60 protein-coding genes, 1 pseudogene and 1 riboswitch (1 of these 62 running past the window's edge) are annotated in these 57671 nt (G+C 31.7%); of the genes and pseudogenes, 21 read left to right on the top strand and 40 right to left on the bottom strand.

Annotation, left to right across the window (positions count from 1 at the left end; all coding sequences use genetic code 11):
- A protein-coding gene (locus LQ608_RS02540) for a hypothetical protein (RefSeq protein WP_078356811.1) crosses the window boundary here: on the top strand, positions 1 to 46 show its 3' end. The gene continues 437 nt to the left of window position 1, outside the view; the window shows 46 of its 483 coding nt (coding positions 438–483); its start codon lies off the left edge, out of view; the stop codon is at positions 44 to 46.
- 5 nt (positions 47 to 51) lie between these two features.
- Positions 52 to 195, top strand: coding sequence for a DUF2197 domain-containing protein (locus tag LQ608_RS02535; RefSeq protein ID WP_078356889.1), 144 nt, complete (start codon positions 52 to 54; stop codon positions 193 to 195).
- Positions 196 to 233: 38 nt separating this feature from the next.
- On the opposite strand, the gene LQ608_RS02530 is transcribed toward LQ608_RS02535, so the two are convergent.
- Together LQ608_RS02530 and typA are read right to left on the bottom strand one after the other, a co-directional pair.
- Positions 234 to 572, bottom strand: a complete 339-nt coding sequence (locus LQ608_RS02530) for a YlaH-like family protein (protein ID WP_078356810.1) — start codon at positions 570 to 572, stop codon at positions 234 to 236.
- 5 nt (positions 573 to 577) lie between these two features.
- Entirely contained in the window at positions 578 to 2425 is a 1848-nt protein-coding gene (gene typA, locus LQ608_RS02525) for a translational GTPase TypA (RefSeq protein ID WP_078356809.1), read from the bottom strand.
- A gap of 221 nt (positions 2426 to 2646) precedes the next feature.
- Between typA and LQ608_RS02520 the strand changes: the two genes are divergently transcribed.
- Positions 2647 to 2832, top strand: coding sequence for a DUF5325 family protein (locus LQ608_RS02520; protein ID WP_016911319.1), 186 nt, complete (start codon positions 2647 to 2649; stop codon positions 2830 to 2832).
- 660 nt (positions 2833 to 3492) lie between these two features.
- Here the strand turns inward: LQ608_RS02520 and LQ608_RS02515 are convergent.
- Entirely contained in the window at positions 3493 to 4317 is an 825-nt protein-coding gene (locus tag LQ608_RS02515) for an inositol monophosphatase family protein (protein ID WP_239749413.1), read from the bottom strand.
- 104 nt (positions 4318 to 4421) lie between these two features.
- Between LQ608_RS02515 and LQ608_RS02510 the strand changes: the two genes are divergently transcribed.
- A complete protein-coding gene (locus LQ608_RS02510; protein ID WP_115337599.1) occupies positions 4422 to 5033 on the top strand; it encodes a YktB family protein in 612 nt (203 codons plus the stop codon).
- Between the two features lie 151 nt (positions 5034 to 5184).
- On the opposite strand, the gene LQ608_RS02505 is transcribed toward LQ608_RS02510, so the two are convergent.
- The 13 genes from LQ608_RS02505 to LQ608_RS02445 all read right to left on the bottom strand — a co-directional run bounded on the left by LQ608_RS02505 (position 5185) and on the right by LQ608_RS02445 (position 17353).
- Positions 5185 to 5790, bottom strand: a complete 606-nt coding sequence (locus LQ608_RS02505; RefSeq protein WP_239749411.1) for a DUF4064 domain-containing protein — start codon at positions 5788 to 5790, stop codon at positions 5185 to 5187.
- Positions 5791 to 5850: 60 nt separating this feature from the next.
- Entirely contained in the window at positions 5851 to 6864 is a 1014-nt protein-coding gene (locus tag LQ608_RS02500; RefSeq protein ID WP_239749410.1) for a DUF4064 domain-containing protein, read from the bottom strand.
- A gap of 77 nt (positions 6865 to 6941) precedes the next feature.
- On the bottom strand, positions 6942 to 8015 hold the full coding sequence (locus LQ608_RS02495; RefSeq protein WP_239749408.1) for an ABC transporter substrate-binding protein: 1074 nt from the start codon (positions 8013 to 8015) through the stop codon (positions 6942 to 6944).
- Positions 8012 to 8824 (bottom strand): ABC transporter permease, encoded by an 813-nt coding sequence (locus LQ608_RS02490; RefSeq protein WP_078356802.1) that lies wholly within the window; start codon positions 8822 to 8824, stop codon positions 8012 to 8014. Before LQ608_RS02490 ends, LQ608_RS02495 begins: the two co-directional genes overlap by 4 nt.
- A 1-nt stretch (position 8825) precedes the next feature.
- The gene (locus LQ608_RS02485) at positions 8826 to 9629 is read right to left on the bottom strand and encodes an ABC transporter permease (RefSeq protein WP_239749407.1); all 804 of its coding nucleotides are present in this window, start codon (positions 9627 to 9629) and stop codon (positions 8826 to 8828) included.
- Entirely contained in the window at positions 9622 to 10719 is a 1098-nt protein-coding gene (locus LQ608_RS02480; protein ID WP_239749406.1) for an ABC transporter ATP-binding protein, read from the bottom strand. The genes LQ608_RS02485 and LQ608_RS02480 overlap by 8 nt, the downstream gene beginning before the upstream one ends.
- A gap of 10 nt (positions 10720 to 10729) precedes the next feature.
- Positions 10730 to 11272 (bottom strand): helix-turn-helix domain-containing protein, encoded by a 543-nt coding sequence (locus LQ608_RS02475; protein ID WP_239749405.1) that lies wholly within the window; start codon positions 11270 to 11272, stop codon positions 10730 to 10732.
- Positions 11273 to 11387: 115 nt separating this feature from the next.
- Positions 11388 to 11660 carry a UPF0223 family protein gene (locus tag LQ608_RS02470; RefSeq protein ID WP_239749404.1) on the bottom strand — a complete coding sequence of 91 codons (273 nt, stop codon included), beginning with the start codon at positions 11658 to 11660 and terminating at the stop codon, positions 11388 to 11390.
- A gap of 65 nt (positions 11661 to 11725) precedes the next feature.
- A complete protein-coding gene (gene lpdA, locus LQ608_RS02465; protein WP_239749403.1) occupies positions 11726 to 13132 on the bottom strand; it encodes a dihydrolipoyl dehydrogenase in 1407 nt (468 codons plus the stop codon).
- Positions 13133 to 13134: 2 nt separating this feature from the next.
- Positions 13135 to 14421, bottom strand: coding sequence for a dihydrolipoamide acetyltransferase family protein (locus tag LQ608_RS02460; RefSeq protein ID WP_239749402.1), 1287 nt, complete (start codon positions 14419 to 14421; stop codon positions 13135 to 13137).
- A 42-nt stretch (positions 14422 to 14463) separates the two neighbouring features.
- The gene (locus LQ608_RS02455; RefSeq protein ID WP_078356795.1) at positions 14464 to 15441 is read right to left on the bottom strand and encodes an alpha-ketoacid dehydrogenase subunit beta; all 978 of its coding nucleotides are present in this window, start codon (positions 15439 to 15441) and stop codon (positions 14464 to 14466) included.
- Between the two features lie 3 nt (positions 15442 to 15444).
- Positions 15445 to 16557, bottom strand: coding sequence for a pyruvate dehydrogenase (acetyl-transferring) E1 component subunit alpha (gene pdhA / locus LQ608_RS02450; protein WP_239749401.1), 1113 nt, complete (start codon positions 16555 to 16557; stop codon positions 15445 to 15447).
- A 163-nt stretch (positions 16558 to 16720) separates the two neighbouring features.
- Positions 16721 to 17353 (bottom strand): YkyA family protein, encoded by a 633-nt coding sequence (locus LQ608_RS02445; protein ID WP_239749400.1) that lies wholly within the window; start codon positions 17351 to 17353, stop codon positions 16721 to 16723.
- Positions 17354 to 17472: 119 nt separating this feature from the next.
- On the opposite strand from LQ608_RS02445, the gene def reads away from it, so the two are divergent.
- Entirely contained in the window at positions 17473 to 18027 is a 555-nt protein-coding gene (def, locus tag LQ608_RS02440) for a peptide deformylase (protein ID WP_078356792.1), read from the top strand.
- Between the two features lie 150 nt (positions 18028 to 18177).
- Here the strand turns inward: def and LQ608_RS02435 are convergent, their stop codons facing one another.
- Together LQ608_RS02435 and LQ608_RS02430 are read right to left on the bottom strand one after the other, a co-directional pair.
- Positions 18178 to 18450: a hypothetical protein gene (locus LQ608_RS02435; protein ID WP_078356791.1), complete on the bottom strand. Its 273-nt coding sequence runs from the start codon at positions 18448 to 18450 to the stop codon at positions 18178 to 18180.
- A gap of 12 nt (positions 18451 to 18462) precedes the next feature.
- On the bottom strand, positions 18463 to 19242 hold the full coding sequence (locus LQ608_RS02430; RefSeq protein WP_239749399.1) for a Cof-type HAD-IIB family hydrolase: 780 nt from the start codon (positions 19240 to 19242) through the stop codon (positions 18463 to 18465).
- Positions 19243 to 19475: 233 nt separating this feature from the next.
- On the opposite strand from LQ608_RS02430, the gene LQ608_RS02425 reads away from it, so the two are divergent.
- Positions 19476 to 19688 (top strand): DNA-dependent RNA polymerase subunit epsilon, encoded by a 213-nt coding sequence (locus LQ608_RS02425; protein WP_078356789.1) that lies wholly within the window; start codon positions 19476 to 19478, stop codon positions 19686 to 19688.
- A complete protein-coding gene (gene rnjA, locus LQ608_RS02420) occupies positions 19689 to 21362 on the top strand; it encodes a ribonuclease J1 (protein WP_078356788.1) in 1674 nt (557 codons plus the stop codon).
- 58 nt (positions 21363 to 21420) lie between these two features.
- On the opposite strand, the gene LQ608_RS02415 is transcribed toward rnjA, so the two are convergent.
- Genes LQ608_RS02415 through LQ608_RS02405 form a run of 3 tightly spaced genes read right to left on the bottom strand, consistent with a single transcriptional unit; the run spans position 21421 to position 24473 of the window.
- Positions 21421 to 22083, bottom strand: coding sequence for a potassium channel family protein (locus LQ608_RS02415; protein WP_078356787.1), 663 nt, complete (start codon positions 22081 to 22083; stop codon positions 21421 to 21423).
- Between the two features lie 27 nt (positions 22084 to 22110).
- The gene (locus tag LQ608_RS02410; RefSeq protein WP_239749398.1) at positions 22111 to 23127 is read right to left on the bottom strand and encodes a cytochrome d ubiquinol oxidase subunit II; all 1017 of its coding nucleotides are present in this window, start codon (positions 23125 to 23127) and stop codon (positions 22111 to 22113) included.
- Positions 23127 to 24473 carry a cytochrome ubiquinol oxidase subunit I gene (locus LQ608_RS02405; RefSeq protein ID WP_078356785.1) on the bottom strand — a complete coding sequence of 449 codons (1347 nt, stop codon included), beginning with the start codon at positions 24471 to 24473 and terminating at the stop codon, positions 23127 to 23129. Before LQ608_RS02405 ends, LQ608_RS02410 begins: the two co-directional genes overlap by 1 nt.
- A gap of 184 nt (positions 24474 to 24657) precedes the next feature.
- On the opposite strand from LQ608_RS02405, the gene LQ608_RS02400 reads away from it, so the two are divergent.
- Both LQ608_RS02400 and LQ608_RS02395 read left to right on the top strand, forming a co-directional pair.
- Positions 24658 to 24888 (top strand): glutaredoxin family protein, encoded by a 231-nt coding sequence (locus LQ608_RS02400; protein WP_239749396.1) that lies wholly within the window; start codon positions 24658 to 24660, stop codon positions 24886 to 24888.
- Positions 24888 to 25661 (top strand): metallophosphoesterase, encoded by a 774-nt coding sequence (locus LQ608_RS02395; RefSeq protein ID WP_239749395.1) that lies wholly within the window; start codon positions 24888 to 24890, stop codon positions 25659 to 25661. The genes LQ608_RS02400 and LQ608_RS02395 overlap by 1 nt, the downstream gene beginning before the upstream one ends.
- 30 nt (positions 25662 to 25691) lie before the next feature.
- Here LQ608_RS02395 and ptsP read toward each other — a convergent pair whose 3' ends face one another.
- The 7 genes from ptsP to auxA form a co-directional block, all read right to left on the bottom strand.
- Entirely contained in the window at positions 25692 to 27404 is a 1713-nt protein-coding gene (ptsP, locus tag LQ608_RS02390) for a phosphoenolpyruvate--protein phosphotransferase (RefSeq protein WP_078356782.1), read from the bottom strand.
- A complete protein-coding gene (locus LQ608_RS02385; protein ID WP_016912884.1) occupies positions 27404 to 27670 on the bottom strand; it encodes a phosphocarrier protein HPr in 267 nt (88 codons plus the stop codon). Before LQ608_RS02385 ends, ptsP begins: the two co-directional genes overlap by 1 nt.
- A 135-nt stretch (positions 27671 to 27805) precedes the next feature.
- Positions 27806 to 28723, bottom strand: a complete 918-nt coding sequence (locus LQ608_RS02380; protein ID WP_078356781.1) for a pseudouridine-5'-phosphate glycosidase — start codon at positions 28721 to 28723, stop codon at positions 27806 to 27808.
- On the bottom strand, positions 28720 to 29814 hold the full coding sequence (locus LQ608_RS02375) for a carbohydrate kinase (protein WP_107509338.1): 1095 nt from the start codon (positions 29812 to 29814) through the stop codon (positions 28720 to 28722). Before LQ608_RS02375 ends, LQ608_RS02380 begins: the two co-directional genes overlap by 4 nt.
- Positions 29815 to 30020: 206 nt before the next feature.
- Entirely contained in the window at positions 30021 to 30557 is a 537-nt protein-coding gene (locus LQ608_RS02370; RefSeq protein ID WP_078356779.1) for a DUF697 domain-containing protein, read from the bottom strand.
- 72 nt (positions 30558 to 30629) lie between these two features.
- Positions 30630 to 31802 carry a class I SAM-dependent rRNA methyltransferase gene (locus LQ608_RS02365; RefSeq protein WP_239749394.1) on the bottom strand — a complete coding sequence of 391 codons (1173 nt, stop codon included), beginning with the start codon at positions 31800 to 31802 and terminating at the stop codon, positions 30630 to 30632.
- Positions 31803 to 32294: 492 nt separating this feature from the next.
- A complete protein-coding gene (auxA, locus tag LQ608_RS02360; protein ID WP_239749393.1) occupies positions 32295 to 33593 on the bottom strand; it encodes a lipoteichoic acid stability factor AuxA in 1299 nt (432 codons plus the stop codon).
- Between the two features lie 147 nt (positions 33594 to 33740).
- Between auxA and LQ608_RS12465 the strand changes: the two genes are divergently transcribed.
- From LQ608_RS12465 to LQ608_RS02345, 4 genes are all read left to right on the top strand, one after another.
- Positions 33741 to 33866, top strand: coding sequence for a hypothetical protein (locus LQ608_RS12465; protein WP_275583004.1), 126 nt, complete (start codon positions 33741 to 33743; stop codon positions 33864 to 33866).
- A 126-nt stretch (positions 33867 to 33992) separates the two neighbouring features.
- Positions 33993 to 34096: riboswitch (TPP riboswitch) on the top strand.
- A gap of 95 nt (positions 34097 to 34191) precedes the next feature.
- Entirely contained in the window at positions 34192 to 34767 is a 576-nt protein-coding gene (locus LQ608_RS02355; protein WP_239749392.1) for an ECF transporter S component, read from the top strand.
- An 11-nt stretch (positions 34768 to 34778) separates the two neighbouring features.
- Complete coding sequence (locus tag LQ608_RS02350; protein ID WP_239749391.1) at positions 34779 to 36182, top strand: ABC transporter ATP-binding protein; 1404 nt, start codon at positions 34779 to 34781, stop codon at positions 36180 to 36182.
- A complete protein-coding gene (locus tag LQ608_RS02345) occupies positions 36172 to 36963 on the top strand; it encodes an energy-coupling factor transporter transmembrane component T family protein (RefSeq protein WP_239749390.1) in 792 nt (263 codons plus the stop codon). Before LQ608_RS02350 ends, LQ608_RS02345 begins: the two co-directional genes overlap by 11 nt.
- Before the next feature lie 925 nt (positions 36964 to 37888).
- Here the strand turns inward: LQ608_RS02345 and purD are convergent.
- Genes purD through purE form a run of 11 tightly spaced genes read right to left on the bottom strand, consistent with a single transcriptional unit; the run spans position 37889 to position 49112 of the window.
- Positions 37889 to 39139 (bottom strand): phosphoribosylamine--glycine ligase, encoded by a 1251-nt coding sequence (purD, locus tag LQ608_RS02340; RefSeq protein WP_239749389.1) that lies wholly within the window; start codon positions 39137 to 39139, stop codon positions 37889 to 37891.
- Between the two features lie 9 nt (positions 39140 to 39148).
- The gene (gene purH, locus LQ608_RS02335; protein ID WP_239749388.1) at positions 39149 to 40627 is read right to left on the bottom strand and encodes a bifunctional phosphoribosylaminoimidazolecarboxamide formyltransferase/IMP cyclohydrolase; all 1479 of its coding nucleotides are present in this window, start codon (positions 40625 to 40627) and stop codon (positions 39149 to 39151) included.
- Between the two features lie 15 nt (positions 40628 to 40642).
- The gene (gene purN / locus LQ608_RS02330) at positions 40643 to 41209 is read right to left on the bottom strand and encodes a phosphoribosylglycinamide formyltransferase (protein ID WP_078356771.1); all 567 of its coding nucleotides are present in this window, start codon (positions 41207 to 41209) and stop codon (positions 40643 to 40645) included.
- Entirely contained in the window at positions 41206 to 42240 is a 1035-nt protein-coding gene (gene purM, locus LQ608_RS02325; protein WP_239749387.1) for a phosphoribosylformylglycinamidine cyclo-ligase, read from the bottom strand. The genes purN and purM overlap by 4 nt, the downstream gene beginning before the upstream one ends.
- Complete coding sequence (gene purF / locus LQ608_RS02320) at positions 42224 to 43720, bottom strand: amidophosphoribosyltransferase (protein WP_239700535.1); 1497 nt, start codon at positions 43718 to 43720, stop codon at positions 42224 to 42226. The genes purM and purF overlap by 17 nt, the downstream gene beginning before the upstream one ends.
- Complete coding sequence (purL, locus tag LQ608_RS02315; protein ID WP_239749386.1) at positions 43699 to 45888, bottom strand: phosphoribosylformylglycinamidine synthase subunit PurL; 2190 nt, start codon at positions 45886 to 45888, stop codon at positions 43699 to 43701. The genes purF and purL overlap by 22 nt, the downstream gene beginning before the upstream one ends.
- On the bottom strand, positions 45881 to 46552 hold the full coding sequence (purQ, locus tag LQ608_RS02310; protein ID WP_239749385.1) for a phosphoribosylformylglycinamidine synthase subunit PurQ: 672 nt from the start codon (positions 46550 to 46552) through the stop codon (positions 45881 to 45883). Before purQ ends, purL begins: the two co-directional genes overlap by 8 nt.
- Positions 46552 to 46812 carry a phosphoribosylformylglycinamidine synthase subunit PurS gene (gene purS / locus LQ608_RS02305; RefSeq protein ID WP_239749384.1) on the bottom strand — a complete coding sequence of 87 codons (261 nt, stop codon included), beginning with the start codon at positions 46810 to 46812 and terminating at the stop codon, positions 46552 to 46554. The genes purQ and purS overlap by 1 nt, the downstream gene beginning before the upstream one ends.
- Complete coding sequence (purC, locus tag LQ608_RS02300; RefSeq protein ID WP_239749383.1) at positions 46813 to 47514, bottom strand: phosphoribosylaminoimidazolesuccinocarboxamide synthase; 702 nt, start codon at positions 47512 to 47514, stop codon at positions 46813 to 46815.
- Between the two features lies 1 nt (position 47515).
- Positions 47516 to 48643: a 5-(carboxyamino)imidazole ribonucleotide synthase gene (purK, locus tag LQ608_RS02295; RefSeq protein ID WP_239749382.1), complete on the bottom strand. Its 1128-nt coding sequence runs from the start codon at positions 48641 to 48643 to the stop codon at positions 47516 to 47518.
- Positions 48630 to 49112 carry a 5-(carboxyamino)imidazole ribonucleotide mutase gene (purE, locus tag LQ608_RS02290; protein WP_078356763.1) on the bottom strand — a complete coding sequence of 161 codons (483 nt, stop codon included), beginning with the start codon at positions 49110 to 49112 and terminating at the stop codon, positions 48630 to 48632. The genes purK and purE overlap by 14 nt, the downstream gene beginning before the upstream one ends.
- Before the next feature lie 208 nt (positions 49113 to 49320).
- On the opposite strand from purE, the gene folD reads away from it, so the two are divergent.
- Entirely contained in the window at positions 49321 to 50178 is an 858-nt protein-coding gene (gene folD / locus LQ608_RS02285) for a bifunctional methylenetetrahydrofolate dehydrogenase/methenyltetrahydrofolate cyclohydrolase FolD (protein ID WP_239749381.1), read from the top strand.
- A gap of 129 nt (positions 50179 to 50307) precedes the next feature.
- On the opposite strand, the gene LQ608_RS02280 is transcribed toward folD, so the two are convergent.
- A complete protein-coding gene (locus tag LQ608_RS02280) occupies positions 50308 to 51465 on the bottom strand; it encodes a globin domain-containing protein (RefSeq protein ID WP_239749380.1) in 1158 nt (385 codons plus the stop codon).
- Between the two features lie 184 nt (positions 51466 to 51649).
- Here LQ608_RS02280 and LQ608_RS02275 point away from each other — a divergent pair, with 184 nt between their 5' ends.
- From LQ608_RS02275 to qoxD, 7 genes and pseudogenes are all read left to right on the top strand, one after another.
- The gene (locus LQ608_RS02275) at positions 51650 to 52078 is read left to right on the top strand and encodes an RrF2 family transcriptional regulator (protein WP_239749379.1); all 429 of its coding nucleotides are present in this window, start codon (positions 51650 to 51652) and stop codon (positions 52076 to 52078) included.
- A gap of 130 nt (positions 52079 to 52208) precedes the next feature.
- Positions 52209 to 52499 (top strand): annotated as a pseudogene (locus tag LQ608_RS02270) (immunoglobulin-like domain-containing protein); the annotation flags it as partial.
- 135 nt (positions 52500 to 52634) lie between these two features.
- Positions 52635 to 53105 carry an immunoglobulin-like domain-containing protein gene (locus LQ608_RS02265; protein ID WP_275583017.1) on the top strand — a complete coding sequence of 157 codons (471 nt, stop codon included), beginning with the start codon at positions 52635 to 52637 and terminating at the stop codon, positions 53103 to 53105.
- A 344-nt stretch (positions 53106 to 53449) separates the two neighbouring features.
- The gene (gene qoxA / locus LQ608_RS02260; RefSeq protein ID WP_078356758.1) at positions 53450 to 54565 is read left to right on the top strand and encodes a cytochrome aa3 quinol oxidase subunit II; all 1116 of its coding nucleotides are present in this window, start codon (positions 53450 to 53452) and stop codon (positions 54563 to 54565) included.
- Positions 54565 to 56559, top strand: a complete 1995-nt coding sequence (qoxB, locus tag LQ608_RS02255) for a cytochrome aa3 quinol oxidase subunit I (RefSeq protein ID WP_239749378.1) — start codon at positions 54565 to 54567, stop codon at positions 56557 to 56559. Before qoxA ends, qoxB begins: the two co-directional genes overlap by 1 nt.
- Positions 56552 to 57160, top strand: coding sequence for a cytochrome aa3 quinol oxidase subunit III (qoxC, locus tag LQ608_RS02250; protein ID WP_078356756.1), 609 nt, complete (start codon positions 56552 to 56554; stop codon positions 57158 to 57160). Before qoxB ends, qoxC begins: the two co-directional genes overlap by 8 nt.
- Positions 57157 to 57450: a cytochrome aa3 quinol oxidase subunit IV gene (qoxD, locus tag LQ608_RS02245; RefSeq protein WP_239749377.1), complete on the top strand. Its 294-nt coding sequence runs from the start codon at positions 57157 to 57159 to the stop codon at positions 57448 to 57450. Before qoxC ends, qoxD begins: the two co-directional genes overlap by 4 nt.
- Positions 57451 to 57671: the final 221 nt, after the last annotated feature.

Raw genomic sequence — 57671 nt, 5'->3', positions numbered from 1 at the left:
ATATCAAAATAAATTCAGCTATGTAGCTGAAATTGAGGTTGTTTAACCATGATTATGAAAGCTAAATGTATAATCTGTGATTCTATCGTTAATTTAGATTCTAAATCTAAAGAAGCAAAACGACTAAGAAATCACCCAATTCGTACATTTATGTGTGATGACTGTAAAAGTAAATTAGATAAACCAAAATCTTAGAAATAAAAAAAGGCAGCTCACAATGAGCTACCTTTTTTTTATTGTTGTTTTTGGCTACGTCTTTCTTTATGAAGTCTGTAGCGATAAAGACCTAAAACAATTGCTGCTATTATTAAACTTTCTCCCACAGGTAAAAATACTGCAAGAAATGTTAATAATAAACAACCTAAAAATAGTAATATATAGATAATAATGTTTTGCCAAAACTTAAGTTTTCTTGCAAACCCTAAATTATAAACTATCGCACTTAATACGAATATTGTTAATAATAAAAGCCACATACCAAGCTCTGGGTTCTCATCTACTCTAAATAACTTACCAAAAAATGAAAGCCTGTCTGTTGGATTAACACTTACATTTTTAGCAACTAAGAGCATCTATATCACTCCTCTTCTTGTTCAGCCATTTTTTGTCTCTTCTGAGCTCTTTCTCTTTCTGATTTATCTAAGATTTTTTTTCTTAAACGAATAGATTCTGGTGTTACTTCTACTAATTCATCATCATTCAAGTATTCTAATGCTTCTTCAAGTGTTAAAATTCTTGGTTTTTTCATAGTAGTTGTTTGTTCTTTTGTAGCTGAACGAATATTGTTAGCTGCTTTAACTTTTGTAATGTTTACAGTTAGGTCATTTTCACGAGTGTTTTCCCCAACGATCATTCCTTCATATACTTCTGTTCCAGGTTCCATGAAGTTTACGCCTCTATCTTCTAAGTTCATGATAGCATAAGTACTTGCTACACCTTTATCGATAGAAACAAGAACACCATTTCTTCTTCCGCCAATACGTCCTTTAATTCTTGGACGATATGAATCGAATGTATGGTTAATAATTCCATAACCACGAGTCATTGACATGAATTCAGTTGAGTAACCAATTAATCCACGAGCTGGTACCATAAAGATTAATTTAGTTTGACCATTTTCGTTAGATTGCATATCTAACATTTCACCTTTACGAGAACCTAATGATTCAATAATAGCACCAGTGTATTCATCTGGTACGTCAATTTGAACACGTTCGTATGGCTCTGATTTAACACCATCAACGTCTTTTACAATAACTTGAGGTTTAGAAACTTGTAATTCAAAACCTTCACGTCTCATATTTTCAATTAAAATAGATAAATGTAATTCCCCACGTCCAGCAACTACCCATGAATCAGGTGATTCAGTTGGTGTTACACGTAAAGATACGTCTGTTTCTAATTGAGTTTCTAATCTTTCTTCGATTTTACGAGCAGTAACAAAAGTACCCTCTTTACCAGCAAATGGTGAATTATTTACTGAGAAAGTCATTTCTAATGTTGGTTCATCAATACGTAGAACAGGTAATGCTTCAACATTATCATGAGGTGTAACTGTTTCACCAACGTTGATATCTTCCATACCACTTACTGCGATTAAGTCGCCAGCGTACGCTTCATCAATTTCAACACGGTTTAAACCAAAGAAACCAAATATTTTAGATACTCTGAAGTTTTTAACAGTACCATCAATTTTAACTAGTGAAACTTGTTGTCCAACTTTTATTGTACCTCTAAATACACGTCCAACTCCGATACGTCCAACATAGTCATTATAATCTAATAATGCAACTTGGAATTGTAACGGCTCATCTCTATTATCAATAGGTGCAGGAACGTAATCTAAAATTGTTTCATATAGACATTGCATGTTTTCATCTTGTTTGTCAGCATCTAAACTTGCTGTACCACTTAATGCAGAAGCATATACAACTGGGAATTCAAGTTGTTCGTCATTAGCATCTAATTCGATAAATAAATCTAATACTTCATCTACAACTTGTTCTGCTCTAGCAGAAGGTTTGTCTATTTTGTTCACTACTACTACTGGTTTTAAATTTTGTTCTAGTGCTTTTTTAAGTACAAAACGTGTTTGTGGCATTGTTCCTTCGTATGCATCTACAACTAAAACGACACCATCAACCATTTTCATAATACGCTCAACTTCTCCTCCGAAGTCAGCATGTCCAGGTGTATCTAATATGTTAATACGGTGTTCTTTATAATCTATCGCCGTATTCTTTGCTAAAATTGTAATTCCTCGTTCTTTTTCTATATCATTTGAATCCATCGCACGTTCTGCTATATGTTCATTTTCACGAAAAATACCTGATTGTTTTAATAATTCATCAACTAGTGTTGTTTTTCCGTGGTCAACGTGGGCAATAATTGCAATGTTACGTACATTCTCTCTTAAATTAGTCATGCAAAAAATTTTCCTCTCCGATTTAAAATTAATCGACTTTTTATTCGACTTATATTTATAACTTGATAATTATAACATAAAACGCTAGAAAAATAACTATTATTGAACATATTTACTCAAATTTCCATTTTTTTAATTAAGTAGTTTGATAACAACCGGTTGATTTTTATAAACATGTGACGCATAATAAAGTAATGAAAACGGTTAAAGGATGGATATAAATGAAAAAATCTAAAGCAATCTTTGTACTACTTGCTTTAATTGTAACATTTTTCCTTTTAGTGTTTAGCTTTGCATTAGCTGAAGGTTCTATTTTGTTTATGCTATTAGCAGTTTTGCTAATCGTCGCAACAATGGGATTTGGTTTTACACTTAAAAAGAAATACCGTGAAAACGGCTGGCTATAATCATAAACGACATAATATGTGCTTGGGACATAAATCCTAACTCAAAATAAATAAGCATATCACTTAACTGAATTTTTAAAGTTTATAGTGATATGCTTATTTTTTATACAATCTTGAGATTTTGTTCGTGCATGCTTGCCTAGTGGTATAGTTCGAGCCTGTAGTCTCTCACACATACTATTCCCTCAGGCGTCAGCACTACAAAATCGTTGAAATATCTATTTTTTATACAATCATACGATTTTGTTCGTGCATGCTTGCCTAGGGTATGGCTCGAGCCTGTAGTCTCTCACACATACTATTCCCTCAGGCGTCAGCACTACAAAATCGTTGGAAATATCTATTTTTTATATAATCTTACGATTTTGTTCGTGCATGCTTGCCTAGGGGTATGGTTCGAGCCTGTAGTCTCTCTCTCATACTATTCCCTCAGGCGTCAGCACTTCACAAAATCGTTGCCAATAGCTATTTTTATAGAAAAATGAGATAAGTTGTAGATTAAGTCACTAGTTAATCTACGAAATCCCCAAAATATTTTATACAAAAAATAAGAGCAGAAATTCAAGCTTAGTAATGAATTTCTGCTCTTATTAAATTTCTTGGACGTTTATGTCCAAGCTTTATTTCAATTTGTGATTTAGATAAATTATTTTTTAAACTCTATGATTTACCTCTAAATCTATCATTATGAATTTGTTCTAATAGTGCTTTATGTGGTGAAAAGTATTCATTGAATAATTCCTGATGTATAGACTTATTACCTACTAATATAGAATTTGCTTCTAATATGTTTAACTTTTCTCCTAATTGATTCGTGACAACAGCGCCTACTTCTTCAGCGATTATTAATCCACCTGCAAAGTCCCATGGTTGTAATCTCATTGTCAAATATGCACTCGTAATACCTTTAGCTACATTCGCAAAATCTAATGCAGCTGATCCATATGCTCTAGTACTTCTAGCATCGTCTACTATAGGCACATAAATATCAGAAAGTTTTTCTTTTGTTAACCAAAGCGGATTTGTTGATATCAAACTTGTTTTCAATTCAGTATCTTCTAGTGGTTTTAGTTGTTCATCATTTAGCCATGCCCCTTTACCAGCTAAAGCATGATACATCTTATCATTCATTACATCATATACAAATCCCGCATATTTCTCTCCATCGATATATATACCAATAGATATTGCAAAATTCTCTTGTTGGTGAACAAAATTCAATGTCCCATCTATTGGATCAACTATCCATAATACGCCATCAGTATCTTTAATATCTTTGCCATGTCCCTCTTCACCTAAAATTCTATGATTTGGGTATGCAGACATAATATTATTAAATAATCTATCTTCTGTTTCTTTATCTATATTTGTTACTAAATCATTAGGATTGGATTTAGTTTCAATTTGAATTTCTTCATCTATTGATTCTCTAATAACTTTGCCTGCGTCATTAATAATTTGATATGCGAACTTGTATATTTCCATGACAAAACCTCCTATGTTATTTTTATATTAGCATTGTTCTTTATATATTCAAAAAAAATTATGATAAAATATACATATGTACCATAGATTTAAGGAGGACAACTATGACTAAGTATACTTTTAAACAGAAAGATTTTAAAGTCTTTAGTGTTGACGGTTTAGAAAATAGAATGCAAGCACTAGACGAACATGTAAGACCACAATTGAACGCTTTAGGTGAAAAATACACAAATTATTTAACAAACAATACTGGAGATACTTTTTATTATCATGTAGCAAAACATGCTCGTAGAACAGTAAACCCACCGAAAGATACATGGGTAGCATTCGCTACTAATCAACGCGGTTATAAAATGTTACCCCATTTTCAAATAGGATTATTTGAATCTCAATTATTTATTATGTTTGGCGTTATGCATGAAAATAAAAATAAAGGAAACATGGCTGATTTCTTAAATAAAAATATACACCTATTAGAAGAACTTCCAAGTGACTATTCATTATGCTTTGATCATTATAATATTGATAAGTCGCCAATTGACTCATTATCGAAAGCTGACTTAAAACATCATATTAAAAGGCTTAAAGATATTAAAAAGGCTGAGTTTTTCATAGCTAGAACTTTAGATCCAAAATCAGAAGTGTTAAAAACAGATAAATCCTTTACTGAATATTTAGATGAAACATTTGATGAATTGATCAAATTCTATAGTTAGTCATTGCCTAATTCGAATATAATTAAACAAATTTTACTAGGCAACTTTTATTTCTGATATTTTAAAAATATAAAACTCTCTCAATCCATAAATAAATCGGATTGAGAGAGTTTTATTGTGAGTATAAATGATATTTCATACTCTATTTAAATTAATAAATATATGGATCGTCATCTTTTTTCTTTTTATCAGTCTCATCTAAATTGTTTACTTGTTTTTCGTTTGATTCAAAGTTATTTTGGTTATTGTCGTTTGATTCAAAGTTATTTCGATTATTGTCGTTTGATTCAAAGTTATTTTGATTATTGTTTAAATCGTTTTGAAAGTTAACATCTTCGAATTGATTGTTAGTTTTGTTCTTTCTAACCAATAACATGATTCCCGCAACAATTAATAGTAAGAATGATATAAAGTTCATAACCAATATTGATACTAAACCTGCTACTATTGCTAATACCCCTGATAAAATTCTTTGCTTTTTAACAAATATAATAGCAACTATTGTTAATAAGATGCTGATTACAAGTATTACTAGTGCATAATTTGTAAATCCAGCAAATGAATTCAACACTTGATCTGCAGATAGAGAACTAGGTATATCCTGCGTTCCTTGTATCTCTTCATTAAAAGAAGTTTTAAATTCCGATTTAAATTCTGGTGTTTTTGAAACAAATTTAATTACAAATGCAAATACAATTCCAATTAATGAAAACACTGCACCAATAATTAATAATGTATATTCAATCGTTCTTTTCATTTAAATCCTCCTAATTTTTGTCAATTCTAATTATCTCAATCTATAGTTTATTTTTCAACCTTATTTATCTTTTTTCTCAACATCTTGCTCAGAATTATTTTTTTCATCAAAATAATTTTTCTGTTGTTGCATTCTTTTTTCGTAATTATTTCTTCTTTCAAATGTTGCATTTGGTTTTTCTTTTTTAACTTTCTTTTCTTTCTTTTGTCTACCAGGTTGAACTTGATACTCATCTGATTGAGTCGTTTCATAATTATAAGGATCTTGGTTTCTTTGACCTAAATCTTCTTGATTATTCACTTCATTTTGGTCAAATTCACCTTGCTCATTATTAAATTCATTCATTTGTTCATTTTGTTTTTGATACTTTTGATGTTTTTTACTTCGAGATAAAACTTCTTCATTATTTGTAGTTTCACTATGAACTTCGTGTTGTTGTGATTCTACATGCTCTTCTTCTTTTGTATTTGGTTGATTTGCAATAAATGCTTTTTCGTTGTTTTGCTCATTTTTTTGTTGATAATTTGATTCCATTGGTTGAGATTGTCTAGACTCTGATTGTCTAGGCTGATTATTTACCCTACCTTGATTATCTTGAAATGATTGTTGTTCCATACCTTGTATAGGCAATATTTTATCTTTTCTTACAAATAATAAAATACTCACTATAAAGAAAAAGAGTGGCACTAAAACAATAAATAATGGAATTGTAATTATTGCTAAAAGTAAAAATACAATAGCTGCAAATACTCTCCATCTCATCATCACTAATCCTATAAATGAAAAGATTAAAACAATTATCAAATAAATAATAAATAGCCATATTCCATTTTGAATATTTAGTGCAACGTCACTAGCAGACAATAACTGTCCATTAGCAGTGATATTAATATTTAAACGATTAATTAACGATTCCAGTCTATTTAAATTGTTAGGATTATTTAATACTACAAGTGCTGCAAATAAAGACAATGCTGTAACACCTAATAAAATTATCCAAGAAAGCCAGCCTAAAAATTTTTCTACGCCTCTGCTAACTGGCTGCCTCACATGTTCTACATATGAATTCATCATATTTACCTCCTAATAATGAATTGGTTTCAATTATACCAAAAAAAGGGCTTCGTTTCTCACAAAGACCCTTTTAAATATTAATTTAATGACATCTTAAATTTTAAAAATGCTTCATTATAATTTGAAATGTTTTCTTTACCTAAATCTTCATATACTTCAAGTTTACTTCTAACTGTTGAATCTGGATAAAATCGTTCATCTTCTCTAACATTTTTATCTAATAGATTATATGAAGCTTTATTTGGTGTAGCATATCCTACCCACTCTGCATTTTGTTTACCATTTTCTTCTTCTAATAAGAAATTAATAAATTTATGTGCACCTTCAACATTTTGTGCTGTTTTTGGTATTACTAGATTATCAAACCATAAATTTGAACCTTCTTTTGGTACTACGAAGTCTAATTGATCATTTTCTGACATTATATCTGCAGCCATACCACTCCATACAACAGCAACGTCTGATTCATTCTGAACCATCATTGTATTAATTTCATCACCAACTACCCCTCTTACATTTGGTGATAATTTAATTAATTTATCTTGAGCTTTTTTAAGTTTTTGTTCATTTGTTTCATTTAAGCTTTCATGCATACTATTTAAAGAAAATCCAATTCCTTCACGAGATCCATCAACAATTAATACATCATCTTTCAGTCGCTTATCCCAAAGACTATTCCATGAATTGAAATTAATTCCTTTTGTTTTTTCAGGATTATACAATATACCAACTGTTCCCCAAAAGTATGGAATTGAATATTGATTTCCTCGATCAAAAGGCATATTCATAAATTCTTTATCTAAATTTTTCATATTTGGTAATTTCTTTTGATCAATTGGAATTAATAACTTTTCTTTTTTCATTTTTTCTACTGTATATTCACTTGGAACTGCAATGTCATATGACGTACCACCGTTTTTAATTTTGGCCATCATTGCTTCATTTGAGTCAAACGTTTCATATACGACCTTTATACCAGTTTCTTTTTCAAACTTTTTAGTAAGTTCAGGGTCTATATATTCACCCCAATTGTAAACATATATAACATCTTTTTTACCTTTAGAAGGTGGCGGATCAATTAATTTAGTTGATAACATTAATAAAGCTCCAACGATTAATGAAATACCTACTAATTGCATTAATTGTTTCATCTTAATATGCCCCCTCTTTTTTCAATTCTTCTTTGTTGACCTCTTTTTATGAAATAGTAACCTAAAATAAGTATCATCACTAATCCAAATAGTAAAGTAGAAATTGCATTGATTTCCATCGTAATTCCTTTTCTAGCCATAGAATAAACTTCTACTGATAAGACACTAAATCCACTACCAGTAACAAAGAAACTTACTGTAAAGTCATCTAAAGAATATGTAAGCGCCATAAAGAAACCACCAATTGCACCTGGCAATATATGAGGTATGATTACTTTAATTAATGTTTGCCATGAAGTTGCACCTAAATCTCTCGCTGCATCTATCATAGACGTATTCATATCATATAGTTTTGGTAACACTAATAACACTACTATTGGCACACAAAAAGCAATATGTGAAATTAAAACTGACCAAAATCCTAATCCCATTCCTGTAAAATGACCTATAAATGTAAATAATAATAAGAATGAAGAACCGATTACGACATCAGAACTAACCATAAGTATATTATTTAATGTTAATAAACCGACTTTTAATTTTTTATTTCTTAAATAGTAAATTCCAATAGCTCCACATATACCAATTAATGTTGATATACTTGCAGCTAATAAAGCAATTGCTATTGTATTTACTATAATGACAATTAACCGTTTATTTTGAAAAACAGATAAATAATGATCAAATGTAAAACCTTTAAAACTAGTCATATTACCAGCAGCATTAAATGAATAATAAATTAAAAAGAAAATCGGTAAGTATAAAAACACGAGTATAATTGATAAATATATTTTTCCAGTTATTTTCATACTATACCTCCTTATTTTCTGATTTAGATTTAGTTACAATCAATATAAATGCCATTGCTAATATTAGAAATACTGCAATCGTTGAACCCATTCCATAGTTTTGAGTAACTAAAAACTGTTCTTGAATTGCTGTACCTAAGTTCACGACTTTATTACCTGCTATTAATCTTGTAATCATAAACAAAGATAAGGCAGGTATAAATGTAATTTGAATACCTGTTTTGACACCTTCTAAAGTTAAAGGAACGACTACTCTTCTGAAAGTTGTGAAATGACTTGCACCTAAGTCTCTAGATGCTTGTAATAAATTCTCAGGTATTTCTTCCATAGAATTAAAAATTGGTAAAAGCATAAATGGAATATATATATAAACTGAAACGATAATAAAAGCCGTACTAGTAAATAATAATTCAGTTGAAGGTACATTAAAGACATTTAATATTTTATTTAATAGCCCATCATGACTTAAAATACCAATAAAGGCATATGTTTTTAACAATAGATTAATCCAAGTAGGTAATATAATAAGTAAAAGTAATATCTCTTTAGCTTTGGCATTTCGTAATACAAGTGCTAGAGGATAACTAATTAATAAGCAAAAAAACGTAATAATAAATGCATACCAAGCTGAACTTAAAGTCATTTCTAAATATGCACTTGTAAAAAAGTTTTTATAATTCTCAAAAGAAAAATGTCCATTAATATCAAGTAGTGATGAATAAAAAATCATAGCTATTGGTACAATAATGAATAAAGCGATCCAAATCATGTAAGGTACAAGTAATAATGATTTAATCTTATGCATTATCATCATCCTCATAACTTTCAATTCGACGATCAAATTCTTCTTCCGTTTCCCCTGGTAACATTATATGAATTGCTTCAGAATCAAAATCCAATCCTACAGTTTCACCAATAGTAGCTTTCTTAGTCGTTTGTATGATCCATTCATTTCCTTGCGCATCATAACAGCATATTTCATAATGGACACCTCTAAATAATTGAGAGTCTACAACTGCCGAAATTCTGCCTTCACTTTCTGATTTTATCGAAATGTCTTCAGGACGTATTACTACATCAACTTTTGCATTATTATTAAATCCAGCATCAACACATTCATAAGAAATGCCATACATCTCAACTTCATAGTCACGTTTCATTACGCCACTCACAATATTTGATTCTCCAATAAAATCAGCAACAAATTTATTTACAGGCTCATCATATATATCAACCGGCGTACCACTTTGTTGAATTTTTCCGTCTTTCATTACAAATATATAATCGCTCATTGCTAAAGCTTCTTCTTGATCGTGTGTAACAAATATAAATGTAATACCTAATCTTTGTTGTAATTCTCGTAATTCATATTGCATTTCAGTTCTCAGTTTTAAATCTAATGCTGAGAGTGGTTCATCTAAGAGAATAATTTCTGGTTCATTAGCTAATGCTCTCGCTATAGCTACTCTTTGTTTTTGACCACCACTCATTTCCGTAATTTTACGTTGTTCATATCCTTCAAGCTTTACTAATTTCAACGCTTCTTTTACTTTGATTTGAATGTCTTTTTTATTTAATTTCTTTATTTTCAATCCAAATGCTACATTATCGTATACGTTCAAATGCGGAAACAAAGCATAATCTTGAAATACTGTATTCACTTTTCTATTATTTGCTGGTACTTTGTTAATAATTTTGTTATTAAATAATATATTTCCATTTGATGCTGTTTCAAAGCCAGCTATTAATTTCAAAATAGTCGTTTTACCACATCCTGAGGGACCTAGTAATGTATAAAATTTCCCTTCTTCAATTTCAAAACTGACATCATTTAATACTTGAGTGTTATTAAAGTTTTTTGAAATACTTTCAAACTTTATGATTGGTTGTTTCATAAATTGCCTCCTATAAATACGATTCTGTAGCAACGATTAATACTTCTGCATCTTTTGATGATTCATTTAAAAACTGATGTTCTTCATGAGCTTTAAAATAAAAACATTCTCCGGTTTTTGCAGTGTAATTTTGCTTACCAATTTTTAATGTTATATATCCTTTTTTTACATATGCAAATGTCTCTGAAGATGATGGACTAAATGTTTTATATTTTGAACCACTTTTTAAAGTTATAATGACTGGTTCCATTTCAAATTCATTTGAGTCTGGTACTAGCCATTTAATTTTGTACCCTAGATCATACTCATCATAAACAGTTTGTTCTTGTTTAGGATAATGGATGCGTGCTTGATATAATTTTTCGTTAAAAAATTCGCTCGGCTCAACACCTAATACATCTAATATATTTAAAAATGTTTCCATAGAAGGAGAAGATAAATTCCTTTCCAACTGTGAAATATATCCTTTTGATAAGTCTGTACGTTCTCCTAATTCTTCTTGAGTTAAATTTTTCTGATATCTTAAATTTTTAAGTTTTTCTCCAATATTCATAAATCCCCCAAAAAAGTGTGTTGTTTACTTTTACTAAACATTAAGTTTAGTACCTTTAATAAAATAACAGAAATTATTTTATTATTCAACACTTTTTTGGGGGATTCTAATATTTTTATTTAACTGAAATCGTAGATTGTTCATTATTTTCTTTTAATGCTTTTACTGCTTTATATCCATCATAACCACTTACTTCTTTAAATTCTTTATAAAAATTATTTTCATCTGATTTACCAGGCACAATTTTTTTAAAGTTTTTATATGCTTGGTTAAATTGTTCTTTGTTTGTACTGCTTTCATACGCATCTTCAATATGATTGTAGAACTCAATCACTTGAATCATTTCTTCTTGTGTCCAATCAACGTCTATTGGATAACTATATTCCATTTACTTTTCTCCTTTACAAAAAAAGAATCACTGAATGAACAGTGATTCTTTAGTATTGTCAATGATTACATTGTATGGATAGGTGTTCCTAGAGCAACTTCAGCAGCTTCCATAGAAATTTCACCTAATGTTGGGTGAGCATGAATAGTTAATGATACGTCTTCAGCAGTCATTCCTGACTCAATTGCTAAACCTAATTCAGCAATTATATCTGAAGCACCAGTACCAGCTACTTGTGCACCAACTAATAATCCATTTTCTTTTAATGTTACAAGTTTAACGAAACCAGCAGTTTCATTTAAAGCTAAAGCACGACCATTTGCAGCAAATGGGAATTTAGCAGCTTTCACTTCTAAACCTTCTTCTTTAGCGCTAGCTTCTGTATGACCAACTGTTGCTAATTCTGGTTCTGTGAAACAAACTGCAGGGATTGCTAAGTAATCAACAGCAGATTTTTCACCAGAGATAGCTTCAGCAGCTACTTTAGCTTCATAACTTGCTTTATGTGCAAGTGGAGGTCCAGCAACGATATCACCAATTGCATAGATATTTTCAATTGAAGAACGGCTTTGTTCATCAACTTCAACTAATCCACGCTCTGATAATTTCAATCCTAATTCTTCTAGACCTAATTCATCAGTATTTGGACGACGTCCTACAGTAACTAATACATAGTCAGCTTCGATTTCTTTTGTTTCTCCGCCAGCTTCATAAGTAACTTTTACGCCATTATCAGTTTCTTCAGCAGATTTAGCCATTGCTTCAGTTACGATTTCAACGCCTTTTGCTTTAAGACCTTTTTTAACGATTTGAGTCATTTGTTTCTCAAATCCACCTAAGATATCTTTTGCACCTTCAAGGATTGTTACTTCAGAACCAAAGTTAGCATAAGCAGTACCTAGTTCAGAACCAATATATCCGCCACCAACTACTACTAATTTTTTTGGTACTTCTTGAAGTGCTAATGCACCAGTTGAATCAATTACACGTTTACCAAATTTGAAATTAGGAATTTCAATTGGACGTGAACCTGTAGCAATAATTGCATGTTTAAATGTATAAGTTTGTGATGCTTTTTCAGTCATAACTTTTAAGTTATTTTCATCTACAAAATATGCTTCACCTTTAGCTACTTCAATTTTGTTACCTTTCATTAATCCAGCAACGCCGCCTGTTAATTTTTTAACTACGCCATTTTTGAATTCTTGAACTTTTTCAAAATTTAATGCAACTTTCTCAGCAACAACACCCATATCTTCTGAATGTTGTGCATTGTGGAAACGGTGTGATGCTGATAATAAAGCTTTAGATGGAATACAACCAACGTTTAAACAAACGCCACCTAATTCGCCTTTTTCGACGATTGTTACTTTTTGTCCTAATTGTGCTGCACGAATTGCTGCAACATAACCACCAGGACCTGCTCCAATTACTATAGTATCTGTTTCAATAGGAAAATCTCCAACTACCATTTTTACCCCTCCATTAATAATAATTCTGGATTATTTAATAATCTCTTAATATGATTCATTGCATTTTGTCCAGTAGCACCATCAATTTGTCTATGGTCGAAACTTAATGATAATGATAATACAGGTGCTGCTATAATTTCTCCATCTTTAACGATAGGTTTTTGAGCAATACGACCAATTCCTAAAATTGCAACTTCAGGATGGTTGATTACTGGAGTGAACCATTGTCCACCTGCTGAACCAATATTACTAATCGTACAAGTTGCGCCTTTCATTTCGTTAGCTTGTAATTTACCATCACGTGCTTTAACAGCTAATTCGTTGATTTCATCAGAAATCTCGAACATTGATTTATGATCAGCATTTTTAACTACTGGTACTAATAAACCACGATCAGTATCTGCAGCTATACCTACATTATAGTAATGTTTATGAACAATTTCACCATTTTCTTCATCAAATTCAGTATTTAATGCTGGATATTTCTTAAGTGCTGATACTAATGCTTTAACAACGTATGGTAAGAATGTTAATTTAGTACCTTGCTCAGCAGCAACTTCTTTGAATTTTTTACGGTGATCCCATAGTTCTTGAACATCAATTTCATCCATTAATGTTACGTGAGGCGCAGTGTGTTTAGAATTAACCATTGCTTTAGCAATCGCTTTACGCATAGCAGGGATTTTCTCACGAGTTTCAGGATATTCTCCTTCTGGAACTTGTGGAGTTTGTACAGCTTGTGTATCTTCGCTAGATGCTTGAGTTGCCTCTGCAGCTGGTTGTTCTGATTTAGAACCACCATTTAAGTATGCTTCAACATCTTCTTTTAAAATACGACCGTTTTTACCTGAACCTGAAACAGCTTTAATGTTTACATCGTTATCACGAGCGAATTTACGAACTGAAGGCATAGCAATTACGCGTTTAGAATTATCAACGTCTTCTGATTGTGTTTCAGTAGTTGCTTCTTCTTTCGCTTCTTCTGCTGGAGCTTCTTCTTTTGTTTCTTCTTCATCGTCATCATGACCTTTAAATTGTAAACCTTCTGCGTCTGGAGCATCAATTTTAACAATTGTATCACCAACAACAGATACAGTACCTTCTTCAACCATAACTTCTTCTACTTTACCTGCAACAGGTGATGGAATTTCAACGACTGATTTATCATTTTGTACTTCACATAATACATCGTCTTCTTGAATTTCGTCTCCTGCTTTAACAAACCATTTTACAATTTCACCTTCGTGGATACCTTCACCGATATCTGGTAATTTAAATTCGAATGACACGATTTTTTCCTCCTAAATATTAAATCCGTATTTTACTGCGCATTAAAATTCTAATGTTTCTTTAGCTTGCGCTACGATATCTTTTTTGTTTGGTAACCAAACACTTTCAGCTTGTGTGAATGGATAAATAGTGTCAGCAGCAGCTACACGTGCAATAGGAGCTTCTAATGAAAGAACTGCTCTTTCAGATATTTCTGCTACAACACTTGCACCAACGCCAGCTTGTTTTTGAGCTTCTTGTACAACAATAACACGGTTTGTTTTTTCAACTGATTTAACAATTGTTTCAACATCTAAAGGTTGAACAGTGATTAAGTCAATTACTTCAACTGAGTATCCGTCTTTTTCTAAGTCTTCTGCTGCTTTTAATGATTCTTGAACCATTGCACCATAAGTAATGATAGTTAAGTCAGTACCTTCACGTTTAACTTTAGCTTTACCGATTTCTACTTCGTACTCTTCTTCAGGTACTTCTTCACGGAATGAACGGTATAATTTCATGTGTTCTAAATATACAACTGGATCATTACTGCGGATTGCAGAAATTAAAAGTCCTTTAGCATCATATGGGTTTGAAGGAATAACAACTTTCAAACCTGGAGATTGTGCCATTAAACCTTCTAAGTTATCAGCATGTAATTCAGGTGTATGTACACCACCACCAAATGGAGCACGGATTGTTACTGGTGCTGTTTTTGAGTTACCTGAACGGAAACGATGACGAGCTATTTGACCTGCAATTGAGTCCATAACTTCAAATACGAAACCAAAGAATTGGATTTCCATGACAGGACGGTAACCTTCAAGCGTTAAACCTAAAGCTAGACCACCAATACCTGATTCAGCTAGAGGTGTATCAAATACACGATCTTCACCGAATTCTTTTTGTAAACCTTCTGTTGCACGGAATACACCGCCGTTTACACCAACGTCTTCACCGAATAATAAAACATCTTCGTCTCTTTTTAATTCGTTTTGAAGCGCATTGTTAATCGCTTGAATCATTGTCATTTGTGCCATGACTTATTTCGACTCCTTCTCTTTGTAAATTTCATATTGTTCAGCCAAGTTATGAGGCATTTCTTCATACATATTTTCCATTAAGTCTGTAACTTTTTGTTTAGGAGTATTGTCTGCCTCTTTAATTGCTGTTTTAATTTCTTCTTTTGCTTTTTCCATAACTTCGTTTTCTTTTTCTTCAGACCATAAGTTTTTAGCTTCAAGATATTTTCTGAAACGAACTAATGGGTCTTTCTTTTCCCAATCTGAATCTTCATCTGAAGTTCTATAACGAGTTGGATCGTCACCAGCCATTGTATGAGGACCATAACGGTAAGTTAATGTTTCAATTAGAGATGGGCCATCACCATTAACAGCACGATCACGAGCTTGTTTAGTTACAGCATATACAGCTAATGCATCCATACCGTCAACTAATACACCTGGAATACCAACTGCTACTGATTTTTGAGCTAATGTTTTAGCTGCAGTTTGTTTGTCACGAGGTGTTGAAATCGCATAGTTGTTATTTTGAATTACGAAGATTGCAGGTGCTTTATAAGCAGATGCAAAGTTAATACCTTCATAGAAATCACCTTGTGAAGAACCACCGTCACCAGTGTAAGTGATTGCAACATTTTTCTTACCACGTTTTTTAATACCAAGTGCTACACCAGCAGTTTGGATAAACTGTGCACCAATAATAATTTGTGGACTTAATGCATTTACACCTTCTGGGAATTGGTTACCAATAAAGTGTCCACGTGAGAATAAGAACGCTTTAGTTAATGGTAAACCATGCCAAATTAATTGTGGAACATCACGATAACCTGGAAGTACATAATCTTCTTTTTCTAACGCATAATGTGAAGCTAATTGTGAAGCTTCTTGACCAGCTGTTGGTGCATAGAAACCTAAACGACCTTGTCTATTTAATGAAATAGAACGTTGATCTAGAACACGTGTCCAAACCATTCTTTCCATTAATTCAACAAGTTCTTCGTCAGACAAGTCTGGTAATAAATCATTATTTACGACATTTCCTTCTTCATCTAACACTTGAATCATTTCAAAATTAGACTCTATTTCATTTAAAGTCGATACTGCATCGAATTGGGCTTTTTTTCTCGTAGCCATTCAATTCACCATACCTTTCCCTATATTAGATATTCATTTCTAATTCAGTTTAACATAAATCTGTTTTACTGTTAAATAAAAAATACTAACATTATAAAAAGCCTTGTACAAAAGGCTTTTTATAAACTGTATTACAACATAATTAAGTCTGTACTAATACAAATTATTCATTTAAAATATTTGAAACATCTTTCTTTTCTTGTTGTACTTTTTTTAAATCATTTTGATATTCAGTTACTATTTTTTCAGTCTTTTTATTAACTTCTTCTAATTTTTTTGAACGTTTATTAGTTCCTACTTGAGTAGCATTATCTTCTGATAAATAGCTAAATAATTGATGCTCAGTATTCAACACTTCTTTATAGCCTTTGATTACTTTATCATGTGCTTTATATTTGTCGTCCAAAGCTTTCTTCAAATCATTAGCTGCTTTCAATTGCTCCTCATCTTCTATATTTTTGTAGTCATCTTTAGAAGTCTCGTAAATCTTTTTCGACTTATCCATAGCTGATTTTTCATTGTCTATAATTTCTTCTCTATTTTTTATACCTTCAGTTAATTCTTTTGCTTTAGATTTAAACTTTTCATCTTTTGCATTATTTAGTTCTTCAATTTTCTTCACTTTTTCTTTTTCAGCTTTAGTCATTTTTTCATTCAAATCCACAATAACTTTTTCTTCTTGGTTTGCTTTTTCTACCTTATTATAAAAAGATTCAAGTGATTCTTTAGATTGACCACATGCTGTTAAAATCACTGTACTAGCCAGTGTTAATGTTAAAAATTTCTTGCCAATCATTATATTGCCTCCTTACATATCTATAAACATGTTACTCTGTTTTTTTTATTTATACAATCAATAATAGATGTAAAACTGAGTAGATTTTGATATATTTTATATGAGGAAGGTGTATGTAAATGATTACGATGGAAAATATTATTCGTGACGGCCACGAAACACTTAGAAAAAAAGCCGATGAAGTAGAATTGCCTATTTCAAGTGAAGATAAAGAAACTTTAAATGAAATGTTAGAGTTCCTAAAAAATTCACAAAATGAAGACTTAGCTAAAAAATATGGATTACGTTCAGGAGTTGGCTTAGCAGCGCCACAAATAAACGTTTCAAAAAAAATGTTAGCCGTGTATATCCAAGATGATGGCAAAGGTAATTCAATTGAACTACAACTTATCAACCCTAAAATTGTGAGCCATAGTGTACAAAAAGCATATTTAAATGGTGGAGAAGGTTGTTTAAGTGTAGATGAATCTAAACCTGGTCTAGTACACCGCAACTTTAAAATAACAATTCAAGCATTTGATATAGAAGGAAATCCATTTAAAAAAAGATTTAAAGGATATCCAGCAATCGTATTGCAGCATGAAATTGACCATTTAAATGGTGTGATGTTCTACGATCACATAAATCAAGAAGATCCATTCATGCCTTTAGAAGATGCAGTTGAAATCAACTAAATAGTTACAAAATTAAAGATGCTGAGACAAATTAATTGTCTCAGCATCTTTTTGCAGTTTAATTTAGTCAAATCGCACGAAGACTTTCGAGATATCGTGCGTTTTAGCTATTAATTTAGTTGTTGTATCTTCATTTAATTAAAACACTATCTACATAAATTCGTCTCTGCGTTCTATAAAATGAATATCTTTTTCTTTTAAAGCTTTTTGAATTACAGCTAGCTCGTCTAAACTTAACCATTCTGGGTCTTTATTATGTCGAATATAGTGAGGGTCTTGTTGTACGTTATTAACCACTTCATCATAATTATAAATCATAACAACTTCATTTCTACGTATATTAAATTCAATACCTTTGAATTGTTTGTCAGTTCTGCCCTTTTCATTTTCGACTGTTTTGATAATACGTTCGACTTTATCCATTCATCTCACATCCTATTCGTCTATCAAACCTAATTCTTTACATGCATAGTATATTCCATCTTCACCAACTGATTTAGTTTCATAATCACAAACTGTTTTTAATGCGTCAACTGCATTTCCCATTGCGACGCCTTGACCTACTTCTGAAATCATTTCAATATCATTTGGACCATCTCCAAAAGCAACTACTTCACTGAGTGGAAAACCTAATTTTTCACTTAGTTCTTTTATTCCTTCTGCTTTCGATCGATTATTCGGTACAACATCTCTACTTAATGTATGCCATCTATAAAATTTCAATGATTTAAATTTATCATCATATTTATCATCTTCATCCTCAGTATGGAAAATAAGTGCTTGGTAAACTGGATGTTCGAGATAATATGTATTGTGATATTCAGGATAATCCATTTTTAATGATCCTAAGCTTTCTGATATGTGATTATCACTTTCAACATTTGCATATACTGCTGTTTCACCAAAAAATACTAGTGGATGATTATTTGTATGTGCTTTTTCTACTATATTAGTTAATTCCTCTTTATCTAACGGGTGTTTCCCAATAATTTCTCCATTATAAACAACAATTTGTCCATTTAGTGAAACAAAAGTTTCTATTCCTGTTTCTTTAATGACTTCTTTAAACATGTAAGGCGCTCTTCCAGTTGCAATTGCAACTATATGCCCTTTTTCTTTTAATTGTTTTATGGCAGTGATTGTAGATTTCGGTATATTTTTATCTTCATCATAGATTGTTCCATCTATGTCGAAAAATATTAATTTCTTATTCAACTTTGATCGCCTCCTTATATCTATTTTAGTCCATAATCAATATATATGAAAGATTTAGTTAAATATCTTTATTTATCTCTAATTATCATGTAAAATGAACTTATTAAAAGGGTATCTATATTTATTTATATAGCTACTTTTCAAATTGAACGGGAATCAAATTTCAAAATTGACTAACCCTAGACTTAAAACTAGGGCTTTATTTATGTTAATTAACCTAGGAGGATTTATATATGGCAGTATTTAAAGTATTTTTTCAAGAAGATAAAAGTGAAGTAATTGTACGTGAAAGTACACAAACAAAGTATTTTGAAGGACAAACTGAAGAACAAGTTAGAAGATATTTAACAGACCGTAATTACAATATCGAATTTGTCCAAAAATTAGAGGGCGCTCATTTAGATTATGAAAAACAATCAGATCATTTTAATGTGGAGACTATCTAAATGAAACCTCTACAAAAAAATGAAGTAGGCGTATACGCACTGGGTGGTCTCGGTGAAATTGGTAAAAACACGTACGCCCTCGAATATCAAGATGAAATTATCGTTATAGACGCGGGTATAAAATTCCCAGACGATGATCTTCTTGGTATCGATTACGTGATACCAGATTATACGTACTTAATTCAAAATAAACATAAAGTGAAAGCTTTATTTATCACTCATGGACACGAAGATCATATTGGTGGTGTTCCATTCTTATTAAAACAAATGAATGTTCCGATTTATAGTGGTCCATTAGCATTAGGACTTATTAGAAATAAACTGGAAGAGCATCACCTACTTAAAACAGCTCAATTAAATGAAATTGACGAAGATTCTGTTTATGAATTTAAGCACTTCAAAATTTCATTCTATTTAACAACGCATAGTATCCCTGAAGCTTACGGTATTATTGCAGATACACCAGAAGGAAAAATCGTCCATACAGGAGATTTCAAATTTGATTTCACGCCTGTAGGTAAGCCTGCAAATATTGCCAAAATGGCTCAACTTGGAGAAGAAGGCGTTCTTTGTTTATTATCAGACTCTACTAACTCAGAGGTGCCTAACTTTACTTTAAGTGAAAAAGAAGTTGGACAAAATGTAGATGAAATATTCCGTAAATGCTCAGGTAGAATTATCTTCGCAACATTTGCATCTAATATTTACAGAGTGCAACAAGCCGTTGAAGCAGCTGTGAAGTACAATCGTAAAATTGTTGTCTTCGGTCGTTCAATGGAAAACAACATTAAGATTGGTACTGAATTAGGCTACATTAAAGTACCACCAGAAACATTTATTGAACCTAATAAAATCAATTCAGTTCCTAAACATGAAATTCTTATTTTATGTACTGGATCACAAGGTGAACCTATGGCAGCACTTTCTAGAATTGCCAACGGTACACATAGACAAATAAGTATTATTCCAGATGACACTGTTGTATTTAGTTCTTCACCTATTCCAGGTAACACTAAGAGTGTTAATAGAACTATCAATTCATTGTATAAAGCTGGTGCTGATGTTATTCATGGTAAATTATCTAACATTCATACATCAGGGCATGGTTCACAAGATGAACAAAAATTAATGCTACGTTTAATTAAGCCAAAATATTTCATGCCAATACATGGTGAATATAGAATGCTTAAAAAACATAGCGAAACAGGTATTAACTGTGGTGTAGATCCTGACAATATCTTTGTTTATGAAATTGGAGATGTACTAGCACTTACTAAAGATTCAGCAAGATATGCTGGACGTATACCTTCAGGCAATGTATTTGTTGATGGTAACGGTATCGGAGATATCGGCAATGTCGTTATTAAAGACCGTAAAGTTCTATCAGAAGAAGGTCTTGTCATTGTTGTAGTAAGTATTGACTTCAAAACAAAACAATTACTTTCAGGTCCAGATATCATCTCAAGAGGCTTTGTTTATATGAGAGAATCAGGACATTTAATTTACGACGCACAACGATTAATCAAAAAATCAGTAATTGAAAAGTTAAATAATAACGAAAAAGTAGAATGGCATCATGTAAAAGCTACGATTACTGAAGCATTACAACCATATTTATATGAAAAAACAGCTCGTAAACCAATGATTTTACCAATAATCATGAAAATAAAATAATAATATTTAAAAGCACCGATAATGTCAATTGACATTATCGGTGCTTTTTTACTACATGTTATTCATTTACAAGTTTTTTCTCAAATCTATTTAAATCATTATCGTGGCCTATCACAATTAATATATCATGATATTCTATATTTTCATTTGGATCTGGCGCAACGATAATATCTTTCCCTCTTTTTACAGCAATAATATTGATGCCAAAGTTCGCACGAACATCTAATTCTAATATCGAATTTCCAGCAAGTCTTTCCCCTGCTTTTATTTCAACAATAGAATATTCATCTGATAGTTCTAAGTAGTCTAAAACAGATGCACTTGCTACATTATGTGCAATGCGTCGACCCATGTCTCTTTCTGGATGAACAACTGTATCTGCACCAATTTTATTTAAAATTTTAGCATGGTAATCATTTTGAGCTTTAGCAGTAACTTTCTTAACACCTAATTCTTTAAGAATTAAAGTAGTCAGTGTACTTGCTTGAATATTTTCACCAATTGCTACAATGACATGATCAAAGTTTCTTATACCTAAACTCTTCATCACTGCTTCATCTGTAGTGTCCGCAATAACCGCATGTGTGGCGATATCGCTATATTCATTTACTCTCGCTTCATCAGCATCAATGGCCATAACATCCATATCTAAGGCATTTAGTTCTCTAACAATACTTCCACCAAATCGACCTAAGCCTATAACTACATATTCCTTACTCATGATATGCCTCCATACTTTTGATTGTTATTATTTTTTACCTTTAACGTAATCTGCATCAAAGATAAATAATCTTAATAATAATATTAGCGATGGAACAAGTAAAAGTAAACCTAAAATAAATACGATAATAAGCATTAATGCCATTTGATCATTTACAACTGCTTTATTAATATTTATAAACGGATATAGAATATACGGTAATTTACTAATACCGTATCCGAAAAATGCAGTTCCAAATTGTAATAAAATCATGATAAATGCAACACCATGCGCTTTTTTAAAGTAAATAAGTACAACTGCTATAATGAAGAATACGATACTTAAACCAAATAACCACCAGAAACTACCTAAAGCGTTATTAAAGTGGTCTTCATTATGTTGTCTTAATGATAAGAATACAAATTGACAAATAACAATCATTGGGACTGCCCAAATAAGGAACCACTGTCTCAATAAGTGATATGCTTCAGAATCTTTTGCTTTATTTGCATAAAATGTTAAGAATCCTGAAGAAATGTACAATACAGAGATAATCGCTAAAAAGACAACCGCCCAAGCATAAGGACTTAGCAATAATTCAACCCATTGCAAGCTGACTCCTTTATCTGTTTCTTTAATATATCCACCTTCAGCTATCGTCAATATTGTTGAAAATGATGCAGGAATAAGTAAACCTGTAGCACCATATAAGAATAACCAAGACAACTTGCTATCTTGTCCATAGTTTTCAAATGCATAGAAACTACCACGTATTGTTAATAGTATTAATGCTATACTACCTGGTATCAATAATGTTGACCCAAAGTAATATGCTGAGTCTGGAAAGAATCCAACTATTCCAACAAAGAAGAATACGAAGAATACATTAGTCACTTCCCAAACTGGGTTTAAATATCTAGATATTAAATTATTAATAATATGATCTTGTTTTGTTAATTTTGCATGAAAAGCAAAGAACCCAGCACCAAAATCTATTGCACCGATAATGATATAACCATACAAAAAGAGCCAAAGTACAGTGATTCCTATATGTTGATAATCCATTATACTTCACCCTTTCTGTCTATTATTTTATTCACATCATCCGTAGCTTTACTATGACTGAACATTCTAATAAGAACATAACTTGATGAAATACCTAGTATTAAATAAAGAATTGCAAAAGCTATAAATACTAGACTTAAACCATCAGCATGTGTAGCTGCATCTGCAACTTTTAAATAGCCTCGTAATATCCAAGGTTGTCTACCCATTTCAGCTAAGAACCAACCAAATTCTATAGCTAGCATTGCTAATGGACCTGTCAAAACAGCTAAATACAATATAGGTTTACTATATTGAGACCATTTCTTGAACCATTTTAATACGATGAACAATGCTGAAACTGCAAAACAATATACACCGAAGAACACCATTAAATCAAAGAAATAATGAATAATAAGCGGTGGTGTTTCATCACTTTTGAATTCATTTAGCCCTTTTACTTCAGTATTGAAATTATTATCTGATAAGAAGCTTAGCGCTCCAGGAATTTTAATAGCACCTTTAACTTCTTGTTTATCTTCATCTACTAGTCCAAATAATACAAGGTCAGCTTTTGATTCACTTTCAAAATGCCACTCCATAGCTGCTAGCTTTTCTGGTTGTTCTTCATGTAAAAATTTTGCAGATAAATCACCTGCAAGCATAGCGAATAAACTCGCAATAAGACCTACTGTCATAGTAAGTTTAAGTGCTTTTTTATGATATTCTTTATCGTCAATGAATTTATTCTTGATTAAACGATATGCTGCAATACTTGCCAAAATAAAAGCAGCTGTCATAAAAGCAGTCGCAATTACATGGAATGATCTTACCCCAAATGATGCATTAAACATTGCTGCTAATGGATCAATATTCATTAATTTCCCGTTAATAAAATCAAAACCACTAGGCGTATTCATGAAAGAATTCACAGATGTAATGAAAAACGCTGAGAATGTTCCACCAATTATAACTGGTAAATTAATTAAAAAGTGTGTCCATTTTCCTTTAAATCTATCCCAAGTATATAGATAAATACTTAAGAAAATCGCCTCAAAGAAAAAGGCAAATGTTTCCATAAATAATGGTAGCGCAATAACTTGACCACCTAATTGCATAAATGACGGCCACAATAATGATAATTGTAATCCAATAATCGTCCCTGTAACAACACCAACTGCTACAGTAATTGTGTAACCTTTAGACCAACGCTTTGCCATAGCAATATACATAGGATTGTCTTTCTTAATACCTATGAATTCGGCAATAGCAAACATTAATGGGATACCTACACCAATTGTTGCAAATATGATATGGAATCCCAAGGTCATAGCAGTCAGTAATCGACTAATAACTACTGCATCCATAATATTCCTCCATTCAACGTTTGTGATTTATATCACAATTTAAACTCATTATACAACATTTTAAACATTAATAAAATGTTTAACATTTACAAAGTAATGACAAATTAGTGGCATTATTAAACATAATCGTTGAACACAATAAAAAATCGTTATAATATGACTATATAAAGTCGAGGTGAAAACAATGAATAAAGTTACGATTTACACACAAGATCAGTGTCCCCCTTGCCAATTTGTTAAACAATATTTCAAGGAAAAGGAAATTGAATATACTGAAAAAAATATTAAAAATAAACAGTTCAAAAACGAATTAATAGATTTAGATAGCTTTTCAACGCCTACTGTTCTTATTAATGAAAAAGTTTTTTACCAAGTTGATATAAATTCTTTCAATGAAGCTTTAGGTATAAACTGATGAAATTTCATTTTCCAAATTCTAAAAAAAAGTTAGTAACGCATTCACTGCAAAGTAATTTATCTACTAATTTAAAGATAGTCCATATTTCAGATTTACACTTAGGCTATTATTCTACTTTAGAAGACTTACATCAACTTGTTCTTTTAATAAACAAACAAGAGGCGGATATAGTTTGTTTTACTGGTGATTGTTTTGACAATATCAAATATGCTTCATTTGATCCTTATCTTGTTATACCTTTATTTAGAACGATTCAATCAAAATATGGTAAGTTTTTCGTTCCTGGCAATCATGATTACGGGTCAAACGGTATACAAATCGTATTAAACATCATAAAAAAGTCAGGTTTTCAATTACTACTAAATGATTATTATAAAATTGTGACTCCAGCTGGTAATATTTTAATACATGGAATAGACGATATATGTTTCGGTCAACCAAATTTTAATAGTTCTTTCCAATTAGCAGATGGTCCTATTGCATATAGAATAGGTTTGATGCATGAACCTGATAAAGTTAAATTGTTGGACCCTAACATCGACTTAGTATTATCTGGCCATACGCATGGAGGCCAAGTACGCGTGCCTAAAATTGGTGCATTATATACACCTACTTTTGGCAAAAAATATATTCAAGGTTTATATCATATTAGAAGACAGCAGCATCTATTTGTTAACAAAGGTATAGGCATGACGAGATTACCTATTAGAATATTTTGTTCACCTGAAATTGCCATATTTAATATTAAAGCTAAAAAAAGTAGGACGTGAGTAAATCACGCCCTACTTTTTATTTACCATTTATGATAATTCATTAACAAGTTCTACAACTTCTTCTTCAGTTGCACAGTTAATAGCACGACTTGCTAATTCTTGCATTTCTTTTTGATCTAATTGTTTGATTTGTTTTCTTGCTTTAAGAATACTTGTCGCACTCATAGAAAATTCATCTAAGCCTAATCCAAGTAATAATGGAATTGCCGTGTTATCTCCAGCCATTTCTCCACACATACCTGTCCATTTACCTTCTTTATGTGAAGCTTCAATTACTTGCTTAACTAAGCGAAGAATTGCTGGGTTATATGGTTGGTATAAATATGAAACACGCTCAGACATACGATCAGCTGCCATTGTGTATTGGATTAAATCGTTTGTACCGATACTGAAGAAATCAACTTCTTTAGCAAAGATGTCAGCAAGTGCTGCAGTTGACGGAATCTCTACCATAATACCGATTTCGATATCATCATCAACTTTAACACCTTCAGAAACTAATTTCTCTTTTTCTTCTAGCAAGATTGCTTTAGCGTCTCTGAATTCTTTAATTGTAGCTATCATTGGAAACATGATATTTAATTTACCGAACTCAGATGCACGTAATAATGCTCTTAATTGTGTTCTAAAGATGTCAGTTTGGTCTAGACATAAGCGAATAGCTCTATATCCTAAGAATGGATTCATTTCTTTAGGTAAGTTTAAGTAAGATAATTCTTTATCTCCACCAATATCTAAAGTACGAACAACTACACGTTTACCGTCCATTTCTTTTAACACTTTACTATAAGCTTCGAATTGTTCCTCTTCTGAAGGCATATTGTCTCTACCCATGTATAAAAACTCAGTACGGTATAAACCGATACCTTCTGCACCATTATTTTTAACACCCGTTAAATCTTTAGGTGTGCCAATATTAGCTGCAAGTTCTACATGAACTCCGTCTTTAGAAACAGATTCATCATTAACAAGTTTCGCTAGTTCTTCTTTTTCAGCTAAGAAGTTAGTATGCTTTTGTTCGTAAGCTTGAACTTCATCCTCTGTAGGGTCAATAATTACATCACCAGATAGACCATCAATGATAAGACTATCTCCATGTTTCACTCGGCTAGTAATATCTTTTGTACCTACTACAGCAGGAATTTCTAATGAACGACTCATTATTGCTGAGTGTGAAGTTCTTCCACCGATGTTTGTAGCAAAACCTTTAACAAATTCTTTGTTAAGTTGTGCTGTATCAGATGGTGTTAAATCTTCACCAACAATAATAACGCTTTCATTAATCATACTAGGATTTGGCAACTCTACTCCCAATATATGAGCCAAAATACGTTTCGAAACGTCACGGATATCTGCCGCACGTTCTTTCATGTATTCATTATCCATATTTTCAAAAATCGTAATGAAATTTGAAGATACTTCTTCTAATGCTGTTGGCGCATTAACTTTATTATTGCGAATATTTTCTTCAATTGGATTGAGTAATTCTGGATCTTCTAACACTAATAAATGTGCATCAAAAATCGCAGCTTTATCAGCTCCAAGTTGTTTCTCAGCATTATTTCGAATCTGAGTTAATTCAACTTTAGATTGGTTAACAGCTGCTTTGAACTTTTCAACTTCGCCATCTACATCGCTGATATTTTCGCTAGAAAATGATAAGTCAGGTTCAACTAATAAATATGCTTTGCTAATAGCCACACCATCAGATGCAGCTATCCCTTTTAAAATTTCAGACATTATTTAGTTAATCCTTCTTTTGATAATACTTCAGTAATTGCTTCGATCGCTTCTTTCTCGTCACTACCCTCAGCGTAGATAGTGATTTCAGCATCTTTACCAACACCTAGGCTCATTACACCCATAATAGATTTTAAGTTTACTTTTTTAGCGTTATATTCTAATTGTACATCTGAATCAAATTTAGATGCAGTTTGTACTAACATAGTTGCTGGTCTTGCATGAATACCCGTTTCGTCAATTATTACGTAAGAATTTTGTTCCATTTTATTGTCTCCTTCTAATTCCTATATTTAATTTGTATAAAATCAAATTTTATCTATACGATTAAAGAATATCAAAAAAACACTTACAATTCAATCAAATTACATAACTATGCAGTTATTTGATACAATTCTACTTTATTTTGATAGGTTCGAATATTCAACAGCTATTTGTGTTCCAATTTTAGCATTATGTTCAACAAGTTTAATATTTGTTTCTAATGATTTTCCATCAGATTGTTTAACAATTTCACCTAATAGGAATGGTGTTGAATCTTTACCATGAACGCCTTCTTTTTCAGCTTTTGCAACTGCTTTATCTATAATTCCATTAATAAAACTTGAGTCTAATTGATCTTCTTCAGGAACTGGGTTCGCAATTACGATACCTGAATCTAATCCTAAATCCCATTGTACTTCTGCTAATTGTGCAATTGTTTTTACATCATCGATTCTCGTATTTAATTTCAAACCACTTTCTCTTGTAAAGAATGCAGGAAGTTCATCTGTTTGATAGCCAACCACTGGTACACCTTTAGTTTCTAAATATTCTAAAGTTTTGTCTAAATCAAGGATTGATTTTGCACCAGCACAAATTACTGCTACTTTAGTTTTTGAAAGTTCATCTAAATCAGCTGAGATATCCATTGTATGTTCTGCGCCTTTATGAACACCACCGATTCCACCTGTTACGAAGAATTTAATATCAGCTAATTGAGCACAAATCATAGTTGATGCTACAGTAGTTGCACCGATTTTTTTAGTAGCTAATATTTCTGCAATGTCTCTTCTTGAAACTTTGGCAACATCTTCTGCACTTGCTAATAATTCTAGCTCTTCATCATTTAAACCGATTTTTATTTCTCCATTAATAATTGCTATAGTTGCTGGAACTCCACCATTGTCTCTTACAATTTGCTCCACTTTTTTAGCCATTTCTACGTTTTGTGGGTACGGCATACCGTGTGAAATAATTGTAGATTCTAATGCAACGATTGCTTTATCTTCCTGTTTAGCTTTTTCTACCTCTTTTGAAAATTGAATATAGTTTTTCATTTTATTTCCTCCATGTCTTTTATTAGTTGTTTTCTATCTAAATCTTGTCTAACTGTGTAAGATGTTTTAATAGTCTTTGAAGCATTTGCTCTAGCTAAATTAACAATTTGTTCTATATCATATGATTTCAGCCATCCGTAAATTAATGCTGATGTAAAAGCATCTCCAGCTCCTGTTACATCTACAACACGGTCTACTGCTTTAACCTGAAACTCATGTTGTCCCTCTGTACCTACATAAAATATCTTTTCTTTACCAGATGTAACAATTAAATTGCTAACACCTAATGACTTAATCTCACTCATATAACTTTGTAATTCTAATTCTGAATGTGCTTCTTTACCAACATATGATTCAACCTCATCTTTATTTAAAATCAACCAATCTACTGCGTGTAAATTGTTTGGAAGTCTATTCATTTTTGGTCCTGAAACAGCGATCAGTACAAGTTTAATTTGTTTTTTCTCCGCATATGAGCATAAGAACTCAAGTGTTTCTTTAGGACAGTTTAAGTCAGCAATGATACATTTCGACTTATTTAATAAATAAGTATTTTTAATCATAAACTCTGGCGTAATTTTGTCATATACTGACATATCCGCGAGCCCCATCGTCATATTTCCATCTTGATCTAACAATGCTGTATAACTACCTGTAGCTTCACTAGAAATTTTCTCAACATAATCTACATTCATAAATGGTGACGATAAATCAGCAATATGTTGCCACTCTGCATCATTTCCTGAAGTTGTTAATAGAAGTACATCTTCACCTATACGTCCTAAGTTTTCTGCGACGTTTCTTGCAACTCCACCAATAGATGATTCAGATGTAACGGGATTCGAAGTACCTTGTACTAATTTGTCTGTTACATGAAACTTCCTATCAATGTTCGCACCACCTATACAAACAATAGGATTTTGTTCATTTAATACATAAGCTTTTCCTTGCACATATTCTTTCTTTACTAATCCTGATATTATATTTGCAACAGCTGGTCTTGATAAACCAACTTTATCTGATAATTCTTGTTGTGAAATAAAAGGGTTCTCTTTAATTAAATTAAGTATTAACTTTTCATTTTCATTCAAATAACTCACCCCACAAACAAATGTTTATTTTTAGAACTTATGTTTACAAATTCATTATAAAGCGTTTTCATTTAAAATGCAAATTTAAAATAAAAGAAGTAGTACAGAGGTCTAATTTTATAAAAATAGACTTCGTCATCCTACTCCCAAGAAAAATAAGAAAAGAGGATGGGACAAATTAATTGTCCCATCCTCTCTTCATAACACTATTCACCTATAAATTCTTGAATAACTGTTTCACATTTCTTAATGTGGTCGTCACCCATTTTTTTCATTAAATAATAACTAATTGAGCCAGCAACAGCTTGACCTACAAGTGGTATCCATCTTGATTGTTTAGCTGCTTCACGTTTAACTACTGATTTAAAGAATACTTTCACCATAGCATTAGTAACTTTTTGTCCTATGAATTGACTACCTTTCATGGCAGCTGATGTAAGCACTTTTTGTTTTAAATCATCTTGCATTTTGTTCACTTGTTTATGACTTAGTCCATAAATTTTATTGATATCTTCAATAATATCACCCATAAGTTTAATATCCATACCCACACCTAATCCTGGGATAGGAACTACATTCGCTGCAGATGACATTAATGATTTTTTATAAACTAATTCTTTAGCTCTTTTTCTACGCTCTAATAATTCATCTTGTGTTACTGGTAACTCAGAACGTTTTTTAATTTCTTCTATGCCTAATGCTTTATTTCCTGCTTTTGTACTAATTTTATTAAAAATACCCATTGTGTTCAATCTCCTCACAGTTTCATTAGTATTCAATACTAGAATATTAACTTATACCCGTTTTAGGAAATTTTAACCATTTATTTGGACAAACACTACTTTTAAATACTTGCTCGGTTTGTAATGTGGATGGCTCTTAAAGTCTTTAGGTAAGCCCATTACATCTGTAATTGTATAATCTACATCTAGCGCATCCAATGTTTGGTTAATCATCTTCTTAAATGCTTTTTGAGGAAAAGCACTTGAATTTGTACTTAATACTAAAGTACCTTGTTCATTTAATAGTTCTAAAGACCCTTCAATTAATTCTGGGTAATTTTTCTGAACGCTAAATGTTTTTTTCTTATGACGAGCAAAACTTGGAGGATCAATAACAACTACATCATAACTCAAACCGTGACGAAGAGCGTATTTGAAATAATCGAATACATCCATGATGAAAATATGATTATTATTCAAATCAATAGCATTTAATCCAAAATTAGCTTCAGTAAGTGGTCTTGCTCTGTTTGCTAAATCTACACTAGTCGTGGAATTAGCATTCTCACTTGCTGCAACAGAAAAAGCACCAGTATAACTGAACAAATTCAGCACATCTTTATCTTCGCTATAATGATCTCTTAATTTTTTTCGTACATCTTTTTGATCTAAGAAAATACCTGTCATCGGTCCATCGTCTAAGTCGATATTATAATATAAATGATTTTCTTCCACTACGTATGGGAAACCAGGTGCTGTTCCGTCAACAAAATCAGATGCAGTTTCCATTCCTTTAAATCTTCTTTTTTCAAAAATAGATTTATATTCAAATACTTCTTTAATAGCAGGTAACAATCTATCTTTCAAACGATAAATACCTACAGAGTACCATTGAATCAGTAAATGTCCGTCGTAATAATCAATTGTCAATCCACCAATACCGTCACCTTCAGCATTGAATATTCTATATGCATTTATACCATCAACATGATCATAATATTCTCTTTCACTTTTAGCTGTCTTAAATAGATTTACAAAAAAGTTATGATCTATCTTTTCAGTTGAATCTAAAGATAATACCCAACCGATACCTTTATTTTGTTCACCATAATAAGCTGTAGCAATAAATCTTTTACCAGAATCTACAAGCGCTACTAATTCACCTTCATCTGTACTTGGCATATCAAATACATCATCTTTTTCAACAAGAGGGAAACCTCTTAAATATTTATCTTCTTTACCTCTTTTGAGCATTAACTGTTTCATTATTTTTTGGCCATCCTTTCGAAATGTCTCACATATTATAACGTATATTACGCAAAACGCCAAAAAAACAGAGTATCCCCCTTTAGAATACTCTGTTAACCGAATTTATTAATCAAAATTTCCCCCAGAAAGTTTGATCCCCTTTTATGTAAACGCTTACTAAAATTAGTATAAAGGATAAGATTATTCCGTGCAATACATTTTCCAAAGAAATTCATTAAAAATATTTACTTTTTACATTTTTAATTTCACTATCAAGCTAAATATTTATTTTAATCTATATATATAAAATGTTATATAACTCTTAAGTTGTGTGAATATAGTTGCCCTTGTTTACGCTTCTCTCCAGTTTTGTCACTATAGCTATCCATATTTACTCTACTTACTTGTTGTGTGAATAAAAAAGTCCTACAAAAAGTATACTGATACTCTAAAACATAAAAAACCTGCCAACAAAGTTCGACTTTGTTGGCAGGTTTTGACTATATTGCTCTAGAAAGATTTTTTTAGATGAATTATAAATGCTGGTGTTACAAACAATAATAGTAAAAATGAAATTGGTGTTATGAATACTGAGAACTGTGATGTTTGAATTGCTGAGACAAAGAAGGTCGTTGCAATTTCAAAGAACAGTGCTGATATAACGAATAGTTTCCCAAAATTATTTTTATTTTTATAGTTTGTCGTGTAATTAAAGTATGCATATAAAATGATAAGCAACAACATTATAAATAATGTTAACCATTCAAACACATATTGAATTTGTGATAATTTCCATTCTCCTGATAAGAATAAGCCATTACGATTGTTAAACTCAATAAAAGTAAATAAGAATAAAATTGCTGTACAAATCCATTCTATATAGCTTTTCTTTAACCATTTTGGTCTTCTCATCCATTTCGGAATATCATCATCTTCAATTTTTATAATTTCTTTCCATTTTTCACTACGTTTTTTTCTTTTAGCAATTGCTTCTTCAGAGTTAAACTTTTCTAAAGTTGTTTGCTTCAGGCTTTGTGATTTTTCATAAAAACTTTCAGATATGCTAAATATTTTACTTGTTAATAAATTATTATTTGCTCTTGAGTGTTTTTCATCATTAACCATTTCAATATCTTTATCACTTACTGGTAAAGATCTTCTTAAATATAAACTAATCCATACGGACATTTGACTAAAGCACCATAATAATACAAAGAATAAATTAACACTCATTACATCGATAGGCTTTACATTTTCTGCATCAATGTTATGGTTCATTGCAAATTGAGAAATGAAATAACATATACCATAAGAAATGATAATCCATAAATAATGCTGTTTCCGTTTCATCGGATTAAGCTCATTTTTATAAACAACATATCCAATGTGAATACTGAATGGGATAATAAATAAGAATGACGCAAAACTATAAACTTGGAACATCGTCATCATCATGACAATCATTAATATTATCGTCAAGCCGATATAAAATATAGAAATGTCATAATCATAATTCGTTGTTCTTCTTAAAGTACGTCCAATCAGTAAAATAAATATACCAAATAGTAATATTATTATTGCTGCTATTACAGGAAAACCACCAATATAATGGTGCAATATTCTAACCAACTCATCAAAAAAAGCTACAAAAAAGTCCCAAATATTTCTTATATGGATATCATTTGATTCCTTGATATTATAATCTTTAATACGTGGTGCATTAAATAATATAAGTAATCCGGTAATTAAAATGAATATTCCTATAATACGACTAAAATGAACTTCCCAGCTTTTTTTCTTTATAGACATGTTCTTCACCTCATTGAACATTATAATTGTTTCATTTTCAAATGTCTTTAATTAAATTGAAAATCAGTCCCAAGTAGTACATTAAGTTTAAAACTCATATGTAGTTGGGTATATAATAATATCATACATTTTAAAGGAGTGTTATTTATGACACATAACGATAAACATAAAGACGAAGCAGAAAAAGCTAAGAAACAAGAACAAGAAAATAATAAAGACGATAAAAATGGACAAGACGAAACAAAAGATAATATTCAAGATACATTTGAATAAACAACTTTCGTAGTTCTAAAAAATACCCTATGGAAAACATTCTATCTTTTCATAGGGTATTTTTTTGTTCATTATAACCTATTGACAAAAGGCATGATAAGACTTATCGTAGTGATAACAATTTAATAAATGCACTAGGGGTGTTTTAAACTGAGACAGACATGAGAAGGTCTGAACCCTTTGTACCTGATCTAGATGATACTAGCGTAGGAAAGTGTTCGTAAATCATATAATAATATTCATTTATAAATGATAACAATATTTTTGTGCGCTTCTATTTAGATATAGGAGTGCACATTTTTTTATAAAAAAGGAGATAATTAGCATGTCAAAGAGATTAACTTTATCTGATATTTTGGTCACAGTTTTAATTGGTGCTTTATTTGCAATCATTTATAAATTTTTATGGATTCCATATGAAATATTAAAACCTTTAGGATTACATTTAGAACAATCCGTATATGGTTTTTGGTTTATAGCAGCAATTATAACGTATTTAATTATTCAAAAACCAGGTGTAGCTTTACTTGCAGAATTTGCTGCTGGTGCTGGCGAAACAATTGTAATGGGACAATTTGATATACCTACTTTTGTTTATGCATTACTTCAAGGTTTAGCTTGTGAAATTGTATTTTTAGTAGTTCGTTATAAATATAGAAAATTATCAGTTGCTATTGTTGCCGGAATGTTGGCAGGTATTATTACGTTACCGATTGATTGGTTTTATAATTATTTAAGTGATGTTGCATTATGGAATGTAATTTTGATGTTCACAATTAGAATTTTAAGTGGTGCTATTGTAGGCGGCGCTTTAGGATATGCAATTGTAAGAGCGCTTGATCAGACTGGCGTCACTAAACTATTTAGACCTGCATCTAAAAAAGACTATGACTTACTATAGGAGTTAACCAATTGTTATCACTAAAAAATTTAAGACTTAAATACCCAGACGATGAACGCATTATATTTAAAAATTTAGATATTCAAATTAATGATAAAGAGAAAGTACTATTATTAGGTCCAAGTGGTTCAGGAAAAAGTACATTACTAAATGTATTAAACGGCATTATACCTAGGTCATTGGATATTCCAATGAAACTAGATTCTAAAACTATCGACACACTTCCAGGAGTTGTTTTTCAAGATCCTGATACACAATTTTGTATGCCTGAGATTAAAGAAGAATTAGCTTTCGTACTTGAAAATATGAATGTAGATCCCAAAGAGATGGATGGATTGATTAATGAAGCAATGAATAAAGTGAATTTAAATGCTGATGCCTCGTTAAAAATCAACCGTTTAAGTGGTGGTATGAAACAAAAATTAGCTATTGCTTCTATATTATTACAAGATTCTCGAACATTATTTTTAGATGAACCGACAGCTATGCTCGATCATCAATCTACAACGCAACTTTGGGACTTAATAATGCAACATTGGAAAGATCAAACTGTTGTAATTGTAGAACATAAAGTTGATTATATTTGGAATTTTGTCGATAGAGTGATTGTTATGAATGAACAAGGACAAATCACACACGATAGTACTCCATCTGATATATTGGAAAATCATATAGATATTTTAAATCAGTATGGTGTATGGCACCCTCTTTCTTGGAACTATGCACCTCAATTAAAAAATAAATCTTCCGCACAAGAATCTTTATTAACAATTAAAGATTTAGATATTTTAAGAAGTAACAGAAAACTTTTTACAATAGATAACTTAACTATTAATAGTGGTGAATGGATTGCACTTACAGGACAAAACGGTTCTGGTAAGACTACATTTTTAGAAAGTATAATGCAACTTATAAAATATAATGGACAAGTTAAATATAAGAATAAACAATTAAAAAAAGTTAAAGATGCATCTAAACATATGTACTTTGTCTATCAAAACCCAGAATTACAGTTTATAGAAATATCTGTCTTTAATGAAATATTGATAAATTTTTCTTACCAAGACAAAGAAACCGCAATTGTAAAAACTAATGAAATGTTAAATCTTTTAAACTTGTATCATGTTAAAGACCAACATCCTTTTGAACTATCTATTGGCCAAAAGAAACGTTTAAGTGTAGCAACAGCATTAAGTACTAATTCAGAAATTATTTTATTAGACGAACCAACATTTGGTTTGGATAGTCATAATACTTTTGAACTTATCAAGTTATTTCATGAAAGAGTTCGCAAAGGACAAACTATATTAATGATCACGCATGAAAATGAAATAATAGAAAGATATGCTACAAGAACATTAGTCATTAACAATCATCAATTAGACGTTAACGGTGGTGAATCACATGTTAACTAATTGGAAAAAATATTCTACTTTTATAGATGATGTAAATATTTTAACCAAACTTTTATTAGGCATAGTATTATTTTTCTTTGCAATATTTATTCATGATTTTGATTTCATGATTTATTTAACCCTTATAATGTTTATTTATTTAATTATAATGAGTGGTGTTAAATGGTTACCTCTTCTTATTGTAATTATGATTACATTATTCTTTGGATTTACTTCTTCTTTGTTTATGATTTTTTATGGTGAAGGAGATAATACTATATTTCAGTTAGGGATCATTCATATAACAAATGAGAGTTTACTAAGAGGTTTACATGTAACAATGCGTACACTCGTCATTTCATTTTATGGCATGGTCATTCCTTTTACTTCTCAAATTATTTTCGTGTTTTACAGTTTCATGCAACATTTAAAGTTAAAACCTAAAATTGCTTATGCTTTTATGGCTTCAATTAGATTGATACCAATTATGTTTAGTTCATTTATGCAATTAAGACAAGCTTTAAAAATGAGGTATTCAGTTATAGACAAAAGTAATCGTAAAGGATTGAAATGGGTAAATCATTTACTTATACCTACTTTAAGTCAAAGCATTAGAAAGTCTCATAGATTAGCTGTGGCAATGGAAGCAAAGGGATTTACGAATCAAAAAAGAACTTACTATTATAAAGTACCTATTACAATGAAAGATTTATATTTTGTTCTAATGACGATTTTGCTTGTAGTTGTTGCGTACTTATTAAGTATTTATATACCTATAACAAGCATTTCTGATATTAGATAACATTGCGTTATATTTGACCATACCTTTCCCAAAAGAATGAAGTATAACGCAATGTAAAAATGCTTAGGACATAAATCCTAACTCAAAATAAATAAGCATATCACTTAACTGATTTTTTAAAGTTATAGTGATATGTTTATTTTTTATTAAATCTTTCGATTTTGTAAAGTGCATGCTTGCCTAGGGGTATGGTTCGAGCCTGTAGTCTCTCACGCATACTATTCCCTCAGGTGTCAGCACTTCACAAAATCATTACCTACAACTATTTTTATAACTATCTTACGATTTTATTCGTGCATGTTTGCCTAGAGGTATGGCTCAAGTCTGTAGTCTTTCAAGCATACTATTCCCTCAGGCGTCCGCACTTTACAAAATCATTTCAAATTATCTATTTTTTATATCTTACGATTTTGTATGTGCATGCTTGCCTAGGGGTATGGCTCGAGCCTGTAGTCTCTCACACATACTACTCCCTCAGGCGTCAGCACTTCACAAAATCGTTATAATAATCCACATTTATATAGAAAAATAGTAGCACAAATAAACTTAGTTTCCTTGGATATTTTTTAATTTCTCTATATAAAGTCATCTCATAGCATTCTGTTCTTTTACATTGCCAAATCGTAATTCATTTCATATTGATCAATTTAATAAATATATATATTGAACATAGAATAAAATCCACCTATATTATAAATATTTAATTAATATTTGGCATTTTTTAGCGCTGACTCCTGCGGGAAAAGCATGATTCGAAGACTACAGGCTGAGAACATGCCCGCGGAAAGCATGCGCATAAAAAAATGCCAACAAAGTCTATAGTTGCAACAATGATTTTCATAAAAAATAAGAGCAGAAATTCAATTTTAATATTGAATTTCTGCTCTTATAAGATTTCTAGGACATTTATGTCCAAGTTATTTACTTATTTATTAGCTTTTATAGCTTTATGTGCGATGTCTTTTCTATAAAACAACTGATCACTTTTAATTTTACTAACTTGGTTATAAGCATCTTGTTGAGCTGATTCTATATCATCACCCATACCGATAGCTATCATCACTCGACCACCATTGTTCTCATATTGCCCTTTGTCATTCTTTTTCAAAGCACTAACAAAATATTGATTTAAGTGTTCAAGTCCTTCAACTAAATGACCTTTGTCATAGGATCCTGGATAACCTTTAGAGGCAAGTACTACACCCACTACACTTTCATCTTTCCACTCAAGCGTGATAGGTTCTTTTTTATAAACTTTTTCTAAAATTTCTATAAAATCAGAGTCCAATCTAGTTAGGAGTACTTGTGCTTCTGGATCACCAAATCTTGCATTAAATTCTATTACTTTTGGACCATCTTCAGTCAATATAGCACCTATATAAATTAATCCGAAATAGTTGATTCCTTCGCTTACTAAAGCGTCTGCAATAGGTTGTGCTATTTTTTCGTTAGTTTCTTTTAAGATGTCATCAGATATATGAGGAACTGGGCAATATGCTCCCATACCACCTGTATTTGGACCTTTGTCACCATCATATGCACGTTTATGATCTTGAGCGATACAATCGAATGGAACTGCAAACTCATTATTCACAAATGTCATAACTGAATATTCTTCACCATCAAGAAATTCTTCAAAAACAACTTTTTCATTTTGAGTTTGATATAAAGTCTCAACACCTTCTCTAGCCTCATCACGTGTTAATGCAACAATTACTCCTTTTCCAGCAGCTAATCCATCTTTTTTAAGCACTATTGGAATTTTACATTGTTCAACATATTTTTTTGCTTTATCTTTATCCGTAATAGTTTGATATTCAGCAGTTGGAATATTATATTTTTCCATGATTTTTTTTGCAAATTCTTTTGAACCTTCTAATTGAGCAGCTTGTTTATTAGGTCCAAACACTTTAGCATTGGTCTGTTCTAATTCATCTGTTAACCCATCAATTAATGGTTGCTCTGGTCCAATAATTACCCATTCAATTTCATGCTTTACAACAAAATCTCTAATTAATTTATGATCTGTTTCATCTATATCTGAAACTATTGTAGCTACTTCAGTCATCGCATCGTTTCCTGGAATAACAAATACTTTATCAACTAACTCTGAAGTACTACATTTTTTAGCTAATACATGCTCTCTTCCACCCGATCCTATAACAAGTACTTTCATATTGACCTCCTAATGTTTAAAGTGTCTCATACCAGTAAATACCATACTGATTCCATATTTATTAGCCATATCAATTGAATCTTGGTCTTTAATTGAGCCACCAGGTTGAATGATTGTCTTAATTCCAGCTTTTGCAGCTGTTTCAACTGAATCTCCCATTGGGAAAAATCCATCAGACGCTAAAGCAACATTGTCATTCATTTCGATTGCTCTATCAATTGCTATTTTTGCAGAACCTACTCTATTCATTTGACCCGCTCCAACACCGACAGTTTGGTGGTCGTTTGCAAGTACAATTGCATTACTTTTTACTGAACGTACAACTTTCCATGATAATTCTAAAGCTTTCCATTGCGCTTCTGTAGGTTCAACATCAGTTACAACTTTCATCTCATCTCTAGATATAACAGCATTGTCTTTATCTTGTACTAAGTAACCGCCAGATACAGAAACAAATTCTTGTTCATCTTTTGTTTCTGTCATATTAATTTCTAACAATCTAATATTTTTCTTTTTAGTCAATACTTCCAAAGCTTCTTTTTCAAAGCTTGGTGCAATTACAACTTCTAAGAAAATTGAATGTAATGATTCCGCTAGTTTTTTAGTAACTGGTCTGTTTAATGCAACAATCCCACCGAATATAGATTGAGAATCCGCTTCATATGCATAGTCATAAGCTTCTTCGATTGTTTCTCCTACACCTACTCCACATGGGTTCATATGTTTAACAGCTACTGCAGCTGGTTGTTCGAATTTTTTAATAAGTGATAAAGTTGCATCAGCATCTTTAATATTGTTAAAGCTTAATGCTTTACCGTGTAATTGTTTAGCACCAGCTAATGTGTTTGTTTCGTTTGACGTTTTTACAAATGTCGCACTTTGTTGAGGATTCTCACCATATCTTAATTGTTCAGATTCATTTGCGAAAAACTCAACAATTGTTTTGTCATAATCATTTGTATGTTTAAATACTTTAACCATTAAAGATTTGCGATATGTTTCATCAAGTTTATTATTTTCAATACGATCAATGACTTCGTTATAATCTTTCGGGTCAACTACTGTAGTTACAAATTTAAAGTTCTTTGCAGCAGCTCTTAACATTGTTGGTCCGCCAATATCTATGTTCTCAATCGCTTCATCTTCGGTGACATTGTCTTTTTTGATTGTTTCTTTAAATGGATATAAGTTTACAACAACTAGATCAATTAAATCGATATCTTGTTCTTTCAATGCTGATAAATGTTCAGGTATAGAACGATTTGCAAGAATCCCACCATGTACACCTGGATGTAAAGTTTTCACTCTTCCATCCATTATTTCAGGAAAATGTGTTAAATCAGAAACAGAATAAACTTCAACTTTCGCATCTTCTAGTGCTTTTTTAGTGCCACCTGTTGAATATATTTTATAACCATTTTCTATAAGTTTACTTGCAAATTCCTCTATATTTGTTTTATCTGAAACACTTAATATTGCATTCTTCATTTTGTAAAGACTCCTTTATTGAATGATTTCTTTTATGACACGTGGGTATAATTCGTATTCCAAGTTTTGTATTCTTAATTGCAATGTTTCTCTTGTATCGTCTGGATATACAGAACAACTTAATTGATCAATTATTTTACCAGTATCCATACCACTATCAACATAATGTACAGTTGCACCTGTGACACGCACACCATAATCAAGTGCTTGTCCAACAGCATCTTTACCAGGAAAACTCGGTAAAATAGAAGGATGAATATTCAACATTTTACCTTCATATTGTTTCAATAGTGTTGGACCTACAATTCTCATATAACCTGCTAAAATAACCCAGCTCACTCTATCTTGTGATAATTTCGTTAACAGTGCTTCTTCATATTCTTTTTTATCGTCATAAGTTTTTGGATCAATAATATATACTGGTAAATTAAACCGTCTTGCTCTTTCAATACAAAAAGCATTCGGATTATCTGTATATAAAGCAGTAACCTCAATATGATTTAAATATCCTGCTTCAATGTTTTCCATAATTTTTTCGAAGTTTGAACCATTTCCTGAAGCAAATACTGCAATTTTAATCATGATTGAACCCCCGATATATTGACCTTTCCAGTTCCATTTGTAATTCTACCAATAACGAAAGCTTCTTCATTATGCTGTTTTAAAATATTCAAAGTTTCTTCTTGGTCTTCTTTATTAACAATTAGAACAAATCCAATACCCATATTAAATACATTATACATTTCTGAAGCTTCAATATTACCTTGATTTTTTAGCCACTCAAATATTTGTGGTACTTTATATGTACTAACATCTATTTCAGCATCTTTATCATTTGGAATAGCTCTAGGAATATTCTCTATGAAACCTCCACCAGTAATATGCGACATACCTTTCACTTTCACTTTATCTAATACTGAAAGTACTGGTTTAACGTATAGTTTAGTTGGTTCAAGAAACGCTTCTAAGTATGTTCTATTTTCATCAAATTGATCATTTAAATTGATTTTACTTTCTTTAATTAAATTTCTTACAAGACTATATCCATTAGAATGTATACCACTAGATGTTATTCCGATTATAATGTCACCATCATCAACATTACTTCCATCGATGTAATCATCTTTTTCAACCGCTCCAACACAAAAACCAGCAATATCATATTCACCTTGATGATACATTTCACCCATTTCTGCAGTCTCTCCACCAATTAACGCACAATTGGTTTCTTTACAACCTACTGACACTCCAGATACGATTGCTTCAATTGTTTCTGGTTCTACTTTATTTGTTGCAATATAATCAAGAAAATATAAAGGTTCAGCACCAGTCGTCAAAATATCATTAACACACATCGCCACTGCATCAATACCTATCGTGTCGTGTTTATTATAATCAATAGCCAATTTCAGTTTAGTGCCTACACCATCAGTACCCGATACTAAAACGGGTTTCTTCATATTTAATTGAGACAAATCAAATGCTGCACCAAATCCACCTAATCCACCTAGTACTTCTTTTCTCATCGTACTTTGTACATGAGACTTCATTCTATTTACCGCTTCATAGCCCGCTTCTATATCTACACCAGACGCTTTATATGCTTTCGACATTAAGATTACCCTCTTTATCAAAGTATTGTTTGTTATTTTCTAGATAAGCCTTTTGACGTGGACTTAAATTTTCATAATATCTCTCTTCATAATCATATAGCCCTGCAGGATAGTCTCCTGTAAAACTTTCAACACAAAGACCATGATATGGAACATCTTTATCTAAACCTATTGAATGAATTAACCCATCAACAGATAAATATGATAATGAATCTGCACCAATATAATCTCTAATTTCCTCAGGTGATTTATTAGCAGATATTAATTCTGAAGACGTCGAAACGTCAATCCCATAAAAACTAGGAAACATAAATTCAGGTGAAGCAATGCGAACATGTATTTCATTTGCCCCAGCATCCTTTAACATCTTCACAATTCTCTTACTTGTAGTACCTCTAACAATTGAATCATCAACAAGCACAATGTTTTTTCCATGTACGATATCTTTTACAGCTGATAATTTAACACGGACACCTTGTTCACGTAATTCTTGAGTTGGTTGGATAAATGTTCTAGCTACATATTGATTTTTAACTAGACCCATTTCATAAGGTAAGTGGCTTTCTTCTGCAAATCCAGATGCTGCTGAAAGAGATGAGTTAGGAACACCGATAACCATATCTGCATTAGCAACAGGACTTTCTTGGGCTAGTTTTTTACCTGACTCTTTACGAACAGCATGTACGTTTTTACCTGCTATTGTAGAATCTGGTCTAGCAAAATAAATATATTCCATAGCTGATATTGCAGTTGTTGTGTCTTTTGTATAAGACTCAACTCTTATACCATCATCATTAATGACAATAAATTCCCCAGCATGAATATCTCTAATAAACTCTGCGCCAAGAACATCGATTGCACATGTTTCACTTGCAATAATATAAGCACCTGTTTTCATTCTACCTACTGCTAAAGGTCTTATAGCATTTGGATCTACTGCTCCATAAAGTGCATCTTTAGTTAATAATGCGAACGTAAATCCACCTTTTATAATGTTTAAGCTTTCTTTTAGTGCTTCTTCAAAAGTAGGTGCTTTACTTCTTCTAATAAGATGCATAATGACTTCTGTATCAGATGAAGAATGAAAAATTGCGCCTTCCTTTTCTAACTCAATACGTAAACTTTGGGCATTGACCAAATTCCCATTATGACAAACGCCTACACTCATATCATAAAAGTGATATAAAAAAGGTTGAATATTTTCAATACCTTTATTTCCTGATGTCGCATATCTTACATGACCAATAGCATGTTGATTACCTTTAAAAGTTTCTAATTGAACATCAGAAATCGCATCTGTTAGCAATCCTAAACCTCTTTCACCTTTAAGCTCCAGTCCATTTGAAGAAACAATTCCTGCGCCTTCTTGACCTCTATGTTGTAAACTGTGAAGTCCCATATATGTTAATTGTGCAGATTCTGGATGATTCCATATGCCAAACACACCACATTCTTCATTTAAACTCTTGATTTCATGCATTGCGTTATAGCTCCCTTCAACTGTTCATCCAAAGTAGATACATCATATTTAATTTGAGATGAATCATTAGTTAATGTAAATTGAGCATCGTTAGTTACTTTACCTATTTCAACCGCACCATCAATTTCTACTATTTGTTCTTCTTTAGCGATTAAAATGTATCGACCTTGTGTTTCACTAAATAACTGTGCATTTGAAACTGGTACATTTACATCTAATCCTAAATTAAAGTGTGTTGATATTTTTGCTAAACTAATAGCTATACCACCTTTTCCAATTGCTTGGACATGAGAAACCGTGCCTGCATTAATTGCTTCTTTAATTTGTTCGCCACGTTTAACTTCTGCATTTAAATCAATTGAGCTTGGTTCATGGTTTACTTCTGTATATAATAATTTTTCGATTTGACTTCCACCGAAATCGTTATTAGTTTCTCCAACTATATATATGCGTTCATCAACTTTTGGCTCAAAATCATTTAAATAATTAACATCTTCAATTAATCCAACCATTCCAACTACTGGTGTTGGGAAAATTGAAGTTCCTTTCGTTTCATTATATAAAGAGACGTTTCCTGAAACGACTGGTGTATTTAAAGCTTCACATGCTTCAGCCATACCTCGTGTAGAATCTGTTAATTGTTGATAGATTTCTTTCTTCTCTGGAGAACCATAATTTAAACAATCTGTCATCGCTAAAGGTTTTGCACCTACAGAAATAAGATTTCTGTATGCTTCTGCTACAACCATTTTTCCCCCTTCATATGGATTGTTATAAACATATCTTGCTTCTCCATCAATTGTTGACGCAATTGCTTTATTTGTACCTTCTACTCTAACAACACCAGCGCTAATACCTGGTTTAATGATAGTATTTGCTCCAACTTGCTGATCATATTGGTCATAAGCATAATGCTTAGATGCAATCGTTGGATGGTTAATAAGTTTAGTAAACACTTCTTCAACATCAATATGATCATATTGATTTGCATCTTTATGGTGTTCTTTAGCTTCTCCTTCTAAAATATATACTGGTGCTTCATCAGCTAAAGGTTCAACTGGAATATCAGCATAAATTTCGTCCTCATAAGATAATACAAATCTATTAGTATCCGTTACTTCTCCAATTACAGCTGAATCTAATTCATGATGTTCAAACAAATCTAAGAATTTTTGTTCAGTTCCTTTTTCAACTACTAAGAGCATACGTTCTTGTGTTTCAGATAGCATCATTTCGTAAGGAGATATGCCTTCTTCTCGTGTTGGTACTTTTTCTAAATGTAAATGAATACCACTTTCACCTTTAGCTGCCATTTCTGAAGATGATGAAGTTAAACCTGCAGCTCCCATATCTTGAATTCCAACTAATTCTGGATATGTTATCGCTTCTAAAGTAGCTTCCATTAATTTTTTACCTACGAAAGGATCACCTATTTGGACTGATGGTCTTTTGCTTTCAGATGCTTCACTTAATTCTTCTGATGCAAATGTTGCTCCATGTATACCATCTCTGCCAGTTTTTAATCCAACATATATAACAGGATTACCTATTCCTTTAGCAGTACCTTTTTGGATTTTATCGTGTTCGATAATACCGACACACATCGCGTTTACAAGTGGATTACCATCGTAACGACCATCAAATTCAATTTCACCAGCTACTGTTGGAATACCTATACAGTTTCCGTATCCACCCACACCTTTTACTACACCACTAAACAGTCTACGATTCGTCTTGCTTGATAATTCACCAAATCTCAAACTATTTAATAATGAAATTGGTCTCGCACCGATAGATACGATGTCACGAATTATACCTCCGACACCTGTTGCCGCACCTTGATAAGGTTCAATTGCTGAAGGATGATTGTGTGATTCTACTTTGAACACTACCGCTTGATTGTCACCAATATCAACAACACCAGCACCTTCACCAGGTCCCATCAATACATGTTCTCCAGAAGTCGGGAATTGTTTTAAGAATGGTTTAGAATGTTTATAAGAACAATGTTCGCTCCACATAACAGAAAAGATCCCAATCTCTGTGAAATTAGGTTTTCTACCTAATATACTTATTACTTTTTGATATTCTTCATCTGTTAGGCCCATATCTTTATATAAATATTCTTTTTCAATTTCTTCTATACTAGGTTCTAAAAACTTAGACATGTTGTTCCCTCCAACTTTCGATCATAGATTGAAATAATTTGACACCGCTATCTGATCCAAGTAATGTTTCCATTGCACGTTCTGGGTGTGGCATCATACCACAAACATTACCTTCCTTATTTATTATGCCCGCAATATCTTTATATGAGCCGTTTGGATTGTCATTATAAGTTAAAATAATTTGGTTATTTTCTACAAGTTCATTATAAACATCATCAGTACAATAATAATGACCTTCACCATGAGCAACAGGATAAACAACTGTTTCATCTTTTTTATATAGGTTCGTAAATTTAGTTTCATTATTTACAATTGTTAAATGTTCATTTCTACTAACAAATAAATGACTATCGTTATGTAGTAAGGCACCAGGTAATAGCCCAACTTCAGTTAAGATTTGAAATCCATTACAAACACCTAGTACAGGTTTACCTTCGCTAGCAAGTCTTTTTACTTCATTAATAATTGGAGCAACACGAGCCATCGCACCAGATCTCAAATAATCACCAAATGAAAATCCACCAGGTATTAAGACCCCATCAAATCCTTCAAGAGTTGTTTCTCTATAATCTACATATGCTGCCTCAACACCGGAACGTTTAGCAGCATTAAACATATCACGATCGCAATTAGATCCTGGAAATACTAATACAGCTAATTTCATTACGCGTTCTCCTTATCTTCTAGAATTTTAAAGCTATATTCTTCGATTACAGTATTGGCAAATAGTTTTTCACTTAATGTATTTACAACATTTTTGATTGCATTTTCATCTGTTTCATCAACAGTCATATAAATAACTTTACCTACTCTAATATCATTCACTTGCTCATATCCTAAATCATGCACAGCTCTATTTAATGCTTGTCCTTGTGTGTCTAATACTTGTCCTTGTAATGTGATATGCAATTCAATCTTCTTCATTTATAGTTCCTCCAATTTTTTATAAAAAGTTTCATAAGTATCGATTAATGATCCCGTATCTTCTCTATATACATCTTTATCAAAGTTTTCTTTTGTTTCTTTATCCCAAATTCTACAAGTGTCTGGGGATATTTCATCAGCTAATAAAATTTGACCATCTTTTGTAATACCAAATTCGATTTTATAATCGACCAGTATTAAATTCATCTCATTCATTACTTTACTTAACACTTCATTAACTTTTAAAGCTTCATCTTTAATAGTAGAAAGTTGTTCTGTCGATGCGATATTAAGCAAAGCAACATGATCATCTGTAATAAGAGGATCATTTAATTCATCCTTCTTATAAAATAATTCTAATAATGGTTGTTTAAATGTATGACCTTTTTCAAATCCTAATCTTTTACAAATGGATCCAGCAGCTACGTTACGAACTACTACTTCTAATGGAAAGATTTCTACAGATTTAACAAGTTGTTCAGTTTCTGATATTTGCTCAATAAAATGACTTGATACGCCTTTTTGTTTCAATATTCCAAAAATTTTAGAAGTAATTAAATTGTTTAATCTACCTTTACCAATCATTTCATCCTTTTTAGCACCATTACCTGCTGTGACTTCATCTTTATATTCAATTCTCAAAATACCTTCTTGTTCTGTATTAAATACTCTTTTAGCTTTACCTTCATAAAGTAATGACATGTTACTTGTTCCGCCCTTCAAAAGTTTGATTAAATGTTAATTCATCCTTATTTAGATCAAGTGATAGCTTGGTAATGTGCCCCATTTTTCGATTAACTTTATTAATTTTCTTACCGTAAATGTGAACATGCCAATCTGGATGTTTATAAAATTCATTTTGTAAATTTGAGACATCTTGTCCTAATAAATTCATCATAATGGCTGGTTGCAATAAATTAATTTTTTTCGGTAAATGCCAACCTGCAACTGCAAGTACATGTGTATCAAATTGAGAATAGTCACAAGCTTCAATAGAGTAATGCCCTGAGTTATGTGGTCTTGGTGCAATTTCATTAACATATAATTTCAAATCATTTGTTACAAAGAATTCCACAGTGAAAGTACCGATAAAGTGAACTTTAGTCATTATCTTCTTCACTTCATCTATCGCTTGTTCTTCAAGGTCTACACGAGCTGGAACAATTGTCTTATATAGTATTTGATCTCTATGTTCGTTTTCTTGTAGTGGAAAATAAACAGTTTGATCATAAATATCACGAGTTGCTGTTATGGATACTTCTTTATAAAGAGGGAGATATTTTTCAACTACGCATGGTGTATTGGCGATTAGGTTTCTCGCTTCATCTAAATCATTATTAGAATGAATGACAAGTTGACCTTTTCCATCATATCCACCAAAGCGCGTCTTGATAATAAAAGGGAAGCCTATTGTTTCAATCGCTTTATTCAAGTCTTGAGCGTGATTAACCTCTAAAAACGGTACAATGTTTACATTAGCGCTTTCTAATGTTTGTTTTTCAGTTAATCTATCTTGTAATAAAGCAACAGTTTCACTTCCTTGAGGAATATTATAATTATTGGAAAGTGTTTTTAATTGTTGTGCATCTATATTTTCAAATTCATAAGTTACTACTTTAGATATTTCACCTAATTGATTAAGTGCGTCTTCATTTGAATAATCCGCATTTATAAATTCATGAGCGACAAATTGTGCAGGACAATTCTCATCAGGATCAAGTATTGCTACTTTAAATCCTATTTTTTGTGCAGATTGTGCCATCATTTTACCTAATTGTCCGCCACCCACAATACCTATCATGTCACCAGTTTCGAGGTTATAATAAGTCATTTTGCATTTCCTCCACTTTATCGACTAAACTTTTTTCATAATTCACTAATTGTTTTCTTACATCTTCATCCGTCATACCAATCATTCTTGCTGCTAATATTCCAGCATTTTTAGAACCTGCTTTACCAATAGCTGTAGTTGCAACAGGTATTCCACCTGGCATTTGTACTATAGATAATAATGAGTCCATGCCTTTTAAACTTTTCGATTCAATTGGTACACCTATAACTGGAACTGTCGTTAACGACGCTACCATTCCTGGTAAATGTGCAGCTCCTCCTGCTCCAGCGATAATAATATCGATATTTTGACTAGTAGCATTTTTAGCAAAATCAACCATTTCTAATGGTGTTCTATGCGCAGATACAACCTTTTTTTCATATTGAATGCTAAAGTAATCCAGCATGTCACATGCTTCTTTCATAATTGGCCAATCTGAAGAACTACCCATTATTACTGCCACTTTCATGTAGGTCACCCTTTCAAATAGTTGAAATATTTAACTTTTATTGTGTATATTACAGATATAGCATAACAATTGATAATGCTATTTTCAATGGAAAAACGAACATTTTCTATATTTTTTATAAAAATTATTGATTTATGTTCGTATTAAAGGGATAATTTGTATTGTAAACATCATTAAAGTTCGATTTATTATTTAGGAGGCAATTTTCATGGTAGCTAAGATATTAGACGGTAGAGAAATAGCGAAGGCATATAGAGCAGATCTTCAAAGTGAAGTAGAAAAATTAAAAAAGCATAACATCGTACCAAAATTATCTGTAATATTAGTAGGTAATGACGGTGCTAGTAAAAGCTATGTTAATTCGAAAAAGAAAGCAGCCGAAAAGATTGGTATGATATCTGAAATCATACACATGGATGAATCATCAACAGAAGAAGAAGTGCTTAACGAGCTAGACAAATTAAATAATGATGATTCTGTGAGTGGAATTTTAGTGCAAGTACCACTACCTAAACAAGTTTCAGAATCTAAAGTATTAGAAGCAATTAACCCTGAAAAAGATGTAGATGGTTTTAACCCAATTAATATTGGTAGGTTATACACTGGTGAACGTACATTTGTTCCATGTACTCCATTAGGAATTATGGAAATTTTAAAACATGCAGAAATAGATTTAAAAGGTAAAAACGTAGCTGTAATTGGTAGAAGTCATATCGTAGGTCAACCTGTTAGTAAATTATTAACTGATCAAGATGCAACAGTTACGTTGTTACATTCTAAATCAACAAATACTGAAGAAGTATTAAAACAATCAGATGTAATCGTTAGTGCAGTAGGAAATGTACATCTCGTAACTAAAGATTTAGTTAAACCAGGAGCAGTCATTATTGATGTAGGTAACACACCAGATGATGACGGTAAACTTAAAGGTGATGTAGATTTCGAAGCCGTTAAAGAAGTAGCTGGCGCAATTACTCCTGTACCTGGTGGCGTTGGTCCCCTTACAATTACTATGGTGTTAAATAATACATTACTAGCTGAAAAATGGAAAAACGGAATAGAATAAAAAAATATATTAAAATAGGCTGAGACAATTAATTGTCCCAGCCTATTTTAATTTTATTGTCAGTTATTTTTATCAGTCTTCGTGTTCATTTCAGATCCTTCCTGAATCACACGATATAGTACATAAAATTTATACGTTTGTAATACTCATTTTTGGACCGAATGGTTCGAAATGTACATCTGATTGATTGATGTTTAATTTACTTAATTCATCAAAAATTGTATCCATAAATGTTATACCACCACATAGATAAATATCTACGTCTTTATCGATCCATGCTTTTAGTTCGTCACTTGTTAAGTAACCATCTCTTTCTTTTAAGTGATAAGTTACTTTAACATTATTATTCATTGCATTTAATGCAGCTATTTCGTCTTTGAAAGGCACATCTTTTTCTGATTCGTTAACGTGTACGAAATGAACTTCTTTGCCTTTATATCCTTCATCTTCTAACATAGCTAACATTGGTGTAACGCCTGCTCCTGAAGATAATAGTAATATTTTTTTGTCATCTGCTGATTCTACTTTGAAATCACCTGCTGGAGCTGAAATTTCTATTGTATCTCCAACTGAGTAGCTATTGTGTAAGTCGTGTGATACTAGTCCTTTTTTCTCACCGAATCCTTCTTTTTTAACTGCAAATCTAATTTTGCCATCATTTTTAACAGAATAAATTGAATAATGTCTTAATGCTAAATTGTCGTCATTTGTAGGTTTAATACGAACAGTAATATATTGACCAGCTACTAAATCTGGTACTTTAATATTCTCTACTGGTTCTACTTCAAATGATTTCATTGAAGTACCTTGGTATTCAATATTAGTAATTTTAAATGATTTAAAATCTTCCCAAGCTGCTTGTTCATACATTGCTTTTTCCATTTGAATGAATACACCAGCTATTTCACCATATGCTTCTTCCCAAGCATTCATAATATCATCTGTTGCTGCATCACCTAGTACTTCTTTAATTGCTTTTAATAGAAATTCTCCAACTATAGGATAATGTTCTTCTTTTACTTGTAATGCACGATGTTTATGTGCGATTTGATTCACATTAGGTACGATTGCTTCTAAATGATCAATATGTTTAGCTGCTGCTAATACTGTTTGTGCTAATGCTGTTTGTTGTTTACCTTGTTTTTGATTTGATTTATTAAATATGTTTAATAATTCTGGGTGTGCTTCAAACATTCTTTCATAAAATACTTTTGTAATTTCATTTCCGTGTTCTTCTAACACAGGTACTGTTTGTTTGACGATTTCTTTAGTTTGTTCTGATAACATCAGAATCCCCCTCTAAAAGATATATTTTAAATACATCTTTAATTGTAAATAATTTCACAATGTTTATCAACAAATTTTGCAATAGTTTACAAAATTGTCACTTATCAATAAAACATAAATTGAATCATTGTTTTTTACATACAATATTAAGTATAATTAATATATTAAAAGGAGGCTGAACTTTATGAAGCTCACCCAATATACGGACTATTCGTTGCGCGTGCTTATGTATCTTGCTCAACAGAATAAACAATCTCAAATAGAAGAGATTGCGAATTTTTATGGGATTTCTAAAAACCATCTAACTAAAGTAGTTCATCAACTCGTAAAATTAGGCTATTTAAAATCTATAAGAGGAAGAAATGGCGGAATTATTCTCAACAAGTCACCTCAAGATATAAATATCGGGAAACTTGTGCGTTTAACAGAAGATCACTTTGAATTAGTAGAATGCTTTAATATGGAAACTAATACTTGCCCTATCGCATTAAATTGTGGATTACAAGGTGCACTTAATCATGCTTTAAATGAATATCTTCTTACTTTAGATAAATATTATTTAAGTGATATTATCCCCAAAAATACTCTAAAAGAAACACTTTATACTCCTTGATAATTGAAATCGGTCTAAAGGTCGATGTAAATGTGACAACATTGCGATAATATTTTAAATAATAAGGAATTGATGCACGAGTCGTGTTATTCTTTTCTTATAGTTTACAACAAAGGAGTACATAATTATGATGAATAAAATATTACAATCATTAACAGTTCTTGGTGTATCAGCATCATTAGTTACACCTTCTTTAACTGCAAGTGCTACTAGCAATAGTCTGCCACAAATTAAAGGTGTTGAAGGAGACGTTGTTGAAAAAGGTAGCGATTATGATTCATTAAAGGGAATTAAAGCATATGATAAAGAAGACGGTGACTTAACTAACAAGATTAAAGTTACTGGTGATGTAGATACTTCTAAATTAGGAAAATACAAAGTACAGTATAAAGTTACGGATTCTGATGGTGGATATCGAACTAAATGGCACTATGTTTATGTAGTAAAAGAAGGTTCTTTAAATGGAACAAAAGATAAAGCGACTGATGATAAAGACAAATCTAAAGCTGAAGTAGCTTCTAATAAAAAGACTTCAACTAAAAACTTAGATGACAATATGCCTCTTATTACGGTACCTACTAAAGACTTAGTATACCAAGGCGATCACTTTGACCCAATGAAAGGTGTTAAAGGTGTAGATAAAAAAGATGGCGACATAACTGATAAAGTTTCAGTTAAAGGTGATATTGACACTTCAAAAACTGGCTTACAATATATAACTTATCATGTTAAAGATTCTGATGGTTATTACTACACATATAAACGCGGAGTTTACGTAAACGATGCTGAATTAGCACCTAATCCAGAAATGACAGGTGTCAAAGATACTACAGTTAAAAAAGGTGAAGATTTCGACCTTTTAAAAGATGTAAAAGCTAAAGACAAGTCAGGAAAAGATTTAACTTCAGACATAGTAACGAGTGGCGAAGTAAATACTCATAAACCTGGTGAATATAAAGTTGGATATGCAGTGTCAGATTCTGATGGTCATATCACTGCTCAAGGAAGAACAATTACAGTGAAATAAAATAAAACGCTCAATCCGAAAATTAACGGATTGAGCGTTTTATTTTTATTAGGAAATTTATCATACATAATTGAATTTTTATTACATTTTAATTTTTCATAATATCCTGAAAAATCAATGTTTTTGCTAATTTTTGATTGTTTTTATAGATTTAAAAACCATTTTAAAATGTACACAAAAATTTAACATTTAGGTAAAATCCCGTCATATCAAAGGTTTTTTTATACTTTTCGGAATTATAACGCTTACACTCCGTTTGATAGCCTTGTAAATATGTGCAAATCCTTTAAAATTGAGGTCTAGCCATATATATAGGTATATAGAAAATTTGGGAGGTAAAAAACGTGGCAAAGTTAAAGTCAATACTTCTCATGTCAACATTAGGTATTTTACTTAGTGGTTGTTCAAATTTAGAAGTATTAAACCCCAAAGGCCCGATGGCAGAAGATTCTCGTTTCTTAATTATCTTTTCAATTATAATGATGGTCTTCATAGTCATTTTGGTCTCAGTTTTGTTTTTAATATTTATTATAAAATATAGAAAAACAAAAAACGAATCAACTGGTACAATGCACCACAACTTCATCTTAGAAGCAGTATGGTTTATAATTCCTGTTATCATACTTGTGATACTGGCTGTACCAACAATTAAATCTCTTTATTCTTATGAAGAACCACCTAAATCTGATGAAGATCCAGTAGTTATTTATGCTACAAGTGCTGGTTATAAATGGTTCTTTAGTTATCCAGATGAAAAGGTTGAAACAGTCAATCATGTAACTATTCCAGAAGGTCGCCCAGTTTTATTTAAACTGCAATCTATGGATATGATGACAAGTTTCTGGATTCCACAATTAGGTGGACAGAAATATGCCATGACAAGCATGACAATGGATTGGACATTGCAAGCTAATGAAACTGGTTCCTTTAAAGGAAGAAACTCAAACTTTAATGGTGAAGGTTTCTCAAGACAAACATTTAACGTAAATTCAGTAAGTTCAGAAGACTACGATAAATGGGTTTCAAAATCTCAAAAACGTAAAACAATTGATCAAGATACATTCGATCACCAACTTTTACCTACAACTCAGAATCAGGAACTTACTTATAGCGGTACACATTTAGCATATGTTGATCCGGCTTCAGATCCGGAATATATCTTCCATGCATTTAAACGTTTCCGTTATGAACCAAAAGATCCAAACTTCTATGACGAAAGTGAAGGCGTAACTGATAAGCCGGTATTACCTGCTCGTAAAGTAACTGTTACTAACCCTAACTATGAACGTCATGGAATGAAACCTATGATTCTTCCAAATAATGAAAAATATGATAGTGACTTCAAGAAAGACGAAAAACATCATATGGACGAAATGGAAAAAATCCAAGAAGATGCTAAATCTGAAGATGAAAAGAAAGATGAGCAATCTTCAAATAAAAACCATGGAGGTGACAAGTAATGAATTTTCCATGGAATGAATTTATCGTACAAAGCGACTGGATGATTACAATGGCGCAAGTCATGCTTGTATTAACAGGTATCTGCGTCGTTGGTGGATTAACTTATTATAAAAAATGGAAATGGTTATATACTGAATGGTTAACTTCAGTCGACCATAAAAAAATCGGTGTAATGTATATTCTTTCTGCAATCATTATGTTCTTCCGTGGTGGTGTAGATGCTCTTCTTATCCGCCTACAATTAATGACACCAGATAATACATTACTAGAATCTCAGCACTATAATGAAATCTTTACAACACATGGTGTTATCATGATTATCTTCATGGCTATGCCGTTCTTAATTGGTTTAATGAACGTTGTTGTACCATTACAATTAGGTGCTCGAGATGTTGCATTCCCAATGTTAAATAACTTAAGTTTCTGGTTATTTGCTGCCGGAATGGGATTATTCAATATTTCATTCGTACTTGGTGGTGCTCCAGCTGCTGGTTGGACAAACTATGCTCCACTTGCAACTGATTTCAGTCCAGGTACTGGTATCAATTATTATTTAATTGCAATACAAATTGCAGGTATTGGTACGTTAATGACTGGTATTAACTTCTTTGTTACTATCTTAAAATTACGTACTAAATCTATGAAATTTATGCAAATTCCGATGTTCTCAATGACAACATTAATTACATCATTATTAATCATCTTAGCCTTCCCTATTTTAACTGTCGCTCTTGCATTAATGACTTTCGACCGTTTAATGGGAACAAACTTCTTTGAAGTAGCTAATGGTGGTATGCCAATGCTATGGGCTAACTTCTTCTGGGTTTGGGGTCACCCTGAAGTATATATACTTGTATTACCAGCATTCGGTATTTATTCAGAAATTATCCCAACATTTGCTAGAAAACGTTTATTCGGACATCAAAGTATGGTCTGGGCAACAAGTGGTATTGCATTCTTAAGTTTCTTAGTTTGGGTTCACCATTTCTTCACAATGGGTAATGGTGCATTAGTAAACTCATTCTTCTCAATAACTACAATGTTAATCGCAGTACCAACCGGTGTTAAAATATTCAACTGGCTATTCACCTTGTATAAAGGACGAATTTCCTTTGAATCACCAATGCTATTCTCATTAGCATTCATTCCTAACTTTACATTAGGTGGTGTTACAGGTGTCATGCTTGCTATGGCAGCTGCAGACTATCAATACCACAATACGTATTTCTTAGTGGCACATTTCCACTACGTAATTATTGCTGGTGTTGTATTCGCATGTTTCGCAGGTTTAATTTTCTGGTATCCAAAAATGTTTGGTTACAAATTAAATGAAAAAATCAATCAATGGTTATTCTGGACATTTACTCTAGGATTTAACTTATGTTTCTTACCACAATTCTTACTTGGCTTAGATGGTATGCCACGTCGTTTATACAAATACACTCAATCAGATGGATGGTTCTCATTAAACTTCATCTCAACAATCGGTGCATTCTTGATGGGTATAGGATTCTTAGCGTTAGTTTGGAACGTAGTATATAGTTACGGTAAAGCTAAACGTGAAGCAAATGGTGACAACTGGAACGGTTTAGGTAGAACATTAGAATGGGCTACTGCTTCAGCAATGCCACCACATTACAACTTTGCAATCACACCAAAATGGTATGATACTGAAACATTTGTAGAAATGAAACAAAATGGTAAACACTACCTTGATGATCATGACTATAAAGATATTCATATGCCAAATAATACACACGTTGGTTTCTGGATGGCAGTTTGTTTCCTATTCGGAGGTTTCTTCTTAGTATTTGAAACGTATATTCCAGCAATTATCTTTGGTATAGGCGTATTAGCATGTATGGTATTTAGAAGTTTCGAAAAAGACTACGGTTACCATATTCATGCTGAAGAATTAGAAGAAAATGAAGCAAAATTACGTGAATTGCGCAAACAAGAATTACAGGAAAAGGAGGACAATAAAGATGAGTAATGAACAACATAAAACAATTGATACTGTTAATGAAACAGGCCAATTAAACAAACTCGGATTTTGGGTCTTTCTTACTGCAGAAGTTGCGTTATTCGGTACTTTATTTGCAACATTCTTAGTATTACAAAAAAGTGGTTCTTACGGTGGTTTTACTACACCAGAACTATTTGAATTACCATTAGTAATGATAATGACATTCCTTTTATTAGTAAGTAGTTACACTTGTGGTATCGGTGTACATTACATGCGTAAAGAAAATGTCAAAATGATGATGGTATGGATGATCATCACATTATTACTAGGTGCAGGATTCGTTGGATTTGAAGTATACGAATTCACACATTATGTTCATGAAGGTGTTACACCACAATTAGCATCATTCTGGTCTGGATTCTTTATACTTTTAGGAACACATGGTCTTCATGTTACTTTAGGTGTATTCTGGATAACAGGCGTATTAATTCAAATTGCTACACGTGGATTAAACGAACATAATGCACCAAAAGTATTTATCGGAAGCTTATATTGGCATTTCCTTGATGTTGTATGGATCTTTATCTTTACACTAGTTTATCTTGTAGGGATGGTGAGTGGATCATGAATAAAACAGTCGTTACGCATACAGTCGGTTTAATATTTTCAATTTTACTTACGTTGTTAGCTGTTTATGTTATGTTATACACTGGCATGTCACTACAAGTAAGAACTTCAATTATTATAGGATTTGCATTTATACAAGCATTAGTTCAATTATTAATGTTCATGCATTTAACAGAAGGACCAGATGGACGTGCAACAGCCTTCAAAGTACTATTCGCAGTAATTATTACTTTATTAGTAGTAATCGGTACTTATTGGGTTATGGTTGGCGGACATAGTGCCCATATGTAATACCTATATATTAAAAGCCACTCTGAATAGAGTGGTTTTTTTAATTTTGTTTTTATGAGGGAATATTGGGGGCTCTTGCTTACACTTCTCTCCACTTGTGTGAATATGGATGTTCTTGCTTACACTTCTTTCCACTTGTGTGAATATGGGCACCCTTGCTTACACTTCTTTTTAGTTATGTGAATATAGATGTCCTTAGTTACACTTCTCTCCACTTGTGT

It is taken from the genome of Mammaliicoccus sp. H-M34 (assembly GCF_022386495.1).
Lineage (GTDB): Bacteria > Bacillota > Bacilli > Staphylococcales > Staphylococcaceae > Mammaliicoccus > Mammaliicoccus fleurettii.
Note: the sequence above shows the minus strand (reverse complement) of the source record. Positions and strands in the feature narration are given on the sequence as shown.

Coding starts and splice junctions, on each gene's coding strand:
- def (WP_078356792.1), top strand. CDS start 17,473: ATGATTACGATGGAAAATATTATTCGTGACGGCCACGAAACACTTAGA.
- LQ608_RS02265 (WP_275583017.1), top strand. CDS start 52,635: ATGCCTCTTATTACGGTACCTACTAAAGACTTAGTATACCAAGGCGAT.
- LQ608_RS02495 (WP_239749408.1), bottom strand. CDS start 8,015: ATGAAACAATTAATGCAATTAGTAGGTATTTCATTAATCGTTGGAGCT.
- LQ608_RS02445 (WP_239749400.1), bottom strand. CDS start 17,353: ATGATTGGCAAGAAATTTTTAACATTAACACTGGCTAGTACAGTGATT.
- LQ608_RS02490 (WP_078356802.1), bottom strand. CDS start 8,824: ATGAAAATAACTGGAAAAATATATTTATCAATTATACTCGTGTTTTTA.
- LQ608_RS02480 (WP_239749406.1), bottom strand. CDS start 10,719: ATGAAACAACCAATCATAAAGTTTGAAAGTATTTCAAAAAACTTTAAT.
- LQ608_RS02455 (WP_078356795.1), bottom strand. CDS start 15,441: ATGGCACAAATGACAATGATTCAAGCGATTAACAATGCGCTTCAAAAC.
- LQ608_RS02485 (WP_239749407.1), bottom strand. CDS start 9,629: ATGCATAAGATTAAATCATTATTACTTGTACCTTACATGATTTGGATC.
- LQ608_RS02435 (WP_078356791.1), bottom strand. CDS start 18,450: ATGGATAAAGTCGAACGTATTATCAAAACAGTCGAAAATGAAAAGGGC.
- LQ608_RS02410 (WP_239749398.1), bottom strand. CDS start 23,127: ATGGATTATCAACATATAGGAATCACTGTACTTTGGCTCTTTTTGTAT.
- purN (WP_078356771.1), bottom strand. CDS start 41,209: ATGATTAAAATTGCAGTATTTGCTTCAGGAAATGGTTCAAACTTCGAA.
- LQ608_RS02425 (WP_078356789.1), top strand. CDS start 19,476: ATGGCAGTATTTAAAGTATTTTTTCAAGAAGATAAAAGTGAAGTAATT.
- LQ608_RS02380 (WP_078356781.1), bottom strand. CDS start 28,723: ATGAAAAACTATATTCAATTTTCAAAAGAGGTAGAAAAAGCTAAACAG.
- pdhA (WP_239749401.1), bottom strand. CDS start 16,557: ATGGCTACGAGAAAAAAAGCCCAATTCGATGCAGTATCGACTTTAAAT.
- typA (WP_078356809.1), bottom strand. CDS start 2,425: ATGACTAATTTAAGAGAGAATGTACGTAACATTGCAATTATTGCCCAC.
- purF (WP_239700535.1), bottom strand. CDS start 43,720: ATGCATGAAATCAAGAGTTTAAATGAAGAATGTGGTGTGTTTGGCATA.
- LQ608_RS02395 (WP_239749395.1), top strand. CDS start 24,888: ATGAAATTTCATTTTCCAAATTCTAAAAAAAAGTTAGTAACGCATTCA.
- LQ608_RS02530 (WP_078356810.1), bottom strand. CDS start 572: ATGCTCTTAGTTGCTAAAAATGTAAGTGTTAATCCAACAGACAGGCTT.
- LQ608_RS02385 (WP_016912884.1), bottom strand. CDS start 27,670: ATGGAACAAAATTCTTACGTAATAATTGACGAAACGGGTATTCATGCA.
- LQ608_RS02475 (WP_239749405.1), bottom strand. CDS start 11,272: ATGAATATTGGAGAAAAACTTAAAAATTTAAGATATCAGAAAAATTTA.
- LQ608_RS02500 (WP_239749410.1), bottom strand. CDS start 6,864: ATGATGAATTCATATGTAGAACATGTGAGGCAGCCAGTTAGCAGAGGC.
- LQ608_RS02505 (WP_239749411.1), bottom strand. CDS start 5,790: ATGAAAAGAACGATTGAATATACATTATTAATTATTGGTGCAGTGTTT.
- LQ608_RS02520 (WP_016911319.1), top strand. CDS start 2,647: ATGAAAAAATCTAAAGCAATCTTTGTACTACTTGCTTTAATTGTAACA.
- qoxB (WP_239749378.1), top strand. CDS start 54,565: ATGAATTTTCCATGGAATGAATTTATCGTACAAAGCGACTGGATGATT.
- LQ608_RS02515 (WP_239749413.1), bottom strand. CDS start 4,317: ATGGAAATATACAAGTTCGCATATCAAATTATTAATGACGCAGGCAAA.
- LQ608_RS02365 (WP_239749394.1), bottom strand. CDS start 31,802: ATGAAACAGTTAATGCTCAAAAGAGGTAAAGAAGATAAATATTTAAGA.
- LQ608_RS02280 (WP_239749380.1), bottom strand. CDS start 51,465: ATGTTATCAGAACAAACTAAAGAAATCGTCAAACAAACAGTACCTGTG.
- purS (WP_239749384.1), bottom strand. CDS start 46,812: ATGAAGAAGATTGAATTGCATATCACATTACAAGGACAAGTATTAGAC.
- qoxD (WP_239749377.1), top strand. CDS start 57,157: ATGAATAAAACAGTCGTTACGCATACAGTCGGTTTAATATTTTCAATT.
- purM (WP_239749387.1), bottom strand. CDS start 42,240: ATGTCGAAAGCATATAAAGCGTCTGGTGTAGATATAGAAGCGGGCTAT.
- LQ608_RS02370 (WP_078356779.1), bottom strand. CDS start 30,557: ATGGGTATTTTTAATAAAATTAGTACAAAAGCAGGAAATAAAGCATTA.
- purK (WP_239749382.1), bottom strand. CDS start 48,643: ATGACTTATTATAACCTCGAAACTGGTGACATGATAGGTATTGTGGGT.
- purL (WP_239749386.1), bottom strand. CDS start 45,888: ATGTCTAAGTTTTTAGAACCTAGTATAGAAGAAATTGAAAAAGAATAT.
- rnjA (WP_078356788.1), top strand. CDS start 19,689: ATGAAACCTCTACAAAAAAATGAAGTAGGCGTATACGCACTGGGTGGT.
- LQ608_RS02275 (WP_239749379.1), top strand. CDS start 51,650: ATGAAGCTCACCCAATATACGGACTATTCGTTGCGCGTGCTTATGTAT.
- LQ608_RS02415 (WP_078356787.1), bottom strand. CDS start 22,083: ATGAGTAAGGAATATGTAGTTATAGGCTTAGGTCGATTTGGTGGAAGT.
- LQ608_RS12465 (WP_275583004.1), top strand. CDS start 33,741: ATGACACATAACGATAAACATAAAGACGAAGCAGAAAAAGCTAAGAAA.
- LQ608_RS02510 (WP_115337599.1), top strand. CDS start 4,422: ATGACTAAGTATACTTTTAAACAGAAAGATTTTAAAGTCTTTAGTGTT.
- LQ608_RS02345 (WP_239749390.1), top strand. CDS start 36,172: ATGTTAACTAATTGGAAAAAATATTCTACTTTTATAGATGATGTAAAT.
- purC (WP_239749383.1), bottom strand. CDS start 47,514: ATGTCATTACTTTATGAAGGTAAAGCTAAAAGAGTATTTAATACAGAA.
- LQ608_RS02400 (WP_239749396.1), top strand. CDS start 24,658: ATGAATAAAGTTACGATTTACACACAAGATCAGTGTCCCCCTTGCCAA.
- lpdA (WP_239749403.1), bottom strand. CDS start 13,132: ATGGTAGTTGGAGATTTTCCTATTGAAACAGATACTATAGTAATTGGA.
- purQ (WP_239749385.1), bottom strand. CDS start 46,552: ATGAAATTAGCTGTATTAGTATTTCCAGGATCTAATTGCGATCGTGAT.
- purH (WP_239749388.1), bottom strand. CDS start 40,627: ATGAAGAATGCAATATTAAGTGTTTCAGATAAAACAAATATAGAGGAA.
- LQ608_RS02470 (WP_239749404.1), bottom strand. CDS start 11,660: ATGGAATATAGTTATCCAATAGACGTTGATTGGACACAAGAAGAAATG.
- purD (WP_239749389.1), bottom strand. CDS start 39,139: ATGAAAGTACTTGTTATAGGATCGGGTGGAAGAGAGCATGTATTAGCT.
- LQ608_RS02405 (WP_078356785.1), bottom strand. CDS start 24,473: ATGGATGCAGTAGTTATTAGTCGATTACTGACTGCTATGACCTTGGGA.
- LQ608_RS02355 (WP_239749392.1), top strand. CDS start 34,192: ATGTCAAAGAGATTAACTTTATCTGATATTTTGGTCACAGTTTTAATT.
- qoxC (WP_078356756.1), top strand. CDS start 56,552: ATGAGTAATGAACAACATAAAACAATTGATACTGTTAATGAAACAGGC.
- purE (WP_078356763.1), bottom strand. CDS start 49,112: ATGAAAGTGGCAGTAATAATGGGTAGTTCTTCAGATTGGCCAATTATG.
- folD (WP_239749381.1), top strand. CDS start 49,321: ATGGTAGCTAAGATATTAGACGGTAGAGAAATAGCGAAGGCATATAGA.
- ptsP (WP_078356782.1), bottom strand. CDS start 27,404: ATGTCTGAAATTTTAAAAGGGATAGCTGCATCTGATGGTGTGGCTATT.
- auxA (WP_239749393.1), bottom strand. CDS start 33,593: ATGTCTATAAAGAAAAAAAGCTGGGAAGTTCATTTTAGTCGTATTATA.